At 66.5% G+C, this 45709-nt stretch carries 42 protein-coding genes, 1 tRNA gene and 1 rRNA gene; 28 read left to right on the forward strand and 16 right to left on the reverse strand.

What is annotated here, in order from left to right; genetic code table 11:
- Positions 1-82, forward strand: a 5S ribosomal RNA gene (gene rrf, locus ACN0T5_RS13615); the annotation flags it as partial.
- 51 nt (positions 83-133) lie between these two features.
- Positions 134-210: transfer RNA gene (locus ACN0T5_RS13620), tRNA-Met, on the forward strand.
- A gap of 438 nt (positions 211-648) precedes the next feature.
- Here ACN0T5_RS13620 and ACN0T5_RS13625 read toward each other — a convergent pair.
- Entirely contained in the window at positions 649-1230 is a 582-nt protein-coding gene (locus ACN0T5_RS13625; RefSeq protein WP_417769146.1) for a TetR/AcrR family transcriptional regulator, read from the reverse strand.
- A 123-nt stretch (positions 1231-1353) separates the two neighbouring features.
- On the opposite strand from ACN0T5_RS13625, the gene ACN0T5_RS13630 reads away from it, so the two are divergent.
- Positions 1354-2724 (forward strand): MDR family MFS transporter, encoded by a 1371-nt coding sequence (locus tag ACN0T5_RS13630; RefSeq protein WP_417769147.1) that lies wholly within the window; start codon positions 1354-1356, stop codon positions 2722-2724.
- A gap of 308 nt (positions 2725-3032) precedes the next feature.
- Here ACN0T5_RS13630 and ACN0T5_RS13635 read toward each other — a convergent pair whose 3' ends face one another.
- From ACN0T5_RS13635 to ACN0T5_RS13665, 7 genes are all read right to left on the reverse strand, one after another.
- Positions 3033-4424 carry a M20 family metallopeptidase gene (locus ACN0T5_RS13635; protein ID WP_417769148.1) on the reverse strand — a complete coding sequence of 464 codons (1392 nt, stop codon included), beginning with the start codon at positions 4422-4424 and terminating at the stop codon, positions 3033-3035.
- Position 4425: 1 nt separating this feature from the next.
- Positions 4426-6000 carry a gamma-glutamyltransferase gene (locus tag ACN0T5_RS13640; RefSeq protein ID WP_417769149.1) on the reverse strand — a complete coding sequence of 525 codons (1575 nt, stop codon included), beginning with the start codon at positions 5998-6000 and terminating at the stop codon, positions 4426-4428.
- A 13-nt stretch (positions 6001-6013) separates the two neighbouring features.
- Positions 6014-6991 (reverse strand): ABC transporter ATP-binding protein, encoded by a 978-nt coding sequence (locus ACN0T5_RS13645; protein WP_417769150.1) that lies wholly within the window; start codon positions 6989-6991, stop codon positions 6014-6016.
- A complete protein-coding gene (locus ACN0T5_RS13650) occupies positions 6988-7983 on the reverse strand; it encodes an ABC transporter ATP-binding protein (protein ID WP_417769151.1) in 996 nt (331 codons plus the stop codon). Before ACN0T5_RS13650 ends, ACN0T5_RS13645 begins: the two co-directional genes overlap by 4 nt.
- Positions 7980-8879, reverse strand: coding sequence for an ABC transporter permease (locus ACN0T5_RS13655; RefSeq protein WP_417769152.1), 900 nt, complete (start codon positions 8877-8879; stop codon positions 7980-7982). Before ACN0T5_RS13655 ends, ACN0T5_RS13650 begins: the two co-directional genes overlap by 4 nt.
- A gap of 1 nt (position 8880) precedes the next feature.
- Positions 8881-9798 carry an ABC transporter permease gene (locus ACN0T5_RS13660; RefSeq protein ID WP_417769153.1) on the reverse strand — a complete coding sequence of 306 codons (918 nt, stop codon included), beginning with the start codon at positions 9796-9798 and terminating at the stop codon, positions 8881-8883.
- A 156-nt stretch (positions 9799-9954) separates the two neighbouring features.
- Positions 9955-11469, reverse strand: coding sequence for an ABC transporter substrate-binding protein (locus ACN0T5_RS13665; protein ID WP_417769154.1), 1515 nt, complete (start codon positions 11467-11469; stop codon positions 9955-9957).
- 176 nt (positions 11470-11645) lie between these two features.
- On the opposite strand from ACN0T5_RS13665, the gene ACN0T5_RS13670 reads away from it, so the two are divergent.
- Complete coding sequence (locus ACN0T5_RS13670; RefSeq protein WP_417769155.1) at positions 11646-12428, forward strand: IclR family transcriptional regulator; 783 nt, start codon at positions 11646-11648, stop codon at positions 12426-12428.
- 39 nt (positions 12429-12467) lie between these two features.
- On the opposite strand, the gene ACN0T5_RS13675 is transcribed toward ACN0T5_RS13670, so the two are convergent.
- Positions 12468-13775: a four-carbon acid sugar kinase family protein gene (locus ACN0T5_RS13675; protein ID WP_417769156.1), complete on the reverse strand. Its 1308-nt coding sequence runs from the start codon at positions 13773-13775 to the stop codon at positions 12468-12470.
- Positions 13775-15028 carry a ribulose-bisphosphate carboxylase large subunit family protein gene (locus ACN0T5_RS13680; protein WP_417769157.1) on the reverse strand — a complete coding sequence of 418 codons (1254 nt, stop codon included), beginning with the start codon at positions 15026-15028 and terminating at the stop codon, positions 13775-13777. The genes ACN0T5_RS13675 and ACN0T5_RS13680 overlap by 1 nt, the downstream gene beginning before the upstream one ends.
- A gap of 155 nt (positions 15029-15183) precedes the next feature.
- Between ACN0T5_RS13680 and ACN0T5_RS13685 the strand changes: the two genes are divergently transcribed.
- The 3 genes from ACN0T5_RS13685 to ACN0T5_RS13695 all read left to right on the forward strand — a co-directional run bounded on the left by ACN0T5_RS13685 (position 15184) and on the right by ACN0T5_RS13695 (position 18420).
- Positions 15184-16008 (forward strand): phosphogluconate dehydrogenase C-terminal domain-containing protein, encoded by an 825-nt coding sequence (locus ACN0T5_RS13685; RefSeq protein WP_417769158.1) that lies wholly within the window; start codon positions 15184-15186, stop codon positions 16006-16008.
- Positions 16009-16112: 104 nt separating this feature from the next.
- Positions 16113-16841 carry a transcriptional regulator NanR gene (gene nanR, locus ACN0T5_RS13690; RefSeq protein ID WP_417769159.1) on the forward strand — a complete coding sequence of 243 codons (729 nt, stop codon included), beginning with the start codon at positions 16113-16115 and terminating at the stop codon, positions 16839-16841.
- Between the two features lie 121 nt (positions 16842-16962).
- A complete protein-coding gene (locus ACN0T5_RS13695) occupies positions 16963-18420 on the forward strand; it encodes an aldehyde dehydrogenase family protein (RefSeq protein ID WP_417769160.1) in 1458 nt (485 codons plus the stop codon).
- A gap of 85 nt (positions 18421-18505) precedes the next feature.
- Here the strand turns inward: ACN0T5_RS13695 and ACN0T5_RS13700 are convergent, their stop codons facing one another.
- Positions 18506-19276, reverse strand: a complete 771-nt coding sequence (locus ACN0T5_RS13700) for a FadR/GntR family transcriptional regulator (protein ID WP_417769161.1) — start codon at positions 19274-19276, stop codon at positions 18506-18508.
- Between the two features lie 218 nt (positions 19277-19494).
- On the opposite strand from ACN0T5_RS13700, the gene ACN0T5_RS13705 reads away from it, so the two are divergent.
- The 9 genes from ACN0T5_RS13705 (at position 19495) to ACN0T5_RS13745 (ending at position 27866) form a co-directional block, all read left to right on the forward strand.
- Complete coding sequence (locus ACN0T5_RS13705) at positions 19495-20475, forward strand: TRAP transporter substrate-binding protein (RefSeq protein WP_417769162.1); 981 nt, start codon at positions 19495-19497, stop codon at positions 20473-20475.
- A gap of 65 nt (positions 20476-20540) precedes the next feature.
- Entirely contained in the window at positions 20541-21059 is a 519-nt protein-coding gene (locus tag ACN0T5_RS13710) for a TRAP transporter small permease (RefSeq protein WP_417769163.1), read from the forward strand.
- Complete coding sequence (locus ACN0T5_RS13715; protein WP_417769164.1) at positions 21056-22333, forward strand: TRAP transporter large permease; 1278 nt, start codon at positions 21056-21058, stop codon at positions 22331-22333. The genes ACN0T5_RS13710 and ACN0T5_RS13715 overlap by 4 nt, the downstream gene beginning before the upstream one ends.
- 31 nt (positions 22334-22364) lie before the next feature.
- Positions 22365-23114, forward strand: a complete 750-nt coding sequence (locus tag ACN0T5_RS13720) for a glucose 1-dehydrogenase (RefSeq protein WP_417769165.1) — start codon at positions 22365-22367, stop codon at positions 23112-23114.
- Between the two features lie 106 nt (positions 23115-23220).
- On the forward strand, positions 23221-24204 hold the full coding sequence (gene denD / locus ACN0T5_RS13725; protein ID WP_417769166.1) for a D-erythronate dehydrogenase: 984 nt from the start codon (positions 23221-23223) through the stop codon (positions 24202-24204).
- Positions 24201-25142 carry an L-threonate dehydrogenase gene (ltnD, locus tag ACN0T5_RS13730; protein ID WP_417769167.1) on the forward strand — a complete coding sequence of 314 codons (942 nt, stop codon included), beginning with the start codon at positions 24201-24203 and terminating at the stop codon, positions 25140-25142. Before denD ends, ltnD begins: the two co-directional genes overlap by 4 nt.
- A 2-nt stretch (positions 25143-25144) precedes the next feature.
- Positions 25145-26413 (forward strand): 3-oxo-tetronate kinase, encoded by a 1269-nt coding sequence (otnK, locus tag ACN0T5_RS13735; protein ID WP_417769168.1) that lies wholly within the window; start codon positions 25145-25147, stop codon positions 26411-26413.
- A complete protein-coding gene (locus ACN0T5_RS13740) occupies positions 26410-27060 on the forward strand; it encodes an aldolase (protein ID WP_417769169.1) in 651 nt (216 codons plus the stop codon). The genes otnK and ACN0T5_RS13740 overlap by 4 nt, the downstream gene beginning before the upstream one ends.
- Positions 27061-27065: 5 nt before the next feature.
- A complete protein-coding gene (locus ACN0T5_RS13745) occupies positions 27066-27866 on the forward strand; it encodes a hydroxypyruvate isomerase family protein (protein WP_417769170.1) in 801 nt (266 codons plus the stop codon).
- A 77-nt stretch (positions 27867-27943) separates the two neighbouring features.
- Here ACN0T5_RS13745 and ACN0T5_RS13750 read toward each other — a convergent pair whose 3' ends face one another.
- Positions 27944-28510, reverse strand: coding sequence for a cupin domain-containing protein (locus ACN0T5_RS13750; RefSeq protein ID WP_417769171.1), 567 nt, complete (start codon positions 28508-28510; stop codon positions 27944-27946).
- A gap of 122 nt (positions 28511-28632) precedes the next feature.
- Between ACN0T5_RS13750 and ACN0T5_RS13755 the strand changes: the two genes are divergently transcribed.
- The 11 genes from ACN0T5_RS13755 to ACN0T5_RS13805 all read left to right on the forward strand — a co-directional run bounded on the left by ACN0T5_RS13755 (position 28633) and on the right by ACN0T5_RS13805 (position 41459).
- Positions 28633-29973 carry an aspartate aminotransferase family protein gene (locus tag ACN0T5_RS13755; protein ID WP_417769172.1) on the forward strand — a complete coding sequence of 447 codons (1341 nt, stop codon included), beginning with the start codon at positions 28633-28635 and terminating at the stop codon, positions 29971-29973.
- 234 nt (positions 29974-30207) lie between these two features.
- A complete protein-coding gene (locus ACN0T5_RS13760; RefSeq protein ID WP_417769173.1) occupies positions 30208-30942 on the forward strand; it encodes a spermidine synthase in 735 nt (244 codons plus the stop codon).
- A gap of 187 nt (positions 30943-31129) precedes the next feature.
- Complete coding sequence (locus tag ACN0T5_RS13765; RefSeq protein ID WP_417769174.1) at positions 31130-31801, forward strand: endonuclease III domain-containing protein; 672 nt, start codon at positions 31130-31132, stop codon at positions 31799-31801.
- A complete protein-coding gene (locus ACN0T5_RS13770; protein WP_417769175.1) occupies positions 31798-32607 on the forward strand; it encodes an ImuA family protein in 810 nt (269 codons plus the stop codon). Before ACN0T5_RS13765 ends, ACN0T5_RS13770 begins: the two co-directional genes overlap by 4 nt.
- Positions 32498-34087, forward strand: coding sequence for a Y-family DNA polymerase (locus ACN0T5_RS13775; RefSeq protein WP_417769176.1), 1590 nt, complete (start codon positions 32498-32500; stop codon positions 34085-34087). Before ACN0T5_RS13770 ends, ACN0T5_RS13775 begins: the two co-directional genes overlap by 110 nt.
- A complete protein-coding gene (locus ACN0T5_RS13780; RefSeq protein ID WP_417769177.1) occupies positions 34084-37422 on the forward strand; it encodes an error-prone DNA polymerase in 3339 nt (1112 codons plus the stop codon). Before ACN0T5_RS13775 ends, ACN0T5_RS13780 begins: the two co-directional genes overlap by 4 nt.
- 94 nt (positions 37423-37516) lie before the next feature.
- The gene (locus ACN0T5_RS13785; RefSeq protein WP_417769178.1) at positions 37517-38002 is read left to right on the forward strand and encodes a DUF1772 domain-containing protein; all 486 of its coding nucleotides are present in this window, start codon (positions 37517-37519) and stop codon (positions 38000-38002) included.
- Between the two features lie 78 nt (positions 38003-38080).
- Positions 38081-38536 (forward strand): carboxymuconolactone decarboxylase family protein, encoded by a 456-nt coding sequence (locus ACN0T5_RS13790; protein WP_417769179.1) that lies wholly within the window; start codon positions 38081-38083, stop codon positions 38534-38536.
- Positions 38536-39417, forward strand: coding sequence for a sigma-70 family RNA polymerase sigma factor (locus tag ACN0T5_RS13795; protein ID WP_417769180.1), 882 nt, complete (start codon positions 38536-38538; stop codon positions 39415-39417). The genes ACN0T5_RS13790 and ACN0T5_RS13795 overlap by 1 nt, the downstream gene beginning before the upstream one ends.
- Before the next feature lie 213 nt (positions 39418-39630).
- The gene (locus ACN0T5_RS13800; RefSeq protein ID WP_417769181.1) at positions 39631-41028 is read left to right on the forward strand and encodes an MATE family efflux transporter; all 1398 of its coding nucleotides are present in this window, start codon (positions 39631-39633) and stop codon (positions 41026-41028) included.
- Entirely contained in the window at positions 41025-41459 is a 435-nt protein-coding gene (locus ACN0T5_RS13805) for a glyoxalase superfamily protein (protein WP_417769182.1), read from the forward strand. Before ACN0T5_RS13800 ends, ACN0T5_RS13805 begins: the two co-directional genes overlap by 4 nt.
- Positions 41460-41575: 116 nt before the next feature.
- On the opposite strand, the gene ACN0T5_RS13810 is transcribed toward ACN0T5_RS13805, so the two are convergent.
- The 4 genes from ACN0T5_RS13810 to ACN0T5_RS13825 form a co-directional block, all read right to left on the reverse strand.
- On the reverse strand, positions 41576-42817 hold the full coding sequence (locus tag ACN0T5_RS13810) for a YbfB/YjiJ family MFS transporter (RefSeq protein ID WP_417769183.1): 1242 nt from the start codon (positions 42815-42817) through the stop codon (positions 41576-41578).
- The gene (locus ACN0T5_RS13815; RefSeq protein ID WP_417769184.1) at positions 42814-43374 is read right to left on the reverse strand and encodes a TetR/AcrR family transcriptional regulator; all 561 of its coding nucleotides are present in this window, start codon (positions 43372-43374) and stop codon (positions 42814-42816) included. The genes ACN0T5_RS13810 and ACN0T5_RS13815 overlap by 4 nt, the downstream gene beginning before the upstream one ends.
- A gap of 156 nt (positions 43375-43530) precedes the next feature.
- Complete coding sequence (locus ACN0T5_RS13820) at positions 43531-44838, reverse strand: mechanosensitive ion channel family protein (protein WP_417769185.1); 1308 nt, start codon at positions 44836-44838, stop codon at positions 43531-43533.
- Between the two features lie 148 nt (positions 44839-44986).
- Positions 44987-45430, reverse strand: a complete 444-nt coding sequence (locus tag ACN0T5_RS13825) for a carboxymuconolactone decarboxylase family protein (RefSeq protein ID WP_417769186.1) — start codon at positions 45428-45430, stop codon at positions 44987-44989.
- A gap of 80 nt (positions 45431-45510) precedes the next feature.
- Here ACN0T5_RS13825 and ACN0T5_RS13830 point away from each other — a divergent pair.
- On the forward strand, positions 45511-45709 hold a 199-nt coding region (locus ACN0T5_RS13830), incomplete at its 3' end, for an Rrf2 family transcriptional regulator (protein ID WP_417769187.1).

Raw genomic sequence — 45709 nt, forward strand, 5'->3', positions numbered from 1 at the left:
CCCATCCCGAACTCGGAAGTGAAACGCCCCAGCGCCAATGGTACTGCGTCTCAAGACGTGGGAGAGTCGGTCGCCGCCAGGCCCGCAAAGCGCAAAAAAACAAAACCTCTACGTGAATATATTCCAAGATTAACGCGGGGTGGAGCAGCCCGGTAGCTCGTCAGGCTCATAACCTGAAGGTCGCAGGTTCAAATCCTGCCCCCGCAACCAAAATCACCAAGACCAGCACGCACGAACAACGCCTCGAGGCCCCTTCGAGGCGTTTTTTGCGTTTGGCCCGCGCTGTGCAGCCTGCGATGCACTCTTCGTTTCGCCCGCGTGCGGCGGCGCGTCCTGGTTGCATCGGGCGTGCTTTCCGTCTTCGGCGATCGGATACAACGCACCGATCGCCTTGCGGGATCCCGGCGGCGCAACCAGCCGGTCATCGTGGAATGAGCCGGAAAACTCGACCCTCCTACGGTCCAGGCTTCGCGATCAGGGCACGCTGCGCGGGGAACCGTTCGCGGGGATGTCGCGGGAGATCGGACGTGAATGACATGTCCCCCGCTGCTGCCGCGTCTGCCGAGACCTTGCGGCTCATCGGAGATGTCCACTGAGCCACCGCGGCGATCGTGCAGCGGTGGCGGCCGGTTTTCATGGCCGTCCAGCTCACCCGCAGCCCGGGATCTTCCCGGTCAGGCGGTCGAGGTGATACCCGAAGCTGGCGGATGCGGCTTCCGCGCTCTGCTGACCGACGAGAACGGCGGTACCGAGACCGTGAATCAAAGCCACAAGGATACGCGCTTCCGCCTCTGGATCGATTTCACGAATGAATTCCCCTGCAGCCTTTCCCCGCTTCAATATTGAACCGACCCGCTCTTGCAAGCGGTTCGGGCTCTCGACAAAAGTTCGATCCGAAATCTCCGGATCCGTCATTGCGAGCATCGCATATGACGTCCAGAGCTGATGGAACTGGCGACTTTCAACATCTGTGGGAAGCGCGACGGCAAACAATGCCTCAAGTGTCGCGCGAGCGGTGGAAGATTGCCCGGGAGACTGAAGTCGGGCCCTCAGACGCCCATTGCTCAGCTCCTCCAGATGAGCGAGGCCCGACCGCATCAATCCCGCTTTCGTATCGAAGTAATACTGCACCAGCCGCAGCGAGATGCCGGCTTCAGCAGCAACGGCTCGCAGCGAAACCGCGTGCAAACCCTCGCGCGCCGCCACTGCCATGAAGGCTTTCAGGACCATGGAGCGGCGTTGGTCATGGTCGACGGTTCGTGGCATCGGAGAGAACCCTCGCTTGCTCTGTCTTTTTATGATACGTGCGTACCATAAAAAGTCGCCACTGTCGTCTGTGAAGAGTTGGGGTCCATGTCACCGTCGCCTCCCGAAGTTACGGGCCGCCTTTGGGCAATTGCCGCGATCACGGGTTCGGGCGCCTTTATGGCCATGCTTGATTCCACCGTAGTCAACCTCGCCCTGGAGACGATCCGGTCCGATCTAGACGCACCATTGTCAGGTGTGCAGTGGGTGGCGACCGGATACTTGATAGCGCTTGCCGTTTCGCTGCCCCTCACGGGCTGGCTGGGACGGCGGCTCGGAAACGGCCGCCTTTGGGCTGGCAGTGTCGTGGTCTTCGTTCTTGCTTCGGTCCTTTGCGCGTTTGCGCAGAACCTGGCGTTTCTGATTGCGTCGCGCTGCCTGCAGGGGCTTGCCGCAGGGCTCATGGTGCCCGCCGGACAAGCGGTCTTGGCGGCCACTGCGGATCGGCGCCAACTGGGACGGCTCATGGGAACTGTGGGTTTCGCCGTCGCACTCGGACCGGCACTGGGTCCTGCATTCGGTGGTGTTCTCATCGATACAGCCTCCTGGAGGTGGCTGTTCCTGATAAACGTGCCGGTGGGGATAGCGGTCCTGATCGGCGCCAGGCGCCACATATCGCCCGGCGAGAAGTTCTCGCAAAACCGGGTCGACACAACCGGGTTGGTGCTGATCGGCCTGGGGCTTCCGCTCCTGCTTTACGGAGCTGCCGAGATCGGATCGAGCAACTTCAACCTGCTCTCTCTAGCCAGCGCGGCCCTCGGTACGGGCCTGTCTGCGCTCTTTGTTGTTCATGCCGTTCGTGCCCGCGAGCCGCTGATTGATGTCGGACTGCTGCAGCGGGCACGTTTTGCTGCTCCCGTTGTGACCGCAGGACTGACCGGCGCCGCCATGTACGGGGGATTGCTCCTCCTGCCGATCTTCCTGCAACGCAGCGCCGGACAAACACCAAGCGAAGCTGGTCTCATGCTTCTGGCAATGGGGCTTGGTTCGGCCTTCGTTTTGCCCGTGGCGGGGATGCTGACGGATCGCTTTGGACCAAGACGTGTCTCTCTGGCCGGGGGCGCCTTGCTGACCTTGACGACTATTCCCTTCCTTTCATCGGCGCCTCTTGCCTCCGGAACCGTCGCAATTCTTCTGCTTGCACGCGGCGCGGGGCTGGCTCTCGCTCAAATGCCCGCCATTGCGGCCGCCTATGGCGAGGTCGCCAAGACCAAGACTGGCGACGCGGCGACCCTGATCAACATTGCCCAACGCCTTGGAGGTGCAATCGGTGCAATCGCCGTGGTTGCCGTGATTGAGCAGGTCGGCATCTCCGCCTCCGGAACGGCATATCGGATCGCGTTCGGGATGCTGGTCATCCTTTCAGCAGGCGCATTGTTCGCGGCAACACGAATGGCAGTTCCGGAACAGCAACAGTGAACCACCAGAACGCCGGGCAATCGGCCGTTGCTGTTCAATGATTGCCCCGTTTGATGGAACCTTGTCGACGTTCGCCGGTGCGTCCTGGCTCCGTCAGACGCACTTTCCGTATTCGGACAGTATGTGTTGAAGGCCGCGTTGCCGATGCCACGGGTGCGGCAGAGACCGGCGACCGGACCAACCACCTGGCGGAGATTTCTTCAAGCGGCCGGTGATCTGCTCCCAAAGACTCTCGACCGCTTCATCGTCTGCCTCCTTCTTGCGGAAGCAGACAGACGATGAAGCGAGGCCGGTTCAGGGGGAGCATGTTACCGGCGCGCGGTGTCTGTCTCGCCGATATCCCAGAACAGGCCGGTCATCATGGCCAGGGCCTCACGGGTCATCGACAGCAGCGCGTGCTCGTCCGGTGCATGCTGGGAGCAGCCCGGATAGGAATGCGGCACCCAGACGGTCGGCAGGCCGAGGATTTCCGCGAAGGTCTCGTTCGGCAGCGAACCGGCAAGGTTCGGCAGGATGGCGGCCTTCTTGGCGGTCGTTGTCTCGATCGAGGTCTTGACCCGCGTCACCCACGGGTGGTGGGGATCAAGCCGCGTTGCGTGGAAGAAGCCGCGGTCGGCGGGAATGATCTCGACCATCCCGAAGCCGTGCGCGTCGAGGTGACGGCGCAGGGCAGGAAGGATGTCATCCGGGTCGGTGCCGACCACATAGCGCAGCTGGCAATGCGCGTTGGCCCGTCCCGAGATCGCATTGACCGGAGCCGATGGCACGCCGCTCGACTGGGCAAGTACGGCGAAGCTGTTCCAGCCGAAGACGCGCTCGGACGGGGTCAGGCTTTCCTCGCCCCAGTCGGCATCGACCTTGGGGCCGTCGAACCCGCCGACCGGACAGTCCTTCAATGCCTCGCGTACGGCCGGCGTCAGGCTTGACGGCCGCCATTCGGGCACCTGGATCTGGCCGCGACGGTCGGCGATGCTGGCGATGGCATGGGCAAGCACGATCGCCGGGTCGCGCAAGAGCCCGCCCCAGTTGCCGGAATGATGCGCGCCGTCCCTGAGCTCCACGCGCAGGTCGAAATTGACGGCGCCGCGCGAACCCATGAACAGGGTCGGCCGGTCGGGATGCAGGCGCGGACCGTCGGAGGCGATCAGCACGTCGGCTGCGAAGACATCGCAGTTCTGCGAAAACAGTTCCGCCAGACCCGGAGATCCGCATTCCTCGCCCATCTCGATGACGATCTTGCAGTTGAAGCCGAGTGCGCCACGTTCCTCGATGACGGTCCTGAGCGCTGCGATGTTGATGCAGTGCTGGCCCTTGTTGTCCGCGGTGCCCCGGCCGTAGAGCTTGTCGCCCTCGCGCACCAGGCGGAAGGGGTGGAGCCCTTCGCGCCACTGGTCGGTCTGCGCCCGGATCACGTCGCCATGGCCGTAGGTCAGCACGGTCTCGAACGAGGGATCCTCGATACGCTCGGCAAAGAGGAAGGGAACGGTCGGGTCGGCCGGATTGGCCATGATCCGGTGGGCAAAGCCGAGGCTTTCGAGCTTCGGAGCGATCTCCTCGACCAGATAGCGCATCAGTTCCGGGCGCTGGCCCGGATCCTGGCTTTCCGTCTCGAAAGCAATCATCCGGCCGAGCTCCTGCTCGTATGCGCCGGATGTCAGATAGGTGTCGATGCGCGCGATGGCGCTGTCGCGGTCGGCCACGTCAGGCTCCCTTGTTCTCGGTTATGGCGTCGCCCCAGGGCGACATGATTTCCGTGCAACCCATGTTCATGCCGTCCTTGCGCATCACGCCGGCCGGGCAGGCGAAGGCATAGGGAAAGACGGTCCGTCTGGTCGTCGTCACCGGATGCACGGCCTCCAGCGCCGCGATCACCTCCGGCGAGAGGGTCTCGTCGGCGACGATCGTGCCGCCGCCGCTGTTGTCCATGCGCGGGTGATGGAAGGCCTCCTCCAGGGACATGCCGAAATCCATCAGGAAGGAGGTGAGGTTGAGCACTGCCGGCAGGATCTTGCGTCCGCCGGAAGCGCCGATGGCGAACCGGCGCCCGTCCTTCTCCCCGATGGTGGGGCAGACATTCATCAGGCAGGCCTTGCCCGGAGCAAGGGAGTTGGGCTTGCCGGGTTCCGGGTCGAACCACATGATGCCGTTGTTCATCAACAGGCCGGTGGACGGGGAAACGACCCGCGATCCGAAGATCGACAACAGGGTCTGCGTGACCGCGCACATGTTGCCGTGCCGGTCGACAATGCTGAAATGCGTCGTGCAGGCGGGCGCATGCGGGGCGTCCCCGTCGCCCATCTCGCGCAGGCGGCGCTCGTAGGTCTTGCCAAGCGCGCGGGCCGTCTCTGCGAAGCTGCGGGCGTCCGGCGCGGCGCCGGGCGTGAAGTCGCCTTCCATCAGTGTCAGGCATTCGGCAAGGTTTCCGCCTGCGGTCAGGCCGGCCGCCGCGTGAACCACGCCGCCGCGATAGGCGACGTCGAGCGCCGGTGTCAGCAGCGCCCTGTAGGCGGCAAGGTCCTGGCGGGACAGGAAGCCGCCCTTGGCCTGAACGTCGTCGGCAAGCGCTGCGGCGATGTCGCCTTCATAGAAGTCTCGGGCGCCCGCCTCGGCGATCCGCCGGAGCGTCGCGGCCATCGTCTCCTGGTTGAGGCGGGCCTGGGACAGCGCCGTCCAGCCGGCGACCTTGGGCCAGGTGCCGTCGTCGAGGAAGAGCGCCGCCGCGTCCGCGTCCTTGGCAAGCTCGCGCGCCACCGAGGCAATCAGCAGCGAGGCGTACCAGTCGATCAGCATGCCCTTGTCGGCGAGCTCTGCCGCGGGCATGACGAGATCCTTCCACGGAAGCGTTCCGTAGGTGCCGTGGGCGAGCTCCATCCCGGCAACGGTTCCCGGCACCGCGATGGCCGTCGCGCCCTGGATATTGCGGTCCTCGACCACGGCCGCCCAGGGAAAAAGATCGCCTGCCGTCTTGTTGCCCGACAGCGGATAGCGGGCAGGGTCGAGTGTTGCAGGCGAGCGCATGCCGAACTGGACCGTGCGTGCCTCCTGCTCCTGCTCGCGCCAGATCACCATGGCCCCGCCGCCCGCCGGCCCGCTCATCCACGGTTCGACGACGCCGATGGCGAAGGAGACGGCGACGGCCGCGTCGATGGCATCACCGCCCGCCTCGAGCACGACAGCTCCCGCCTCGGCGGCCACCCGGTGCTGGGCGGCAACGACGCCGCCGCGCGTTTCGACGACGTGTTTGCGTGTGGTTTGCGAGTTCGAGAAATTGCTCATTGCTGGGCCCCGGTCAGGTTGTCGGCAGGGTGTGGAGATGGCAGTCCACGTGGCCGTTCGGACCGGTCACATGCGGGGGCGGGGTGGTTTTGCAGATGTCGCGCACCTGCGCGCAGCGGGGATGGAAATGGCATCCTGCCGGCGGGGCGATCGGGTTGGGATAGCTGGCTCCCAGATGCGTGTCGGGCACCGACAGGTTCGGGTCCGGCGTGAGCACGGATTCCAGCAAGGCCTGCGTGTAGGGATGGCGCGGTCCGGCGAACAGCTCGGCCGCGGGTGCCTCCTCGACGACGCGGCCGAGATACATGACCGCCACGCGCGTCGCCAGATGCTCGACCACCGCCAGGTTGTGGCTGATGAACAGGTAGGTCAGCCCGAGTTCCTCGCGCAGGTCGCCCAGGAGGTTGAGGATCTGCGACTGGACGGACACGTCGAGCGCCGACGTCGGTTCGTCGCAGATGACGATCTCCGGATTCATGACCAGCGCTCGTGCAATGGCGACCCGCTGGCGCTGTCCGCCGGAAAGCTGGTTGGGATAGCCCTTCAGCACCCGCTGCGGCAGGCCGACGAGATCGAGCATGCGCCGCACCGAACCGGCGCGGGAGGCGGCATCCCCGATCCGGTGGGCAACGAGCGGCAGGGCGATGATGTCCTCGATGCTCTTGCGCGGATTGAGCGATGAGTACGGGTCCTGGAAGATGGGCTGGATGCGCCGGGCCTGGAGCTTGCGCTCCTTTCTCGTGATCTCCTTGCCGTCGACCAGGACCTTGCCGGACGTTGGAGCCTCGAGGCCGAGCAGGACCTTCGCCAGCGTGGACTTGCCGCAACCGGATTCGCCCACGAGGCCGAGCACATCCTTCTTGTGGATGCGCAGGCTGACACCGCCGAGGGCATGAAGCGGCCTGGGCGCGGAAAAGAGCCCCTGCTTCACCTGATAGGTCTTGGTGACGTTGGCGAGTTCGAGAACGGGGGGAGTTGCCTTGTCATTCATGCCGGTGCGCCTCCCGGGACGTCGTGTATGCATCGATAGGCGTGGTCCGCGCCGGGGCGCCGGACGGGCACGGAGGAGGAACAGGCGTCCTCGGCCAGTTCGCAGCGCGAGCGGAAGGCGCAGCCCTCGACCTTGCCGATCAGCGACGGCACGATGCCGGGGATGGACCCCAGGTGCTCGCCGGGTTTCGTCTTGCCGGGCACCGGGATGCAGCGGAGCAGGCCCTGGGTGTAGGGATGGCGCGGGTTTTCGAAGATCTCCCGCGCGCTGCCGTTCTCGACGACCTCGCCCGCATACATGACGACCACCTTGTCGGCGATCCGCGCGACGACGCCGAGGTCATGGGTGACGAGGATCATCGCCATGTTCATCTCGCGTTGGAGATCGGCGAGCAGCCGCAGGATCTGCGCCTGGATCGTCACGTCGAGCGCCGTGGTCGGCTCGTCGGCGATGATCAGTTCGGGTTCGCACATCAGCGCCATGGCGATCATGACGCGCTGGCGAAGGCCTCCCGAGAGCTGGTGCGGATACTGCCCGAGCCGGCTTTCGGCGGCGGTGATTCCGACCTTGCCGAGCAGCTCGACGGCCCGCTCGCGCGCCTCCGCCTTGCTGACGGGCCGGTGGAGGAGGAGGGCCTCCATCAACTGGTCGCCGATCGTGTAGGCCGGGTTCAGGGACGTCATCGGCTCCTGGAAGATCATCGCCATGCGATCGCCCCGCAGGGCGCGCATCGCCTTCGGCGTCTGGCGCTGCAGGTCGACGCCGGAGAAGTCGAGCCTTGCTGCCTTGCAGCGCATCTTTTTGGGCAGAAGCCCCATCAGGGCGAGCGAGGTCAGCGACTTTCCGCTGCCGCTCTCGCCGACGATGCAGAGCGTTTCGCCGCGCCGCAGCTCGAAGTCGATGCCGCGCACCGCATGCAGCGTGCCCTGTGCCATGGGGACGTCGATGGTCAGGTTCTCGACCTTGAGGATCGGTTCCGTGGTCATGGTCATCCCCTGTTCTCCGGTGCGGTCACGTCTCGCAACCCGTCGCCGAGGAGGTTGATGGCGAGCACGAGGATGAAAAGCGCGACGCCGGGAATGGCGATCAGCCAGGGCTCGAACAGCATCATCTGCTTGCCTTCCGAGATCATCAGTCCCCAGGACGGGGTCGGGGGCTGCACGCCAAGGCCGAGGAAGGACAGGGCCGCTTCGAGCAGGATCGCGTGTGCCATCTCGAGGGTCACGACAACGATCAGGTTGTTGACCACGTTGGGCATGATCTCCAGCAGGATGATGCGCCGTGTCGAACAGCCGATTGCCTTGGCGGCATTGACGTATTCCAGATCGCGCACCTGCAGGACGGAGGACCGCATGACCACCGCGAAGCGATCCCAGAGGAGCAGCCCGAGCACGCCGACCACCACTTGCAGCGAGCCGCCGAGAACGGCAACGACGGCGAGCGCCACCAGCACCACCGGCATGGCCAGGCGGACGTTGATGAGGAAGGTGACGACGAGGTCGACGCGTCCGCCGAAATAGCCGGCGGCAACACCCATCGCCGTGCCGATGAGGCCGGAGATCAGTGCCGCGAAGAGACCGATCGCGAGCGAGATGCGGGCCCCGTAGAGAAGCCGGGCCAGGTAGTCGCGTCCCAGATGATCGGTGCCCAGCAGGTGTTCGGGGTCGCTGCCGGCCATCCAGAAGGGGGGCTTCATGCGTGCCACCAGGTTCTGGGCATAGGGATCGTGACCGGCCAGAAGCGGCGCGAGCAGCGCGATCAGGACGATCACCGCAAGGGCCGCCAGCCCGAAGACCAGGCCGTAGTGGCCGAAGACACGCTTGCGCAGGATCGCGGCCGGGCTCGGCGCGCGCAGTTCCTCGGCGACTGTTTCGATTGTGCGCGCCATGTCAGCCCACCCGGATGCGCGGATCGAGCCAGGCATTGGCGATATCCGACAGGAATGTGAACACGATGTAGAAGCAGGAGAAGATCAGGATCAGCGCCTGGACGGTCGGCAGGTCGTTGCGGGAGATGGATTCCCAGGCAAGATATCCGGCGCCGTGCAGGGCGAAGATGGACTCCACGACGATGGAACCGCCGAGCATGAAGCCCATCTGCACCGCGGCAAGGCTGACCACCGGCACGACCGCGTTGCGCAGGGCGTGCTTGAACATCACACGCGTTTCGCTGGCGCCCTTGGCGCGGGCCGTGCGGATATAGTCCGCGTTGAGCACTTCCAGCATGCCGGCGCGCGTCAGGCGCATGATGGCCGGCATGGCGTAGTAGCCGAGCACGATGGTCGGCATGATGAAGTGTTTCCAGCTGCTGGAGCCGGACGGCGGCAACCAGCCGAGCTGGATCGAGAAGATGACGATCAGCACCAGGCCGAACCAGAAGCTCGGCATCGCCTGCCCCATGACGGACAGGAACAGTGCTCCCCGGTCGATCAGCGAATTGGGACGCATGGCGGCCAGGACGCCGAGCGGGATGGCGGTCAGAAGGGCGAAGGAGATGCCGCAAACGCCCAGCAGCATGGTCGTCGACAACCGGTCGGCGATCAGCGTCGAGACCGGCAGCTTGAAATAGTAGCTCTGGCCGAAATCTCCGGTGAGGGCGCCCGACAACCAGTCGACATACTGGACCATGAAGGGGCGGTCGAACCCGTAGAGCGCGCGAATGGCCTCGATGTCCGTGGCGCTCGCGTTTTCGCCCGCGATCGCGGAGGCGGGGTCGCCGGACATGAACAGCAGGCTGAAGCTGAGCAGTGACACCGTCAGCGTCACCAGGACGGCAAGTCCCAGCCGTTTCAAAGTGAAGACAAGCATGTGTGGTTCCGATCGTCAGGCTGCCGGCTTCCCCGTGAAAGGAAGGCGCGGCTGTCCCCTGGCTGCCTGTCGCGCCCGAGTTCCGGGAACGGTTAAGCGGTGGCGGGCCGCAGACATCCCGCACCGGTGAAGGTGCGGGATGCTTGCTTGACGGTGCTAGTTCCAGCGCACGTGGAAGAAGCGCACCACCTCGTCGGGGGTCGGCGTGTAGGTCGCGTCCTTGGTGAACACGTAGTTCGCATTGTAGGAGAACAGCGGCACCCAGTAGGCCTCGTCGGCGATCTTCTTGAGCGCCTTCGAGTAGTTCTCCTTGCGCACCGCCGGATCGACGGCCGTGTCGGCGATGTCGAGCCATGCCTTCACGTCGTCATCGCGTGCGAAATCCTCGACGCCATGCTTGAAGAACTGGCTGGTGATCGCCGATGCGTCGTTGACCGAGTAGGAGCCCCAGGTCTGGAAGCTCATGCTGGTCTCGCCCTTGTGGCGCATGTCGCGCAGGGCCGAGTACTGAAGGTACTTGAGGTTGGCGGTGATACCGACATCCGCGAGATAGGCCAGCATCGCTTCGGCATAGCCCCGGTCGCGATAGGCGTAGAGGTCGACGGAGAAGCCGTCCGGGTATCCGGCCTCGGCCAGAAGGGCCTTTGCCTTCTCCGGGTCGTATTCGTAGGTCGTGACGTCCTGCTCGCAGCCGAACTGGCTCGGGAAGCAGGCCGAGTGGACGACCTTCGACTTGCCCTTGAGCAGGTTGTCGACGATCGCCTTGCGGTCGATCGCGTGCATGAGCGCCTGGCGAACGGCGCGCTTGGTGATCGGATGGTCGGCGCCGCTGCGGCCGGCCGCGTCAAGCTCGAGATAGCCGATGCGCATCGTGCTCTCGTTGACGACGTTGAGACGGCCCATGGCCGCGAGCTTTTCCGCCTGATCGGCCGGCACGCCCCAGATGAAGTCGAGACCGCCGCTGAACATCTCGGCCAGCTGGGTGTTCACATCGGGAATGGTGCGGATGTCGACGGTGCCGATCGTCGCCTTGCCCTTCGGGCCGCCGTGGTAGCCCTCGTACTTCTTCAGGACGAAATGCTTGCCGGGGTCGACGCTCTCGACCATGTAGGGGCCGGTTCCGACCGGCTTCAGCGCCATGCCTGCGGGGCCCGCCTCGGCATAATACTCGTTCGGATAGATCGACACCGGTCCGGCGAGAAACTCCAGGGCGGCGGGGAACGGACCGTTCGTCATGATGCGGACCGTGTACTTGTCGACCTTCTCCGCGTCCTTCATCCAGTTGACGTTGCGCTGGACGACAACGCCGTTCTCCGGGTTGGCGACGAATTTCACCGTATGGACCACGTCGTCGGCGTCGAATTCCTCGCCATTGTGGAACTTGACGCCTTCGCGAAGCTTCAGCTCCAGCGTCGTGTCGTCAATCCATTGCCACGAGGTGGCGAGATTGCCTTCGTACTCGCCGGTCTCCTGGTTGAGATAGAGCAGGCCATCCCAGATCGAGCGCTGCAGGATGACGCCCTCGCGGGCCGAGTTGAAGTAGCTGTCGACCGATTCCAGTTCCTTGGTGAAAGCGGCATTGAGCGTGTCGCTTGCCTTGTCGGCCAGGGCATTGCTGCCAACCATGGCCAAGGTCAACGCGACGGAACTCATCAGGAGACGTGGGTTCATCTGCTTTTCAACCGGCGCGGGGACCGGTCCCTCTGGTTGGGTTTTATTATATAATAATACGAGAAACCGTATTATGGTTGAGCGTATGAAGCGCGTTTACGCCTGTCAAGAATCCTGAGCGCCCGTTCGTCGGGCCCTTGCGCAATTCTTCGACGGCACCGACAGGGAGAGCTCGAGTGGCGAAGGAAAAGCAGGACACCTTGTTTGTCGGATCTCTGGAAAAGGGCATGCGCGTTCTCAACGTGTTCGGCGAGCGCCACACCGTTCTGGGACTTACGGAAATCGCGGAGCTGACCGGCCTCGACAAGAGCGCTGCCCAACGGTTGACCAACACGCTCCACAAGATCGGCTATCTCCAGAAGGACCCGGACTCGCGGCGCTACAGTCCTTCCGTAAAAGCGCTGGAGCTCGGCAATGCCTATCTCTGGGCGGATCCGCTCGTTCAACTGGCCATGCCCAAGATGATCGAGCTTGGCCGGCAGCTTGGAGAGCGCGTCAATGTCGCAAGGCTCGCCGGGACCGAGATCGTCTATGTGATCCGCATTCCCACGCAACTGACAGCATTCGGCGCGATGATCGCCGGGCGGCGACTGTCGGCTCTCACGACCTCGAGCGGCCGGGCCATGATCGCCCGGCTTGGCGAGGCGGAGCGCAAGGAGGCGATCGAGACCTGGCCGATTACGGCGCTGACACCGAAGACCACGCTGGACCGCGCGAAGATCGCCGAGGAGATCGAGAAGGCGATCGTCTGCGGTTATGGCCTGACCCAGAGCGAGAACATCATGAACGAGATCGGCATCGCGGCGCCGATCATGACGGGCGACGGCCGCCCGGTGGCAACGGTCCAATGCTCCATCTCGAGCCTGAAATGGTCGCTGGAAAGAGTGCGGGAGGAGATCGCGCCGCATCTGATCGAGGTGGCGAACTCCATTCATCTGCCGGTGCAGGCAAAGACCTGACGTCGCGACGATCCCGGTCGCGCCCGGCGACGGATCTGTCTATTCGCCCGTCAGCTTGCCGTCTCGCAGGCGCGTGAAATAATCGTCCTTGCCGATCTGCCCGCCCTTCAGGATCAGTTCCACGGGCTTGGGTCCGGGGCCGTGACCGAGGCAGACCGGCGAGCCCGGGCTGTCGGGGATCGGGTGGCGCAGTGTCAGGGCCTGGATGTCGAGCGCGGCAAGCGCGTGGCTCGACGTGTCGCCGCCGGCGATCGCGATACGCCCGAGCCGGTGTCGCGACATCAGTTCCCCGAGCATTGCGCCAAGCGCCCGCCCCGCCGCGTCGTCATTGCCGGTCTCGGCCAGTGGCCCTTCGGGCGGGCCGAGCGCTGTATGGATGATGGGGCTCAGCCCGTCATCGAGCACGCGCGATGCCTCCTTGAGAGCCCGGTCGCAGGCGGCCTCGCGGCCCTGGCCCGAGACGAGCGCGGCATGGTCGATGGGGATGGCGCGAAACCCGTTGGCGCAGGCGGTCTCGATCTGCCTTGCGGTGGTGTGAGAGCAACTCCCCGAGACGACGGCCATGCGCCCACACGGCGCGAGCGGATCGAAGGTCCGCCGGGCCATGTCCAGCCCCTCCGCGCGCCAGGCTTCGACAAGCGCGTATTCGACGCCGGACGAGCCGAAGACCAGCGGGCCGGTTTCCGGTTGCCGGCGTGTCAGCGCGGTACCCGCGCGGCGCTGGCTGTTTTCGTCATGGACATCGATCAGCACGATGCGTGCATCGCCTGCGGCCTCCCGTGCGAGGACCGGATCGACCGGACTGTCGAGACGCGAGGGCAGGTCCGTTTGCGCGGCGAGATGAACCAGCAGGTCCGCTTCCCGCATCGGCGTCGCCGGATGGCGTGACATGACCGGGTGGCGGTCGATGCGGTGGACCTCGTCCCGGTAGCCGGCGAAAAGCTGGCCGAGGAACGTGTAGCGGCGCAACTGGGGTGCTCCGACGATGACCGGAACCTGCATCTGGCCGAACGTCCGCAGTCCGATCTCGATCGCCCGGCCGATGGACCCGCGTTGCGGTGCGCTGTCGAAGGTGGAGCAGACCTTGTAGTGGCAGAAGCGCGCACCGAGCGATTTCAGCCAGGCGAAGGCGCCGGGAAGGTTCTCGTCCATCCACTCCGGCGAGCGGCTGCGGCTGGTGCCGGCAAGGCCGATGGCCCGGCAGTGGGCGAAGCGCGTCATGAGGTCGGCGTCAGGCAGGCGGGTGAAGAGGACCGTCTCGATGCCATGCGACGACAGGGCTTCCATCACGTCCGTCGAACCGGTGAAATCGTCGCCATAATAGGAGATGAGCGGTCCGGTCGGCATCAGCGCTTGCCCTTGAAGAGGGCGAGCGCCGCGGCGAGTTCCGGATGGTGCCTCGCATGCTCGTCGATGGGGATGCCGGCCATGGCGGCCTCGGCCGCCTGTCGCAGGCTGGCGACGCCGCCCGCGACACCGAGCGGATGACCCATGATCCCGCCGCCGGCGCAATAGAGAAAGTCGGGCGTCCCGAGGGTCCGGTAGGTCGGCTCCACCTGCGCGGCCGTCTGCCCGGAGGAAAAGACGGGCAGGCAGGCAAACGGGGTCTCCTGCCCGAAAAGCGGGCTGCCCACGGCGCGGGCGGAGGCCATGACCGAGGCGTCGTCCTCGGAGAACTTGTTGGCCAAGCCGTTCACATGCAGATGGTCGGCGCCCGCAATGCGCCAGAATTTCTGCCAGGCCTCATAGGCGATGCCGATGTCGGGGGAGCGGGAGAACAGCCCCCAGCCGTTGCGATGGCAATGCAGCGGCAGGCTGGCGTGTCGCCGGATCGCGCCGAGCCCCGCAAGGCCGACCGAGTGCAGGCTCACCATGATGCATGTGCCGCCCGCGGCGGCGACGTGATCGGCGCGGCGTTTCATTTCGTCGACCTCGCCGGTGATGTTGAAGGCGACCATGGCCTTGCGCCCGGAGCGCTGGGCATGGTCGTTGACGACGCGCATCACCGCATCGACCCTTGCCTCGAACGGGCAGTTGGGGCCGTCGGCCTGCAACTCGTCATCCTTGATGAAGTCGATGCCGCCGGCCACGAGTTCGGCAACGACTGAGGCCGTTTCCTCCGCTGACAGTCCGACGCTCGGCTTGATGATGGTGCCGATCATCGGCCGGTCATGAACGCCGGCGAGGGACCGTGTGCCGGCGACGCCGAAGGCCGGGCCTTCATAGGCGCGGGCGAAGCTCTGGGGAAAGGTGACGTCGAGCAGCCGCAGGGCCGAAACCTCCGCCAGCTCGAAGAGGTTTCCGGCAACGGTGGCGAGCGCGTTGGTCAGCGACGGCCCGAAATTGTCGACCGGCCAGGAGAGCAGCAGTTCCCCGCGCCGATAGAGGGAACCTGGTGTCCGGCACGGCAGGGAGGGTGTTTGTGAGCTGCCGGTCTCGACGATTTCCTCGACCCGTGCGCCGGCGCGCTCTCGCAAGGCATCCGTTTCCCCGGGAAGGCGCATGAACGTCCCGCAGGACTGCTCGCCGGCGATCGTCTCGGCCACCTGGGCGAGCGGCACCGGACTTTCGACATCGTAGCGGGCGTAGAGGCGTTCCATCGGGGTCTCTCTGTGCAGGCGGCAATGGTCAGGCGCGAACGCATCCTCGCGCGCGGCAGCGGATGCATCCAGTGCGGGGAGTATTATCATCTCATCATACCAGTTGACAACATGATGAATGATCGGTTTGATCGCGCTCAAACAGGAGAGCGACAATGAAGATTGCACTGCTTGGAGCCGGTGGAAAAATGGGCGTCCGCCTCGCCGCCAACCTGAAGGGATCTCCCTACGAGGTTGCGCATGTGGAGATCGGCGAGGCGGGCCGCGCGCGCCTGCATGCGGCCCTGGGGATCGAGTGTGTGGGAACCGACGAAGCGCTGGCCGGCGCGGGCGCCGTGATCCTTGCCGTGCCGGATACGGCGATCCAGGCGGTCGCGGCCGCCGTGGTGCCGAAGCTCGCGCCGGGCACCATCGTCATGGCGCTCGATGCGGCTGCGCCCTTTGCAGGTCACTTCCCCGAGCGCGCGGACGTCACCTATTTCGTTTCCCATCCCTGCCATCCGCCGATCTTCAACGACGAGACCGAGCCTGCCGGCCGCCGCGACTATTTCGGCGGCGTCGCGGCGCGGCAGTCCATCGTCAGCGCCCTGATGCAGGGACCGGAGGAGCACTTTGCCATCGGCGAGGCGATCGCCCGCACGATCTACGGGCCGATCCTGCGTTCGCATCGCGTCACGGTTGAGCAGATGGCCCTGCTTGAACCCGGCCTGTCCGAAACGGTCTGCGCCACCCTGCTCGTGGTCATGAAGGACGCGATGGACGAGGTCGTGCGTCGCGGTGTCGATCCGGTGGCGGCCCGGGATTTCCTGCTCGGCCATCTCAACATCCTGGGCGCTGTTGTCATGGGCGAGGTCGAGGGGGCCTTTTCGGACGCCTGCAACAAGGCGATCGCCAACGGGAAGCCCCGTTTGATGCGCGAGGACTGGCTCGGTGTGTTCGAGCCGGAGGAGATCGCCGAAAGCATCCGGGCGATCACCTGAAGGCCATCACCTGAAGGGCCGGTTCCTGCCCGCGCGGCGCGGATATGGCAGTGGCGAGATGCCGTTGCTATAGGTGGGGCGGGATCCGGGCAAAGGAAGGCGCCATGCGCAAGCTGAACACAACCGATGGCGAGGGGGACAGGATCGTCCGGCGCAAGCTCTCCGAGCAGGTCCTGGAGCGCCTGCTCGACATGATCACGCGCCGCGAGATCGCGCCCGGCGAGCCGATGCCCTCCGAGCGCGACCTGATGGACCGCTTCGGCGTCGGGCGTCCGGCGGTGCGCGAGGCGCTGCAGTCACTCGACACGATGGGCTTGATCAGCATTTCCCACGGGGAGCGGGCCCGCGTCAGCGCGCTGACGGCCGATACGGTGATCCGCCAGATTGACGGCGTCGCCCAGTTGCTGCTCTCCGCCTCGCCGGACAATCTGGAGCACCTGAAACAGGCGCGGCGGTTCTTCGAGACGGGCATGGTGCGGCTCGCGGCCGCCAACGCGGCGCCGGCGGACATCGCGGAGTTGCGCAACCTGGTCGACCGGCAGCGCGAGAGCCTCGGCGATGCCGACGCGTTCATCGCCGCCGACATCGCCTTCCATCGGCGCATCGCAGCGCTTTCCGGCAACCCGATCTTTGCCGCCATCAGCGGCGCGATGCTGAACTGGCTGTTCAACTATCACTCGGAAATGCTGCTCTGGTCGGGCGCCGAGCACAAGACGCTGGCCGAACATGCCACCATCGTCGACCGGCTTGCGACAGGCGACGGCGAGGGGGCGGCGACGGCGATGGAAGGCCATCTGGACCGCACGGACGCGCTCTATCGTCACAAGGACTGATCCGCACGTCAGACGAAACCTGTAAACAGAATTGACTCATTCAGGCGCAAGAGCCATTCTCTCGCCAAAGGGCGATGCCTGTCGGCAACGCCCGACATTTCTCCATACGAGAGTATCCGCCATGCTTGACAGGACTTCCGTCACCGCCTTCGGTCATGTGATCGACGGCAAGGTCACCGACCGCGCAACGAACGAGGGGATTGATGTCCTCGACCCCTCGACGGGGCGCGTCTTCGCCCGCCTGCCGCGCGGCAGTGCCGCCGATGTCGACAGGGCTGTCGCGGCCGCGCGGGCGGCCTTTGAGGGGGCGTGGGGTGCCATGTCGGCGCTGGAGCGCGGCCGCATCCTGATGCGCTTGTCGGCCCTGATCCTCGAACATGCCGCCGAGCTTGCCGAGCTCGAATGCCTCGACACCGGCAAGCCGATGACACAGGCGCGCAGCGACATCGCCGCCACGGCCCGCTATTTCGAATATTACGGTTCCGCCGCCGACAAGCATCATGGCGAGACCATCCCCTATACGAAGGGCATGACCGTGATGGCGCTGCGGGTGCCGCATGGCGTCACCGGCCACATCATCCCGTGGAACTATCCCGCGCAGATCTTCGGCCGCTCCGTCGGCGGAGCGCTCGCCGCCGGCAACGCCTGCGTGGTCAAGCCGGCCGAGGATGCCTGCCTGACCCCGCTGCGGATGGCGGAACTCGCGCTCGAGGCGGGGCTTCCCGCCGGTGCGCTCAACATCGTCTGCGGGCTCGGCACGGAGGCGGGCGCCGCGCTCGCCGGGCATACCGGCATCAACCACATCTCCTTCACCGGTTCGCCGCAGACCGGTACGGCGGTGGCGAAGGCCGCGGCCGAAAATCATGTCCCCGTGACGCTCGAGCTCGGCGGAAAATCGCCGCAGATCCTCTTTGCCGACGCCGATCTGGACGAGGCCTTGCCGGTGGTCGTCAACGCCATTGTCCAGAATGCCGGCCAGACCTGCGCCGCCGGCAGTCGCGTCCTGATCGAGCGGTCGATCTACGACGAGGTGATGAAGCGCCTTGCTGCCAGGTTCGCCGAACTGAAGGTCGGGCAGGGCATCGACGATCCGGATTGCGGTCCCATCGTCAGCGCCAGGCAGTTGCGCCGGGTGAGCGAGCTGGTCGATGCGGCCCTTGCCGACGGCGCGAAGGTGGTCGCGAGGGCCCGGATGGACGCGGCCGCGCCGGAGGGCGGCTTCTACTATCCGCCGCTGCTTCTCGATGGCGCCGCGCCGGAGAGCCGGCTGGCGCAGGACGAGATCTTCGGTCCCGTTCTTGCCGCGTTTCCCTTTGAAGACGAGGCCGAGGCGATCCGTCTTGCCAATGCCACCCCTTACGGATTGACGGCGTCGGTCTGGACGCGGGATGGCGGCCGGCAGATGCGCTGCGCTCACGCGATCGAGGCAGGCCAGGTTTTCATCAACAATTACGGTGCGGGCGGGGGGATCGAACTGCCCTTCGGCGGCATGAAGCGCTCCGGCTACGGGCGGGAAAAGGCATTTGAAGGAATGGTCAGCTTCACCACCATCAAGACGGTGGTGCTGAAGCACGGCTGACGGTGCTGGACGATTGGGGAGGCGGCCACCCGGGTGGGCCGCCTTCCCGGGACGTCCTCCCGCAACTTCCGGGCGCGTGCGGAGGTCAGAAACCCGGCTGGCTGGTCAGCATGCGGGTGCGGGCATGCTCGATATGGTTCCGCATCGCCCGTTTCGCCTTGTTGGCGGCGCCGGCCTCGATGTGGCGGAAGATGTCTTCATGCTCCGCCTGCACCGCCTCGGCCCGCACGAGCGGCTGGAACTTCACCAGAAAGCGCATCAAAGTCACCGAGCGCGTAACGTCGTATTCCAGTGATTTCAAGGTGTTGACGATGCGGGGGTTGCACGTTGCGATCGCCACCGCCTCGTGAAACGCATAGTCGTGATAATGCATGATGGCGTTCTTGTGCATCGCTTCGGAGAAGCGGTCGAGAGCGCCGCGCAGGCGCTCGATATCCGCCGGCCCGCGCCGCCTTGCGGCAAGATAGGCGGCCTCGGGCTCGATCAGCAGCCGCAATTCGATGCCGTTGAGCAGGTCGCCGATGCGCTGCAGGGCCTCCCGGTCATTGTCGCCGGCGACATCCGCGCCCTGGGCGCCCATGGCGTTCTGGACATAGTTGCCCGACCCGCGCACGGAGGTGATCAGCCCGTCCTCACGCAGCTTGTCGAGTGCCTCCCGCAGGACCGGCCGTGACACGTCGAACTCGCCGGCAAGCGTGTTCTCCGACGGCAGCTTGGTGCCGGCGGTGATCATCCCCGTCACGATCGCATGAAACAGGTTCTCGTAGACCCGGTCGGCGAGCCGCTCGGCCTTGCTCTGCTGGAGGTCGGCGAAGGCGAAGTCCGTCGACCGCGGTGGTGGCGCGGTCTTGTCCATGCCTCGTTTTATTGGCGAAAGCTCTCGTTGGGTCAATATCGCCACCTGCTCTGCGGTTCGCCGGGATGCCGCCGCGCCTGTCCCGGCGAGCGGTCATCGGGTTGATTATCTTATAATCATCATACCAGTTACGCAAAAGTTGTAAAACGTATTGACTGGATGGCCGTTCGCATACACACTCCGCGGCCGGTGCAGGAGACACCAGGGAGGATATCGCTATGTTTCGTTTCCGCAGTTTCGCAGCCGTCTCGGCCGTTGCCGCCTCGTTCGCGCTCGGCGGCGCCGCCTCGGCCCAGACCGTTTTGAACTTCGCGCATTCCACGGCGCAGAATTCCCACTACAGCATGGGCGTGCAGGCGTTTGCCAAGACGCTCTCCGAGCTCAGCAATGGCAAGTTCGAGATCCGCGAGCAGGCCGCCGGCGCGCTCGGCGGCGAGCGTGACGTGATCGAGGGGCTGCAAATCGGTTCCGTCGAGCTCACCATTTCCTCGACCGGCCCGCTTGGCAACTTCGTCCCCGAGGCGCTGGTTCTCGACCTGCCGTTCCTGTTCAAGGACTATGACGCGGCCCGCTCGATCCTTGACGGCGAGATCGGCCAGGAGCTTCTGGCGAAGGTCAGCGAGAACAATCTCGTCGCCCTTGCATGGTCCGAGAACGGCTTCCGCCATGTCACCAATTCCCGGGGGCCGATCAACACGCCCGCCGATCTCGACGGGCTGAAGATCCGCACCATGGAAAACCCGGTGCACATGGAAGCCTTCCGCGCGGCCGGCGCCTCGCCGACGCCGATGGCGTTTCCCGAGGTGTTCGCGGCCCTTCAGCAGCACGTGATCGACGGCCAGGAAAACCCGATCCCGGTCATCACCGCCTCGAAGTTCTGGGAAGTGCAGGACAACCTGACGCTGACCGGCCATGTCTATTCGCCGGCGATCATCCTTGCCGCGCCGAGCCTTTGGGACGGTCTCTCCGACGAGGAGAAGGGCTGGTTCCAGGAGGCCGCCACGGCCGCCGTCGCGGCCACCCGCGCCAAGGTCGAGGCGGACGAGGCCAACGGCGTCGCGCTGCTGCGCGAGAACGGCATGAAGGTGATCGAGAAGGTCGACCAGGCCGCGTTCCAGAAGGCGGTCAGCCCGGCCTATGACACGTTTGTCTCCAAGTATGGCGACGAAATGCTGAAGCGCATTCAGGCCGCTCAGTAACACGGCCTGCCTCACGGCATCTCCGGGGTGGGCGCTTGTGCGGCCACCCCGGCAGGAGTTCGATCATGCAGTGGTTCTTCGCCGTCGAGCGCCGGGTGACCCGGGTCGCTCTCGAGCTGTCCATCTTTGCCCTGGCGGTGATCGTCGCGCTGACCTTCTATCAGGTCGTGACCCGTTTCGTTTTCGGCCATCCCTCCGCCTGGTCGGAGGTTGCCGCGCGTTCGGCGATGATGTGGATGGTGTTCCTCGGGCTTGCCGCCGCGTTCCGGCAGGGGGCGATGATCGCCGTCGATTTCCTGCTCGATGTCGGGCCGAAGCCGCTGCGTGTGGTCCTGATCGTCCTGATCGGCATCGCCTCGCTTGCCTTCCTCGCCCTGCTCGTCTGGTACGGCACGGCCATGGCCATGCGCGTTCAACGGCAGAACCTTGCCGGCCTCGAGATCAGCATTGCCTGGGTCTATGCCGCGCTTCCCGCCGGAGCGGCCTTCGCCGTGCCCGGTGTGATCGCGCGCATGATCGTCAATCTGTCCGAGGAGAATGCCGCGCCGTCCGACGGCGTAAAGGATGTGGAGGGGCAGATATGAATGCCGCCCTTGCCTTCTCGCTGCTGATCCTGTTCGCGGCGGCGATTCCGATCGGCGTATCGCTGGTCCTGGCCAGCGCCTTCGGCATCACCTTCTTCTCCACGGTGCCGCTGCTGCTTGCCGTTCAGCGCATCTTTGCCAGCATCGATTCCTTTCCGCTGCTTGCCGTTCCGCTGTTCATCCTGTCCGGCAACCTGATGGCGGCAGCCGGCATTTCCGAGCGCCTGGTGGAACTGGCGAAGTCGATGGTCGGCGGCATCCAGGGCGGGCTCGCCTGCACCTGTGTCGTCACCTGCATGATCTTTGCATCCGTGTCTGGGTCATCCGTTGCCACCACCTTTGCCATCGGCGTCATTCTCATTCCGGCCATGGTCCGGCACGGCTATCCGGTTGGCACGGCCGCGGCGATCCAGGCGTCCTCGGCGGAGCTCGGGGTGCTGATCCCGCCCTCCATCCCGCTCATTCTCTATGGCGTCGCGACGGAGACCTCGATCGGGCAGCTGTTCCTTGCCGGAATTGGCCCGGGCATCCTCGTCGCCGCCGCGTTGTTCCTGTACCTGCTGGTGCTCTGCCGGGTGAAAGGGTACGGCAAGATGGACGGTGACGAGCGCCGGCCGCTGCTGGATGCGCTGTTCCATGCCTTCTGGGCGTTGCTGATGCCGGTCATCGTGCTCGGAGGCATCTATGGCGGCGTGTTCACGCCGACCGAGGCCTCCTCCATCGCCGTCGTCTACGCGCTTTTCGTCGGGGTGTTCGTCTATCGCTCGCTGACCTTGGCAAAAATCTATGCGGCGCTGCGCACCTCGGCGGTTTCCAGCACGGTCATCATGATCATCATCGCCGGTGCCGGGCTGTTTTCGTTCCTCGTGACCCGTTCCGGCCTGCCGGCGATCATCGCGCAATGGGTGCAGGAGGTCTTCACCGACAAGTACAGCTTCCTGATCGCGGTGAATGTCTTCCTGTTCATTGTCGGCATGTTCGTCGAGACGTCGGCCGCGATCCTGGTCCTGGCGCCGCTGCTTGCCCCGATCGCCATCGCCTATGGCGTCGATCCGGTGCATTTCGGCCTGATCATCGTCGTCAACCTGGCGCTGGGCATGTTCACACCCCCGGTCGGGGTCAACCTCTTCGCCGCCTGTGCGGTGGCGAAGATATCCATCCAGAAAATCATTCCGGCCCTTGTTCCGATGGTTCTGGTGGTGATGGGTTGCGTCCTGCTGGTCACGTATGTGCCATTCATCTCGCTCGGCCTTGTCGAGCTGTTCTACAGGTAGCGGCGACGCCGCTCCGGTTCTGGAGACACACATGAAGCTGAAGGACAAGGTCGCCATCGTCACGGGCGCTGGCGGGGGCTATGGCGAGGGCATCGCCCGCTATTTCGCCGAAGAGGGGGCGAAGGTCGTTGTCGCCGACATTCGCGGCGATGCGGCCGCGCGGGTGGCATCGGAAATCGGCAAGGCGGCGCTGGCGGTCACGGCCGACGTCACGGACAGCGCCTCGACAAAGGCGATGATCGAGGCCGCGACCGGCGGGTTCGGCAAGCTCGACATCATCGTCAACAATGCCGGCACCACCCACAAGAACCAGTCGATGCTGACCGTCGACGAGGCGACCTTCGACAAGGTCTATGCGGTCAACGTCAAGTCGCTTTACCACGCGGCCGTCCACGGCGTGCCGGCGCTGGAGAAGAACGGCGGCGGCGTCATCATCAACATCGCCTCGACCGCCGGCGTCAGGCCGCGCCCCGGCCTGACCTGGTACAACGGCTCGAAGGGTGCTGCGATCGCCATCACCCGTTCGATGGCGGTGGAGCTGGCGGATCGCGGCATTCGCGTCTGCGGCATCAATCCGGTGATGGGCGAGACCGGCCTCACGGACCAGTTCCTGCCCGGAGACGACACGCCGGAAACGCGCGCGAAGGTCATTGCCGGCATCCCGCTCGGGCGCCTGTCGCGCCCGCTCGACATTGCCAAGGCGTGCGGGTTCCTGGCCTCGGACGAGGCGGAATTCATCACCGGCGTGCTGCTCGAGGTCGACGGCGGCCGCTGCATTTAAGGTCCGGACCCCAGGGACTGCCACCGGGACCCATCCTGGCTGGCGGCGTTGGCGATGCCGGAGCGCCAGTTCCTGCCAGTCCCTGCCGTTCGCAAGGAGAGCGACAATGACGACCTGTCTCATCATCGGCGGCGGCGGCATGCTCGGCCAGGGATTGGCCGGGGCGCTGGCCGCACGGGGAACCCTTGCCGGAGCGGCCCTCGAGCGGATGACCCTGTTCGACGTGGTGCCGGCAAGGGTGCCGGACGGCAACCTGCCGGTTGCCGTCGAAACCGGTGACCTCAGTGTGCCGGGCGAGGCGGAGCGTCTCGTCGCGGCCCGTCCCGACGTGATCTATCATCTGGCGGCAATTGTCTCCGGCGAGGCCGAGCGCGACTTCGAAAAGGGCTACCGGATCAACCTGGACGGCACCCGGTTGCTGTTCGAGGCGATCCGGGCCGAGCACCAGCGGTCGGGCTACTGCCCGCGCGTCGTGTTCACCTCCTCGCTGGCCGTCTTCGGCATTCCGCTTCCCGATGTCATCGGCGACGACCATGTGGTCACGCCGCTGTCGAGCTACGGCACACAGAAGGCCATCGGCGAGTTGCTGCTCGCCGATTACAGCCGCCGCGGGTTCTTCGACGGCATCGGCCTGCGGTTGCCGACCATCGTCATCCGTCCGGGCAAGCCGAACGCGGCCGCCTCCGGCTTCTTCTCCTCGATCCTGCGCGAGCCGCTCGCCGGCAAGGAGGCGGTGCTGCCGGTCGGCACCGATGTGCGGCACTGGCTGGCGAGCCCGCGCGCGGCCGTGGGCTATCTCGTCCATGCCGGCGATCTCGACACCGCCGCCATGGGCGGCCGGCGCAACATCACCCTGCCCGGCGTGTCGGTGACCGTGGCGGAGCAGATCGAGGCGCTGCGCAAGGTGGCGGGCGAGGAGGCGGTGGCCCGGATCCGCCACCAGCCCGATCCCGTCATCGAGGCGATCATCTCCACCTGGCCGAAGGCTTTCGACACGCGCCGCGCGCTGGATCTCGGCTTTGCGGGCGATGCCTCGATAGAGGCCATCATCACTGCCTATCTCGAGGACCACGCCGGAGCCGCGTCATGAGCGCGGCCGCAGACCCCGTCGTCATCATCGGCCTTGGTGCCATGGGTCTGGGCATGGCGCGCTCGTTGCTGCGCGCCGGCCTGCCGGTCACCGGCATCGACCGCGATGCGGCGGCCATGGCCGCCTTCGAAGCGGACGGCGGAGGGGTTGCCGTCGACAGGCCGGCCCGCGATGCGGCGCTCAGGCAGGCCGCCGCCGTTGTCCTCGTCGTCGTCAACGCGGCCCAGACCGAGGCCGTGCTCTTCGGTGAGGACGGTATCGCGCCGCATCTGCGTCCGGGCGCTGTCGTCATCTCCTGCGCCACCTTCGCGCCGGAGCACGCCGTCGATTTCGAGGCGCGGCTCGCCAGGCAGGGATTGCTCTATCTCGATGCCCCGATTTCCGGCGGCGCCGCGAAGGCAGCCGAGGGACGGCTGTCGATCATGGCTTCCGGCCGGCCCGAGGCCTTTGCCGCCGCGCGCGGCGCGCTTGATGCCATGGCCGAAACCGTCTTCGAGCTTGGCGATGCGGCCGGCCCCGGTTCGGCGATGAAGATCGTCAACCAGTTGCTCGCCGGCGTGCATATCGCGGCGACGGCCGAAGCGCTGACCTTCGGTGTGGGCCAGGGGATCGAGGTCGGCCGCATGGTCGATGTCATATCGCGCTGTGCCGGCACCTCTTGGATGTTCGAAAATCGCGGGCCCTTCATTGCGGCGGGCGACTATCGCCCGCACTCGGCGGTCGAGATTTTCGTCAAGGATCTCGGCATCGTCGCAGAGGCGGCGGAAAAGGGCACGCTGTCGGTGCCTTTGGCAAAGGCGGCGCTCGCACGGTTCCACGCCGCCCGCGAGGCGGGCTTGGGTCGCGAGGGCGATGTCGCCGTCGCCAAGGTCTATGCGCGCGAGGGCAATCTCGCCTTGCCCGGCGTTCCGGCAAATGACGACAAAGGCGGAGACTGACAATGCTGCTCGGATGTATCGGTGACGACCTGACGGGCTCGTCGGACCTTGCCAACACGCTGGTCAAGGGCGGCATGACCGTCACGCAATATTGCGGTCTGCCGGAGCGGCCGGCCGCCTCCGACGTCGAGGCGGGCGTCGTCGCGCTGAAGACCCGGAGCCTGCCGGTGGACGAGGCGGTTGCCCAGTCGCTGGCGGCGCTCGAATGGCTGCGTGCGCAAGGATGCCGGCAGTTCCTGTTCAAATACTGCTCGACCTTCGATTCCACGCCGGAAGGCAATATCGGCCCGGTCATCGATGCGCTGATGGATCGGCTGGAAACGGATCTGGCGATTGTCTGCCCCGTTTTCCCGGCCACGGGCCGCACGCTCTATCAGGGACACCTTTTCGTCGGGGATCGCCTGCTCAGCGAATCCGGCATGGAGGATCATCCGCTGACGCCGATGACCGATCCGGACATCCGCCGCTGGCTGGCGCACCAGACCCGCCATCGGGTCGCCCATGTGGCCCATGCCGTGGTCGCCAGGGGCGCGGAGGCGATTTCCGCCGCATTGGCCGCGGAGGCCGGAAAAGGTCCGGCACCCGTGGTCGTCGATGCGATATCCGACAGCGACCTTGTCGCCATCGGCGCGGCCGCCAGCAACCTTCCGCTGATCACCGGAGGATCCGGCATTGCGCTGGGGCTGCCGGCGAATTTCCGTGCCGCCGGCCTGCTGCGCGAGTCGGTCGCCGGGTTCGAGGGGGTGGACGGTCCGGGCGCCATCCTGTCCGGCTCCTGTTCGCGCGCGACCCGTGCCCAGGTCGAGCATCACCGCCGCAACCACCCGTCGCTGGAACTGCGCGCCGATGATGTGATGGAAGGCCGCGTCGTGGCTGCCGACATTGTCGATTTCGTCCTGTCCGCCGCCGACAGCGCGCCGCTTGTCTATTCCTCGGCCGATCCGGACGAGGTGCGCCGCGCCCAGCAGGCCTATGGCGGAATGGTGCTGGCCGAGGCGATCGAGGAGTTCTTCGCCGAACTTGCCGGGGCCCTTGTGGCCGGCGGGATCCGGCGTCTCGTTTCCGCCGGCGGGGAGACCTCCGGAGCGGTCATTCGGGGCATCGGGTGCGAGGCCCTGCGCATCGGTCCGGAGATCGATCCGGGCGTCCCGGCCCTGCGCGTCGAGGGTGCCGAACTGGCGCTGGCGCTCAAGTCCGGCAATTTCGGCGCTTTCGACTTCTTCGAACGGGCGATCGCCGCCCTTGCCGGAAACCGTCCGGGGCCGGCATGAGCGAGGAAGCGCGCCTGCGCGAGCTGGTTTGCGAACTCTCGCGCTCCATCTTCGATCGCGGCCTGACCGGCGGCGCCTCGGGCAATGTCTCGGTGCGTTTGCCTGACGGGGGCCTGCTGGTCAGTCCGACGGGATCCTCGCTCGGCCGGCTCGATCCCGCCCGGCTGTCGCGTTTCGACGAGAGCGGTCGGCACATTGGCGGCGATGCGCCGACCAAGGAAATGCCGCTGCATGCGGCCTTCTATGAGACGCGCGGCGCGAAAGCCGGCGCCGTCGTGCACCTGCACTCGACCCATTCCGTGGCGCTTTCCATGCTGCCGGAGACCGATCCGGACAATGTGCTGCCGCCGTTGACGCCTTACTCGATCATGCGGCTCGGCAAGGTGAAGCTGCTGCCGTTCTTCCGTCCCGGAGATGCCGCCATGGGCGAGGCGATCCGGGGACTTGCCGGCCGGCGCAGCGCCGTGCTGCTCGCCAATCACGGCCCGGTCGTTGCGGCGAAGGATCTTGAGGCCGCCGTCTACGCGATGGAGGAGCTTGAGGAAACCGCGCGCCTGGCGCTGCTGACGCGCGGGCTCAATCCGAAAATGCTTACCGATGCGCAAGTGCGCGATATTGTCGATCACTTCGACGTGGAATGGGACTGACCGACATGACCACCAGGACGGCATCGCCTGCGCAATTGCTGCTTTCCGCCAATCTCGGGTTTCTCTGGACGGAACTCCCGCTGCCGGACGCGGTGCGCGCTGCTGCCCGCGCCGGGTTCGATGCCGTCGAGCTGCATTGGCCCTACGCGGTTCCGGCGGGGGAGCTGCGCGCGGCGGTCGAGGAGACGGGGCTTCCCGTGCTTGGCCTCAACATGTCGCGCGGCGATCCCGGGAAGGGCGAATTCGGTCTTGCCGCGCTGCCCGGCCGTGAGGCGGATGCACTTGCCGCCTTCGAGCAGGCGCTCGGCTATGCCCGCCGCATCGATGCGGGGAACATTCATGTCATGGCGGGACTGGCGGAAGGGAGCGAGGCGCGCCGGACATTCGTTGCCAACCTGCGCCGGTTCCGCGACCTTGCCGCGCCCTACGGCGTGACGCTGCTGCTCGAACCGATCAACAGCCGCGATGTGCCGGGCTATTTCCTCAGTGATTGCGATACGGCCGCGGCGATCATCTCCGACTGTGGCGGCGACGGCATCCGCATCATGTATGACTGCTACCACATGCAGATCATGCGCGGTGATCTCCTCAGCGAAGCTGCCCGGATGATGGACCTGATCGGTCACATCCAGTTCGCCGCCGTGCCCGACCGGGCCGAGCCGGATCACGGCGAGGTCGATTATGGCTGGCTGTTGCCGGCCTTGCGCGATGCGGGCTACGGCGGATGTTTCGGCGCCGAGTACAAGCCGCGCGCCACGACCGACGACGGGCTCGGGTGGATCGGGCGCGTCGCGCCGCGCCGCTGATCCAGGCCGGAAACAGGCGCGCCTCCCGGCCAGCTGCTCCCGCTGGCCGATAAGGTGTCGCCCGCTTGCAAGGAAGATCAGAAGCTCGGCGGCGTGCAGGCGCTGACGACGATGCAGTCATGCGGCCCGACGGCGCGGAAGCGGTGGGGTATCGCGCTGTCGAAGGCGTAGGCATCGCCCGGGCCGAGAAGCTTGCGTTCATCGCCCACGGTGACCTCCAGCCGGCCGGAAATCACGATCCCGCCTTCCTCCCCGTCATGCGACAGCGGGGCCCGGCCCGTATCCGCGCCGGCTGAGTAGCGCTCGTGCAGGATCTGCAGCCTGCGGCCGAAGAGGTTGCCGCCCACCTGCCGGTAGGAAATCCGGCCCTTGCCGATTTCCGTCAGTTCCTCGGCGGCGAAGAACACCTGCCGTTCGGCCTTGGGCTCGAAGGCAAAGAAATCCGACAGGCTGACCGGCACACCGTCGAGCACCCGTTTCAGCGCGCCGACCGACGGGTTCATGCGTCCCGCCTCGATCAGGGAGATCGTCGCGTTGGTGACGCCGGCCTGTTTCGCCAGCGCGCGCTGCGACAATCCGTGGGCGAGCCGCAGGGCACGCAGGCGTCTGCCGAGGTCGAGACCCGTATCCGTGTCGTTTGACATGTTCACGATCCTTAACGATTTCAAATTGATCTTATATAAATCAACAGCTTGCAATCCATGAAAAACAGTCTGTTGCAAGATGGAAAATGAGAGCACCCTTGCCGCAGCAAGGGAGAGCCGACATGGACGCACTCGACACCGAAATTCCGGCGCGCAGCAATCGCAGCCTCGATGCCTACTGGATGCCGTTCACCGCCAATCGCCAGTTCAAGGCCGAGCCGCGCATGCTGGCCGGCGCCCAGGGTCTCTACTACACCAGCGACGACGGCCGCGAGATCCTCGACGGCACCGCCGGACTGTGGTGCTGCAATGCCGGCCACGGACATCGCGAGATCGCCGACGCGGTGCATCGCCAATTGCTGGAAATGGACTACGCACCGTCCTTCCAGATGGGCCATCCGCTGGCCTTCGATTTCGCCGAGCGGCTGAAGGAGATCGCGCCTGACGGCTTCAACCATGTCTTCTTCACCGGCTCCGGTTCCGAATCGGTCGATACGGCGCTGAAGATCGCGCTCGCCTGGCACCGGGCCCGCGGCGAGGGCACCCGCACCCGCCTGATCGGCCGCGAGCGCGGTTATCACGGTGTCGGCTTCGGCGGCATCTCGGTCGGCGGGCTGGTCAACAACCGTCGCCACTTCGGCACGCTGCTGACCGGCGTCGACCATCTGCCGCACACCCATGCGCCGGAGCATAACGGCTTCTCGCGCGGCGAGCCGGAATGGGGCGCGCATCTTGCCGACGAACTCGAGCGGATTGTCGCGCTGCACGGCGCGGAGACCATCGCGGCGGTGATTGTCGAGCCGGTCGCCGGCTCCACCGGCGTGCTCATCCCGCCCAGGGGTTATCTGAAGCGCCTGCGCGAGATCTGCGACAAGCACGGCATCCTGCTGATCTTCGACGAGGTCATCACCGGTTTCGGCCGCCTCGGAACGCCCTTCGCCTCGCAGTTCTTCGGTGTCATGCCGGACCTCTTCACCACCGCCAAGGGCCTTACCAACGGCGTCGTGCCGATGGGCGCGGTCTTTGCCACGGACCGCATCCACGACGCTTTCATGCAAGGGCCGGAAGGCACGATCGAGCTGTTTCACGGCTACACCTATTCGGGCCATCCGATCGCCTGTGCCGCCGGCCTCGCCGTGCTCGACATCTATGCCCGCGACGGGTTGCTGACGCGCGCCGCCGACATCGCCCCCGTCTGGGAGGATGCGGTGCACAGCCTGAAGGGCGAGCCGCATGTGGCCGACATCCGCAATCTCGGCCTGATCGGCGGCGTCGAACTGGCGCCGCGCGCCGGCGCGCCGGGGGCTCGCGGCTACGATGTGTTCAAGGCCTGTTTCGAGGCCGGCTGCATGGTCCGCGTCACCGGCGACATCATCGCCATGTCGCCGCCGCTGACGATCGGCGAGGCGGAGATCGCCCGCCTCATCGACACGCTGCGCAAGGTCCTGCGCCAGACGGCCTGAATCCAGACGGCCTGACCTGCGCATCGCCGTCCCGGCCGCCTGGCGGAGCGGGACGGCAGGCGGGTTTGCTCCCCTGTTCCCGCCCCCTGTTCCGGCAAGACGTTCCGGTCCGGCTGCATTCTTGATGTTCGGGCGGATTGCGCCGATAACGGGCGTCCCTGTCCGCCGGTCGCCGCGTCCTTGCCTCCCGGCAAGCCGGCGCCATTGCCGGCCATCCGAGGAGCCTTGCGCCGCATGTCCGCGTTTTTCGAGGAACTGGACTATCGCCCGACGCCGATCGGCGCGCTCTCCTTGCGCCGGCGCCGGGAGCTGTCTGTCGGTCAGGACGTGTTCGAGATCAAGCTCGGCGAGGAGTTCCTCATGTCGAGCCTGTTCACCGCGTCCGAGATCGCGCTGGCCCGGCTTGGCGTTGCGGCGGCGGAGGGCCAGGCGCTCGACGTCGTGGTCGGCGGCCTCGGCCTTGGCTACACCGCCCGCGCCGTGCTGGACAGCGACGCGGTCGCGACGCTGACGGTGGTTGAGTTTCTGGAAGCGGTGATCGACTGGCACGAGGAGGGCCTGCTGCCGCTCGGGCCGGAGCTGGTCGCCGATCCGCGCTGCCGGTTTCTGCAGGGCGATTTTTTCGCCCTCGCGGCCAGCGACGAAGGGCTGGATCCGGGCAGGCCGGGCCGCCGCTACGATGCGATCCTTGTCGATATCGACCATTCCCCGGACTGGCTTCTCGACGACCGCAGCACCGGGTTCTACCGGCCCGAGGGCTTGCAGGCGATGGCCCGCTGGCTGAAGCCCGGCGGCGTCTTCGGCCTCTGGTCCGATGCGCAGCCGGATGCCGGCTTCACCGACCGGCTGGCGTCTGTCTTCGCCAGTGCCTGGGCCGAGCCGGTCACGTTCCACAATCCGTTGCAGGACCGCCCCTTCACCCAGACGGTCTATCTGGCGCGGACGGCGACAACGCGGGACGGCGTCTGACACGTTTGCAGCCGGACGAATCGGTCTCCTGACACGAGGTGCCGCAGCCTTCAAAGATTCATGTTTGTGAATCAAGGGCCTGCGGAGTGAGGGGGGCGACAGCAAGACTCCGATTGCATTTGTTCTCTTTTTGTTCTTTCATTTGGGCATGCAATACGCCCTGCCTTTCGCAGCCGGGAACCCGCTTTTGCGGATCCACGGACTGCTGCTTGACCGCTTCGGCCCGGTGCCCGCGTGCCACCGGCTCGATCCGGTCGGCATGCTCGTTTTCGCGATGCTGAGCGGCAGGACGCGTGACAGGGTCGCGATGCGTACCTTTGTCGGGCTGGAGGAGCGGCTGGCCAACTGGGAGCAGCTTGCCGGCATGAGCCCGGCCGCCGTCGAACCGTTGATCGCCGATGTGACGTTCGCCGAGAGGAAGGCATGCCATATACCCGCCGCGCTGGAAGAGATCATCCGTCGGCGCGGTCGTCTCGTTCTCGGGTTCCTTGCCGCCTGGCCGGTGGAGGAAGCGTGTCACTGGCTGGAACGGCTGACCGGCGTCGGCCCGAAGACCAGCATGGCGGTTCTCAATTTCAGCACCTTGCACCTGCGCGTGCTGATGGTCGACACGGCCCATAACCGTGTTGCCCGGCGCCTCGGTCTCGTCCCGGAAAAGGCGGATATCGCCCGCGCCACGCGCCTGCTCAACCGGTGGCTTCCCGCCTTGTGGACCGCCGATGACACGGAAGACCATCATGTCCTGATGCAGCGGCTCGGGCGGGCCCTTTGTGTTCATGCCCGGCCGTGCTGTGCCGAATGTCCGTTGCTGGCGACATGCCGGACCGCATCGGCGGCAGGTCTGGGGAGCGCGCCATGAGCCGCAGCGATGCGATCACGGCCCTGCGCGCCCGTGTCGCCGGATGGCAGCGGCGCGAGGCGCCAGCCTGGCCGGCCGTCGGGTTCGGCCTGGAGGAGACTGCGGGCAGTCCGCTCGCCGGAGGGCTCGCCAGCGGCGCCCTGCATGAGGTTCTGCCGGAAGCGCCTGCGGATCTTGCCGCGGCGGCCGGTTTCGCCCTCGCCGTCTCCTCGCGCATCCTGCGGGTGCGCGAGGGGCATGTCCTTTGGATATGCCCGGGTGCGCGGGGCAGGCGGGGAGGCGGCCTTTATCCGGTTGGCCTTGCCGGGTTCGACATCGATCCGGGGCGTGTCGTCCAGGTCGAGGCGTCAAGGCCGCGCGACCTCCTGTGGAGCCTGGAGGAGGCCTTGTCCCACGGCTCGCTGGCGGCCGTCATCGGCATCCTGGCGGATGGCGACCGGTCCTATGACTTCACGGTGAGCCGCCGCCTGTCCATGCGTGCTGCGCAAAGCGGCGCGACGGCGCTGCTGCTTGGCAGTCGTTGCGGCCTCGACATGGCGACGGCAGCGCAGACACGCTGGTCGGTCGCCTCCGGGACAAGCGCTCCGGCGCAGTACACCGGCCAGGCGGTGCCCGGGCTCGGGCCGCCCCGCTGGCAGGTCCGCCTGGTCAAGTCCCGGGCGAATTCCCTTGGTCTCTGGGATCTCGAGTGGAACCATGAAACGCTATCTTTCCGTCTGGCTGCCCCGCTGGCCGGTCGAGCGCCGCTTCACCGCCCGGCCGCCCTTGTCCGGGAACCGTCAGGAGAACACTGGAGCGCGGCCTGAGATCGGCGGGCCTTTGGTGCTGTCGATGACGGTGCACGGTGCAGTCCGCGTCACCGCGGTCAATGACGCGGCGGCGGAGCTGGGACTGGCGGCGGGCATGTCGCTCGCCGATGCCCGGGCCATTCATCCCGCCCTCGCGGTCGCGCAGGCCGACGAGGCGGGCGATGCGGCGGCCTTGCGCAGGCTTGCCCTGTGGTGCCAGCGCTACAGCCCGCTGACCCGTGTCGATCCGCCGGACGGTCTTTGCATCGACATCACCGGCTGCGCCCATCTCTTCGGGGGCGAGGAGGCCCTGGCCTGGGATCTCGCCAGCCGGCTGCGCACCTTCGGGCTTTCCCCGCGCCTCGCCATCGCCTCGACCATCGGTGCCGCATGGGCGGTGGCGCGCCACGGCGATACGGCGCTGGAGAGCGTGGAGCCCGGGCAGACCGGCGTGCGTCTTGCCGCGCTTCCGGTTGCCGGGCTGCGGATCGAGGCGGCGACCGTCCAGGCACTGGGGCGTCTCGGTCTTGAGCGCATCGGCCTTGTCGCCGGCAAGCCGCGTGCGCCTCTGGCAAGTCGCTTTGGTGCGATGCTTGTCCGGCGTCTCGATCAGGCGCTGGGCCACGAGAGCGAGCGCTTCGATCCCCTGTCTCCGCCGCCCGCCCATTTCGCCACGCTCCGGTTTGCCGAGCCGGTTGTCACCCTTGAGGCGATCGCGCAGGTGACGGAGCGGCTGGTCGGGGAGCTTGCCGCGACCCTGGGCGAGGCCGGAAAGGCGGCGCGGCGCCTGGAGCTGGCGCTGTTCCGGGTCGACGGATGGCGGGAATTGCTCGAACTGCGCATCAGCCGGCCGAGCAATGATCCGCGCCACCTGTCAAGGCTCCTGGGCGAGCGGCTCGACAGGATCCGCGATCACGCAGGCTTCGGTTTCGAGGTTGCCGTCCTTGCCGCCTTCGACGTGGAAAACGCCGAGGAAGTCCAGTCCGCCCTGGTCGCCGGTGGCGGTGCCGATGCGGATCCGGACGGGTTTGCCCGGTTGCTTGATCGCTTCGTCAACCGTCTCGGGCCTGCCAGCGTTACCCGCTTCGCGCCGAACGAAAGCTATCTGCCCGAACGCGCGGTCCGTCCGGTCTCGGTGCTTGTCCGGCTGCCGGCGCATGACTGGCCCGCCCATTGCCAGGCCCTGTGCGGGGCGGCCGGATCGGCGAGACCCGCGCTGCTGCTGGAACGGCCGGAGCCGGTCGAGGTGATTGTCGAAATGCCCGACAAGCCGCCGGCCCGCTTCGAATGGCGGCGCGTCTCGCATCGTGTCGCCCGCGCCGACGGGCCGGAGCGGATCGCGCCCGAATGGTGGAAGGGAGGGGAGGAAAACCGCTTCACCCGGGATTACTACCGGATCGAGGATGGTGAGGGCCGGCGGTTCTGGCTGTTTCGCGAGGGTCTTTACGACCGGGACGGAGACAGGCCGCGCTGGTTCATGCACGGGCTGTTCGCATGACGCCGGTTTCCCGCCAGGACGCTCCTCCCGCCTATGCCGAGCTGGCGGTGACCAGCAATTTCAGCTTCCTGCGCGGCGCCTCCCATGCGGCCGAACTGGTCGAGGCGGCGGCCCGGCTCGGGCTTGCCGTCATCGGCATCGCCGACCGCAACACCCTTGCCGGTGTGGTGCGTGCCCATGTGGCGGCCCGGACGCATCCCGTCCGGCTTCTCGTGGGCGCGCGGCTGGTGCTGCGCGACGGGTTCGAGGCGATTGTCTATCCGGTCGACCGCGAGGCCTATGGCCGGCTGGGCAAATTGCTGACGACGGGCAACCGGCGTGCCCCCAAGGGGGCGTGCTACCTCGATGTCGACGACCTTGCCCTGCTTGGCGGCGGACAGCATCTCATTGCCATGCCGCCCGACATGCCCGGCGCGGCGTTCGAGCAACGGCTCGCGCTGCTCGCCGAGGGCTTTCCCGGCATGGTCTCGCTTGCGCTTTCCCCGCGCTATCGCGGTTCTGACCGGGCCGGTTTCGGGCATCTCGCGCAGCTTGCGGAAAGGTGCGGCACGCCCCTGGTCGCCACCAATGACGTGCTCTACCACACGCCCGCCCGCCGCCCCTTGCAGGATGTGCTCACCTGCATCCGCGAGCATGTGACCATCGACGAGGCCGGGTTCCGGCTGGAGCGCAATGCCGAGCGTCACCTGAAAACGCCCGCCGAGATGGCCCGCCTCCTGTCCGGCTATGAGAGGGCGATTGCCCGCAGTGTCGAGATTGCGGATGCCTGTCGCTTCAGCCTCGACGAGCTGTCGCCCCGCTATCCCGACGAGCCGGCGGGCGAGAGCGCCACCCCGCAGGAGGAGCTCGAGCGGCTCACCTGGCTGGGCGCGGCCGGGCGATTTCCAGGCGGTGTCAGTGACACGGTCAGGGCGACGATCGAGCGCGAGCTTCGCCTGATCGGCGAGCTCGGCTACGCCTCCTATTTTCTCACCGTCGAGGACATTGTCCGCTTCGCCCGTTCGCAGGAACCGCCGATCCTCTGCCAGGGACGCGGCTCGTCGGCCAATTCCGTCGTCTGTTTCTGCCTCGGCATCACTTCCGTCGACCCGAACGAGATCGACCTGCTGTTCGAGCGTTTCATCTCGGCCGCGCGGGGCGAACCGCCTGACATCGATGTCGATTTCGAGCACGAACGGCGCGAGGAGGTGATCCAGTACATCTACGCCAAATACGGGCGCGACCGGGCCGGGCTGGCGGCGACCGTCATCCGCTACCGGGCACGCAGTGCGGTCAATGACGTCGGCAAGGCGATGGGACTGTCGGCGGATGTCGTCATGGCGATGTCCGGCCTGATCTGGGGCTGGTCCGGCAAGGTGCCGGATGCGGACGAGATCCGCCAGGCCGGTCTCGACCCGCGCGACCCGCGACTGGTGCAGACCTTCCGCCTCGTCCGGCAGCTGATTGATTTCCCCCGCCATCTCTCCCAGCATGTCGGCGGGTTCGTCATCACCCGCGAACCGCTGGACGAAGTGGTGCCGGTCGCCAATGCGGCGATGCAGGACCGCACCGTGGTTGAGTGGGACAAGGACGACCTCGATGCACTCGGCATCCTCAAGGTCGACGTGCTGGCGCTCGGCATGCTGACCTGCCTGCGCAAGAGTTTCGACCTGCTGCGCGGCGGCTATGGCATCGACATGGGGCTGGCCACCGTGCCGCGCGAGGATCCCGCCACCTACGGGATGATCCGGAAAGCCGACACGGTCGGCGTTTTCCAGATCGAGAGCCGCGCCCAGATGTCGATGCTGCCGCGTCTCGGGCCGGAAAATTTCTACGACCTCGTCATCCAGATCGCCATCGTCCGCCCCGGGCCGATCCAGGGCGACATGGTCAATCCCTACCTGCGCCGCCGCAACGGGCTGGAGAAGGTCGACTATCCTTCACCGGAACTGAGGGCGGTGCTGGAAAAGACCATGGGCGTGCCGCTCTTTCAGGAACAGGCGATGAAGATCGCCATCGTCGCGGCGGGCTTTTCCCATGACGAGGCCGACCGGCTGCGCCGGGCCATGGCCTCCTTCCGCAACATCGGCACGATCGAGCAGTTCCGGGAAAAGTTCATCGCCGGCATGATCGCCAACAGTTACGAGCCGGAATTCGCCGCTCGCTGCTTCGAGCAGATTAGGGGGTTCAGCGATTACGGCTTTCCCGAAAGCCATTCGGCCAGCTTTGCGTTGCTCGCCTATGCCTCCTCCTGGCTCAAGTGCCACTATCCGGACGTCTTCGCCTGCGCGCTGCTCAACGCCCAGCCGATGGGCTTTTATTCCGCCTCCTCGATCGTGCGCGACTTTCGCGCCCATGGCGGCGTCGTGCTGCCGGTCGACGTCAATCACAGTGGCTGGGACCATGCGCTGGAGCCGCTTGACGCTCCGCCGGCCCTCACCGCATCGGGTGGCAATGCTTTCGCGTTGCGGCTGGGCCTGCGCCAGGTCGACGGGCTCGGGGAAGAGGCGGGCCGCCGGCTGGAAGCGGCCCGCGACCGTCCGTTCGCCGATATCGGCGACCTTTACGGTCGGACCCGTCTCGACAACCGCGCCCTCAGGGCCCTTGCCAATGCGGATGCGTTCCGTTCGCTCGGTCTCGACCGGCGTCAGGCCCTTTGGGAGGCAAAGGGGCTTGCCGGGCGGGTTGGCCGGGGGGCGGGGCAGGGGCAGCTGCCGCTTTTCGGCGATCCGGCCGGCATGTCCTCGCTGATGGGAGACGAGGCGGCGGTCGAACTGCCGCGGATGCGCCCGGGCGAGCATGTGGTGGAGGATTACGCGACGCTGCACCTGTCCCTGAAGGCGCACCCCTTTTCGTTCCTGCGCGGAGACCTTGCCAGAAACCGCACCCTGACGGCCGCGAAACTGGACAAGGCGGGCAACGGCCGGTGGGTACGGGTGGCAGGCCTCGTGCTGGTCCGCCAGCGTCCGGCGACGGCGAAGAACGTCACCTTCCTGACGCTGGAGGACGAGACCGGCATTGCCAATGTCGTGATCTGGAGCCGGATCTTCGAGCGGAGCCGGCGCATCGTCATGGGCGCGCGCGCGATTGCCGTGGAAGGCACGGTCCAGCAGGAAAGCGGGGTCATTCACGTGGTGGCACGGCGGCTTCACGACCTGACGCCGGCGCTGATGGCCGCCATGTCCGCCGGCAAGGGGGCGGACGACGGGGCATTGGAGGGCACGGCGCGCGGGGGCGGGGCAGCCCCGGGCGGGGCTGGAGACAAGACGCCTGCAACGGGCGTGTCAGGCCAGCCGAGCCTCTGGCGTCATCCGCGCGACACCCGCGTGCTGCCCAGGGGGCGGAACTTCCAGTGACCATCACTGGAGAAGGTATCCACACGGGTCCTTGCCCTTGTCGTCCGGGACCGGCACGGTGCGGCATCTGCCGCCAAAGGAGAGGAGCACGGGCATGACAGGCATGCTCATTCATCTGCTGCTGTGGGTCTGCGCGCTTGGCTGCGCACTGATCGCCGGTCTCTATTTTGCCTTTTCCACATTCATCATGACGGCGCTCGGGCGCATTCCGGCACCGGCCGGCATCGCCGCGATGCAGGCGATCAACGCCGTCATCCAGCGCTCGCTCTTCATGCCGCTGTTTTTCGGCACGACGCTCGCCGCCCTTGCCCTTGCGGCTCTCGCCTTGTGGCGCTGGGCGGATGCCGGCAGTGCGATGATGCTTGCCGGAGGGCTTGTCTATTTCGCCGGCATGTTCCTGTGCACCGTCGTCTTCAACGTGCCGCTCAACAACCGGCTCGACGCGGCCGATCCGCAAAGCGACGCGGCGCAGGAGACATGGACCCGATACCTGCGCGTGTGGACCAGATGGAACCATGTGCGCACCCTCGCATCGAGCCTGGCCGCCGGCCTCTTCGTTCTTGCCCTTGTGCTGCGCTAGCAGGATTTTTTCCGTGCATGTCACATCCGGCGATCCTGTCTCGTCATGTTGTCGGAACCCAGAACAGGAGACGTTCCCATGACTGCACAACTTGATCCCTTCGCCGCTGCCCCGACCTTGATGAAGAAGTGGTTCGCCATCTCGCAGGAGGTTGCCGGCAGCCTCGAGTCGAGCCTGATCGAACTCGTGAAGATCCGCGCCTCGCTGATCAACGGCTGCGCCAACTGCATCAACATGCATACCGCCGAGGCGCGGGCCAAGGGCGAGAGCGAGCAGCGCATCTATCTGCTCGCGGCCTGGCGCGAGGCCCCGTGCTACACCGACCGCGAGCGTGCGGCGCTGGTCTGGACCGACGCGCTGACGCGGCTGTCCGAAGGCCACACGCAAGAGGCGGCCCGTGCCGGTCTCAAGGCTCATTTCACCGAGGAGGAACAGGTGAAGCTCACACTGATGATCAACGTCATCAACGGTTGGAACCGGCTTGCCGTCGGCTTCGATCTTTGGGTCGAAACCCCGGCACAGGCTGTCGCCTGATGATGACGGCAGGCTCGGACGACGCGGCGGCGAGCTTCGAGCCGCTGCGTCCCCGGCTCGTGCGCGTCGCCTACCGCATGCTCGGCTCGGTGGCCGATGCGGAAGACGTCGTGCAGGACGCCTTCATCCGCTGGATGAAGACCGAGCGGGGCGAGATCCGGGAGCCCGAGGCATTCCTGCGCCGGGCGGTGACGCGGCTTTGTCTCGATCAGCTCAAGTCCGCAAGGCGTCAGCGCGAGACCTATATCGGCCCCTGGCTTCCCGACCCCGTCCTTGACGAGGAAGAGGAAGACGACGTCACCCTGCCCTTGATGCTGGCGCTGGAGCGGCTGTCGCCGCTCGAGCGGGCCGCCTTCCTGCTGCATGACGTGTTCGGGCTCGACTTCGACGAGGTCGCCGCCACGATCAGGCGCGAGCCCGCCGCCTGCCGGCAGCTTGCCGCCCGCGCCCGCGGTCATGTCCGCCAGGAGCGCCCCCGTTTCAAGCTCGAGAAGGAGCGCGGCCTGGAGCTTGCCGAGGCATTCTTCGCCGCCTCGCGCAGCGGCGACATGAGCGCGCTCGGCGCGATGCTGGCGGCGGATGTCAGCATTCATTCCGACGGCGGCGGCAAGCGGCCGGCGGCGCTTCGCCCGATCGTCGGGCTGGAGGGGGTGTTGAAGCTGCACGCCTATCTGGCAACGCTCTTCATCGAGAACGGCTCGCGACTGGTGCGCGCCGGCTTCATCAACGGGCTGCCGGGCTTCGTCACGCTTGAGGCCGACGGCGAGTTCCAGACGACCGCGCTCGACATCGAGGACGGCAAGGTCGCGGCGATCTACGTGATGCGCAACCCGGGCAAGCTCCGGCATTTGCGACAGGCCCTCGACCCGGTCGGGGGCTGACCTCCGGCGGAACGCGGCCGCGTTCCGTGCGGGCGGAGTTGACATCCTCTCCCGGCCATGGCTAGAAGCGCGGCAGGTACCGGGTACCTGCCGCCTGCGGACACATGTCACGGTGAAACCCGGCAATGCGACGTCTCTCGCCCTCGAAGCATTTCGTTGGTGGGCAATGCGGGCTCCCATCTCTTGCGAAATGCCTCTTTCGAGGAGTGAGCGATGCCTGCCGGACCTTCCCCGGAAAACCGGTTCCTGACCGCGCCCGTCGGCCGTCTCTTCACCGCAAACGCGGTGCCGATGGTCTTCGTCATGGCGATGAGCGGTCTTTTGAACGTCGTCGATGCGGCCTTTCTCGGCCATTTCGTCGGAGCCGACGCGGTCGCCGCCGTCAGCGTCGTCTTTCCCCCGCTCATGGTTACGATCGCGCTGTCCACGCTTGTCGGCGGAGGCATGTCGAGCCTCCTTGCGCGCAGTCTTGGCGCCGGCGCCCTGTCCCGGGCCGGCGCGGTCTTTGCGCAGGCCCACGGCCTGGCGATTGCCGTCGCCTTGGTGCTGATCGGGCTTTTCCTTCTGGGCGGCGGCGCCCTGGTACGTCATCTCGCCGGATCCGGCGGCGCGGTGGCGGGAATGGCGCACGCCTATCTGCTGATCATGATCTGCGCGACCCCGATCCAGTTCCTGCTCGGCCTGCATGCGGATGTCTGGCGCAACGAAGGGCGGCTGTCGCTCGTGGCGCTGATGTCGGTGGGGGTGACGCTCGCGAACGTGGCCTTCAACTATGTTTTCATTGTCGAGGCGGGGCTTGGCGTGGCCGGGTCGGCCTGGGGCACCGTCCTGGTGCAGCTGCTTGCACTTGCGTTGCTCGCCGGGCTGCGTCTGCGCGGGCAGGCGCGCGTTCCCCTGTCGGCCCTGTGGCGCCATGGCTGGTTCGCGGGCTGGACCGATATCGTGATGCTCGGTGCGCCGATGAGCCTTGGTTTCCTCGGGATCGCACTGGTTTCGGCGACGGTCATCGCGACCCTGCCACATGTGACGGGCGAGGCGCATCTTCAGGTCGCAGCCGCCTATGGCATCGTGACGCGGATCTTGAGCTTCGCCTTCATGCCGCTGATGGCGATCGCCCTCGCCATGCAGGGCATTGTCGGCAACAATGTCGGGGCGGGCCTGTATCGGCGCTCGGACACGGTCCTGAAACTGGCGGTGACAACGGCCTTTGCCTGGTGCGCGCTTGTTGAACTTGCGTGCCTGGCGGGTGCCCGCCTTGCCGGATACGGCTTCGTCACTGACGCCGCGATCGCCGCTCACGTGGCGGCCATCCTGCGCCCGATGGCGAGCTTCTACCTGTTTGTCGGCCCGGTGCTGGTTCTCGCGCTTTATTTCCAGGCCATCGGTCGACCGGGGCCGGCGGCGGCCCTGACGTTGGTCAAGCCCTTCGTCCTGTGCCCGGTCCTTGTTGTCGGGCTTGCGGCTGTCGGGGGCGGGGAGGCGATGTGGCTGGCGTTTCCGGTTGCCGACGCCCTTGTGGCCGTCATGGCGGGTGCAATCGTCATCGCCGCGCTGAAGGCGCGCGCGGAGGCGGGCGGGTTGGGGCTCGGACGGGTGGAGACTGCGACATGAGTATCAGGACGCTGGCGGAAGCCAAGGCCGCGGCGCGCTCCCTGCGCAGCGCCCTGGAGGCGCTCGGACACGGCGTTTGCCATGGCCAGGCCCTCGATCTGGTCGCCCGGCAGAATGGCGAGCGAAACTGGAATGCCCTCCATGCCCGGCTTTGCGGGGAGGCGGCGCCCACCGGCTCTCCGCCCTTCCATCTTCATCAACGCGTGCAAGGGCACTACCTGAAGCAGCCCTTCACCGGCGAGATCGTTGCCCTGTCTTGTGACGGCAATAGCCGCTACAAGCTGGCCATCCGGCTCGATGCGCCGGTGGACACGGTCGTCTTCGGCAGCTTTTCGAACTGGCGGCGACACATACGCGGAGTTGTCGGGCGCGACGGCCGTTCGTGGCACAAGACGGCCGATGGCACCCCGCACCTGATTGTCAGGCCGTAACGCACCATCGGGGCAGCGCCGGGCATTCGCCCGGGTCCGGCGCGGCTGTCCCGCCCGCTCCACGGGCTGGCGCATCCTTGAACCGGCGGCGATCCCGTTCGGCAAGTTGATCGTGCCTATGGCGATCGTGAAACGGGCGGTCCCGGGATCCGTGGACCCGGCGTGCGGGGTGTCGTCTGCAACGTCCCGGGAAGCGGGCGCTGGAGGGCCGACACGGCGGCGCCCGCCAGCAACACGATCCCGGCGGCCGCCATTCCCTGTCCGAGTGATCCTGTCACGTCTGCGATCCGGCCGGCGAGAATGGGGCCGATGATCTGGCCAAGCGCGAAGACGGTCGTGAACATGGCGACCGCGCGTCCCCACAGCGCCTCCGTGAGGTTCTTCCGGGCGAAGCTGGTCACCGCTGTCGGGGCCATGAAGAACGAGAGCCCGAACACGGCGGCCGACAGGAGCAGCACCAAGGCGCTGCCGTCCATGCCGAGCGGGAGCAGCGTCGCCGCCCCGGTCGCCAGGCAGGCAAGCGCCAGCACGCCGCCTCCGCGGCTGCGGGAAAGGACGGGTCGCCAGAGGAAGGGGGCCGCGATCACCCCCAGGCCGAGGAGCGTCCAGTTGGCTGCAACCAGCAGCGGTGTCGCGCCGCCGGCGCGCATCATCGCGACCAGGTAGGTCAGGTACACGATATAGCCCACCGCAAAGAGGAAATATCCGAGCACGCCAAACGCCATTTGCAGGAGCGGCAGGCGAGGAACCGCCACGACCTGCGTGCGGGCGGGTTCGGGGCAGTCTCGCGCGGCCCGGAGCGCGGGCCAGACGGCGATTGCGGCAAGGCCCGCCAGCAGCAGCCATGCCGCGGGCCAGGCCGCGTCGCCCGCTCTGTCGAGCATCAGGGGGATGGCCGTGCCGCTCAGGATCATCCCGAGCCCGCCCCCGCCGAAATAGAGGCTGATGGCCAGGGCGTTCGAGGCGGGCGCATCGCGGAACAGCATTGCGGCCATCGCTCCCCCGGAGATGAAGGTCGCGGCGCCGGCAATCCCGGCCGCGATGCGGAAGATCGACTGCAGCGCCAACGCGTCGAAGGCCGCCGACCCCAGCAGCGTCAGCGGCGTCAGGACGATCCCGAGCACGAAGAGACGGCGCGCCCCGAGCCGGTCGATCAGCCCGAAGGTCAGCAGGGCTCCGGCCAGGTAGCCGGCTGCGTTGGCGGTGTTCAGGAACCCCGCCTGCGTGTAGTTCCACGCAAGATCGGCCTGCATCGCGGGCAGGACAAGGCCGTAGGCAAAGCGTGCAAGGCCGTTGCTGACCGCCGGTCCGAGGGACAGGCCAAGGGCGATGGCCCAGGGAGTGAGGTTTGCGGTCATCTGTCCTCCCGTGCGACAAGCTTCGCGGCGGCCGCCCGCGCGGCCAGGACAGGCGCGACGTCGCTTTCGATGAAGGCACCGACGAATGCCCCGTCCCAGAGCGTCAGCAACTGCCGGGCAAGGGTCTGCGGGGCCGGGTCGCCAAGATCGAGAGCCAGACGTTCAAAGCGCTCCCGCAACAAAAGCTTGTGCGAGCGCGCCAGGTCCATGAGCGGTTCGTCGCCGGCCCCGGCATGGGCCGCAAGGTCGATGAAGGCGCAGCCCCGGAAGGACGGCTTGCCGGCCAGTTCGACGGCAAGGTCGAAGATGGCGAGGATGGCGTCCGCAGGCCCGGCGGAAGCACGGATAATGGCGTCAACGGCCTCCAGGCGGTTGCTCGACACGCGGGCATAGGCCGCGACGGCGAGATCCCGCTTTGAGCTGAAATTGTTGTAAAGCGACATCCGCGCGACGTCGGCCTCGCGGATGATCTCGTTGATGCCGACACGGGTCAGCCCCCGTTCCTGGAACAGGCGCGCCGCGGTCGCAGTCAGGCGTTCTGTGGCTGTTTCTCCCATGCAAAAATATAGACAGACTTGTCTACATAATGCAAATGCAAATGGGAACCGGGCAGCTTGCGCTCCGTCCGGACGGTTTGCTGCCGGGGGCGGGCGATGGCCGCCAGGGCGGATGCGGCGGAGCCTTGACCGCTCGGCCGCGACACCATGAAGCGCTTACGCCGGCAGGGTATCCTGCGGCGTATCCAGCACCCTGACCTCGCGCTGCGGGAAGGGGATGGTGATTGCGTGTTCCTTGAACGCGTCCCACAGCGCCAGGTAGATGCCGCCGCGCACGCTGGCCAGACCTTCCTGCGCGTCGCGGATCCAGACACGCAGGACATAGTCGATCGAACTCTCCCCGAAACCGGTGATGTGACAGGCGACGGGGCGCTCGGCCAGCACGCGGGGCACGGCCTTGGCGGCCTCGGTCGCGACCCGGCGAACCAGATGCGGATCGTCTGCATAGGATGTGCCGAAGGTCAGGTCGATCCGCACGAAATCGTCGGAATGCGACCAGTTCACCACCTGGCCGGTGACCAGATCCTCGTTCGGGATCAGGAATTCGCGCCCGTCACGGGTGACGACCGAGACGTAGCGGGCTCCCAGTTCGCCGATCCAGCCGAACGTGTCTCCAAGGCTGATCACGTCTCCCGGCTTGATCGACTTGTCCAGCAGGATGATGATGCCGGAAACGAGGTTGGAGACGACCTTCTGCAATCCGAAGCCGATGCCGACGCCGATCGCACCGGAGAGCACGGCAAGCCCGGTCAGGTCGAACCCGACGGCGCGCAACCCGATGACGAGCGTGCCGCCGAAGAACAGCACCTGCAACGCCTTGGTGGCCAGCACGCGCATCGAGGGCGAGATGTCCTCGCTGCTCGATATCCGTCCGATCAGGATGCGCAAGACAAGCCTTGCGCCCAGGAACAGCAATCCGGTGACGATCACGGCCTTCAAGGCCGACAGTGCCGAAAGCCGGAAATCGCCGAAGGTGATGGCGATGCTGTCCAGAAAAACCGTCGCGCCGTCCAGAAGGCCCAGATAGAGCAGGCCGAGATAGATCCAGGCGCCCCAGGTCACGACCCGTCGCAAGGGGCGGTTGCGGATCAGCTGGGCGCCGAAGCTGACCGCCATCCAGGCCGTGGCGATGGCGGCCACGATTGCCAGCAAATGGCTGCGCGATGGCCAGGTCACCTCGCGCATGATCCAGACCGTTGTCCAGATCAGTACCAGGAAGAACACGCCCCGCAGTCGCTGGATCACGATGACCGACAGCCGCAGGCGCCATTTCGGCCAGCCGTCCCGGTTGCGGATCCAGTCCTCCAGCCGGCGTCCGGCGAAGAAGCGCAGCAGATGCGCGCCCGCCAGCAGCACGAGGAGGATTCCGGTCTGATAGAGCCGCCAGGGCGTCGTCATGGAGAGCAGGAAGACCTCCACTTCGCGCCACAGGCCCATGCCGGCGTCGATCAGTTCGTCTTCCATGCGCGGCCTTGTCCTCCGGCGGTCGAGAGCTGACGGGGCATTGTCGCATTTTAGCGCCCCCCGGTCTCCCGGCATCTCGCGGCGATGGAAGGAGTTGGCCCCGTGTTCGCGCCGGGCCCTGCGCGGGAGCCCGGCGCGGCCGGCCCGCCTATTCCACGGGGTGCTGCATCCGCGAGCCGACGGCCAGCCTGTTCAGGAGGTTGATCGTGCCGATCGCGACCGTGAGCTGGGCAATCTCCGTATCCGTGAAAGCGGCGCGTGCGATGTCGTATGCCGCGTCCGGAATGCCGCTGTCCGCCAGCAGGGTGACGCTCTCGGTCCATTCCAGGGCAGCCCGTTCGCGCTCGGTGAAATAGGCGGATTCCCGCCAGGCCGCGACCAGGTGCAGCTTCTGGTGGGTGAAGCCGCTGTCGAGCGCTTCCTTCACGTGCATGTCGACACAGAAGGCGCAGCCGTTGACCTGCGAGGCCCGCAGCTTGACGAGATGCAGAAGATGCGTGTCGAGGCCGCAATCCCGTATCGCGCCGTCGAGCGCACGGATGGCCCGGTAAAGGTCGGGCGCGAGTTTGCTGATATTCAGTCTCTGTTGCATGAATGAGATCCTTTTCAAGGCTTGAGTCCGATTCATGGATAAATTATATCCACGATTAGGGCGGCGCAAGGGAGTTTGGAATGAGACGGCTGAGCGATGGCGTCGAGGCGGCCCTTCACTGTGCCCTGGTGCTTGCCGGGCTGGCGCCGGGCAAGGTTCTTCCGGGAAAGAGCCTGGCGGAGCTGCACGGCGTTTCCGAGACCTACCTCCTGAAACACCTGCGGGCGTTGGCCGCTGCCGGCATCGTGGATGCCTTGCCCGGTCCGCGTGGCGGCTACC

Source organism: Stappia sp. (assembly GCF_048261845.1).
Taxonomy (GTDB): Bacteria; Pseudomonadota; Alphaproteobacteria; order Rhizobiales; family Stappiaceae; genus Stappia.

Coding starts and splice junctions, on each gene's coding strand:
- ACN0T5_RS13625 (WP_417769146.1), bottom strand. CDS start 1,230: ATGGTCCTGAAAGCCTTCATGGCAGTGGCGGCGCGCGAGGGTTTGCAC.
- ACN0T5_RS13630 (WP_417769147.1), top strand. CDS start 1,354: ATGTCACCGTCGCCTCCCGAAGTTACGGGCCGCCTTTGGGCAATTGCC.
- ACN0T5_RS13640 (WP_417769149.1), bottom strand. CDS start 6,000: ATGAGCAATTTCTCGAACTCGCAAACCACACGCAAACACGTCGTCGAA.
- ACN0T5_RS13645 (WP_417769150.1), bottom strand. CDS start 6,991: ATGAATGACAAGGCAACTCCCCCCGTTCTCGAACTCGCCAACGTCACC.
- ACN0T5_RS13650 (WP_417769151.1), bottom strand. CDS start 7,983: ATGACCATGACCACGGAACCGATCCTCAAGGTCGAGAACCTGACCATC.
- ACN0T5_RS13655 (WP_417769152.1), bottom strand. CDS start 8,879: ATGGCGCGCACAATCGAAACAGTCGCCGAGGAACTGCGCGCGCCGAGC.
- ACN0T5_RS13660 (WP_417769153.1), bottom strand. CDS start 9,798: ATGCTTGTCTTCACTTTGAAACGGCTGGGACTTGCCGTCCTGGTGACG.
- ACN0T5_RS13665 (WP_417769154.1), bottom strand. CDS start 11,469: ATGAACCCACGTCTCCTGATGAGTTCCGTCGCGTTGACCTTGGCCATG.
- ACN0T5_RS13675 (WP_417769156.1), bottom strand. CDS start 13,775: ATGCCGACCGGACCGCTCATCTCCTATTATGGCGACGATTTCACCGGT.
- ACN0T5_RS13680 (WP_417769157.1), bottom strand. CDS start 15,028: ATGGAACGCCTCTACGCCCGCTACGATGTCGAAAGTCCGGTGCCGCTC.
- ACN0T5_RS13685 (WP_417769158.1), top strand. CDS start 15,184: ATGAAGATTGCACTGCTTGGAGCCGGTGGAAAAATGGGCGTCCGCCTC.
- nanR (WP_417769159.1), top strand. CDS start 16,113: ATGCGCAAGCTGAACACAACCGATGGCGAGGGGGACAGGATCGTCCGG.
- ACN0T5_RS13695 (WP_417769160.1), top strand. CDS start 16,963: ATGCTTGACAGGACTTCCGTCACCGCCTTCGGTCATGTGATCGACGGC.
- ACN0T5_RS13700 (WP_417769161.1), bottom strand. CDS start 19,276: ATGGACAAGACCGCGCCACCACCGCGGTCGACGGACTTCGCCTTCGCC.
- ACN0T5_RS13705 (WP_417769162.1), top strand. CDS start 19,495: ATGTTTCGTTTCCGCAGTTTCGCAGCCGTCTCGGCCGTTGCCGCCTCG.
- ACN0T5_RS13710 (WP_417769163.1), top strand. CDS start 20,541: ATGCAGTGGTTCTTCGCCGTCGAGCGCCGGGTGACCCGGGTCGCTCTC.
- ACN0T5_RS13715 (WP_417769164.1), top strand. CDS start 21,056: ATGAATGCCGCCCTTGCCTTCTCGCTGCTGATCCTGTTCGCGGCGGCG.
- ACN0T5_RS13720 (WP_417769165.1), top strand. CDS start 22,365: ATGAAGCTGAAGGACAAGGTCGCCATCGTCACGGGCGCTGGCGGGGGC.
- denD (WP_417769166.1), top strand. CDS start 23,221: ATGACGACCTGTCTCATCATCGGCGGCGGCGGCATGCTCGGCCAGGGA.
- ltnD (WP_417769167.1), top strand. CDS start 24,201: ATGAGCGCGGCCGCAGACCCCGTCGTCATCATCGGCCTTGGTGCCATG.
- otnK (WP_417769168.1), top strand. CDS start 25,145: ATGCTGCTCGGATGTATCGGTGACGACCTGACGGGCTCGTCGGACCTT.
- ACN0T5_RS13740 (WP_417769169.1), top strand. CDS start 26,410: ATGAGCGAGGAAGCGCGCCTGCGCGAGCTGGTTTGCGAACTCTCGCGC.
- ACN0T5_RS13745 (WP_417769170.1), top strand. CDS start 27,066: ATGACCACCAGGACGGCATCGCCTGCGCAATTGCTGCTTTCCGCCAAT.
- ACN0T5_RS13750 (WP_417769171.1), bottom strand. CDS start 28,510: ATGTCAAACGACACGGATACGGGTCTCGACCTCGGCAGACGCCTGCGT.
- ACN0T5_RS13755 (WP_417769172.1), top strand. CDS start 28,633: ATGGACGCACTCGACACCGAAATTCCGGCGCGCAGCAATCGCAGCCTC.
- ACN0T5_RS13760 (WP_417769173.1), top strand. CDS start 30,208: ATGTCCGCGTTTTTCGAGGAACTGGACTATCGCCCGACGCCGATCGGC.
- ACN0T5_RS13770 (WP_417769175.1), top strand. CDS start 31,798: ATGAGCCGCAGCGATGCGATCACGGCCCTGCGCGCCCGTGTCGCCGGA.
- ACN0T5_RS13775 (WP_417769176.1), top strand. CDS start 32,498: ATGAAACGCTATCTTTCCGTCTGGCTGCCCCGCTGGCCGGTCGAGCGC.
- ACN0T5_RS13780 (WP_417769177.1), top strand. CDS start 34,084: ATGACGCCGGTTTCCCGCCAGGACGCTCCTCCCGCCTATGCCGAGCTG.
- ACN0T5_RS13785 (WP_417769178.1), top strand. CDS start 37,517: ATGACAGGCATGCTCATTCATCTGCTGCTGTGGGTCTGCGCGCTTGGC.
- ACN0T5_RS13790 (WP_417769179.1), top strand. CDS start 38,081: ATGACTGCACAACTTGATCCCTTCGCCGCTGCCCCGACCTTGATGAAG.
- ACN0T5_RS13795 (WP_417769180.1), top strand. CDS start 38,536: ATGATGACGGCAGGCTCGGACGACGCGGCGGCGAGCTTCGAGCCGCTG.
- ACN0T5_RS13800 (WP_417769181.1), top strand. CDS start 39,631: ATGCCTGCCGGACCTTCCCCGGAAAACCGGTTCCTGACCGCGCCCGTC.
- ACN0T5_RS13805 (WP_417769182.1), top strand. CDS start 41,025: ATGAGTATCAGGACGCTGGCGGAAGCCAAGGCCGCGGCGCGCTCCCTG.
- ACN0T5_RS13810 (WP_417769183.1), bottom strand. CDS start 42,817: ATGACCGCAAACCTCACTCCCTGGGCCATCGCCCTTGGCCTGTCCCTC.
- ACN0T5_RS13815 (WP_417769184.1), bottom strand. CDS start 43,374: ATGGGAGAAACAGCCACAGAACGCCTGACTGCGACCGCGGCGCGCCTG.
- ACN0T5_RS13820 (WP_417769185.1), bottom strand. CDS start 44,838: ATGGAAGACGAACTGATCGACGCCGGCATGGGCCTGTGGCGCGAAGTG.
- ACN0T5_RS13825 (WP_417769186.1), bottom strand. CDS start 45,430: ATGCAACAGAGACTGAATATCAGCAAACTCGCGCCCGACCTTTACCGG.